Origin of the sequence: Nocardia concava NBRC 100430 (assembly GCF_000308815.1) — a bacterium.
In the GTDB taxonomy this organism is placed as follows: Bacteria; Actinomycetota; Actinomycetes; order Mycobacteriales; family Mycobacteriaceae; genus Nocardia; species Nocardia concava.
Window position 1 is genome coordinate 1 of sequence record NZ_BAFX01000026.1, and the last position, 46620, is coordinate 46620.

General features: G+C 67.2%; 49 protein-coding genes and 1 riboswitch. Of the genes, 28 read left to right on the forward strand and 21 right to left on the reverse strand.

Translation table 11 applies throughout. The annotated features are described in order from the left end of the window. Positions 1–124: 124 nt before the first annotated feature. Complete coding sequence (locus ON43_RS45475) at positions 125–1141, reverse strand: hypothetical protein (RefSeq protein WP_167333419.1); 1017 nt, start codon at positions 1139–1141, stop codon at positions 125–127. 77 nt (positions 1142–1218) lie between these two features. Between ON43_RS45475 and ON43_RS06665 the strand changes: the two genes are divergently transcribed. Then, positions 1219–1449, forward strand: coding sequence for a DUF167 domain-containing protein (locus ON43_RS06665; protein ID WP_040804795.1), 231 nt, complete (start codon positions 1219–1221; stop codon positions 1447–1449). An 11-nt stretch (positions 1450–1460) separates the two neighbouring features. Here ON43_RS06665 and ON43_RS06670 read toward each other — a convergent pair whose 3' ends face one another. Further along, on the reverse strand, positions 1461–1937 hold the full coding sequence (locus tag ON43_RS06670; protein WP_373283403.1) for a tRNA (cytidine(34)-2'-O)-methyltransferase: 477 nt from the start codon (positions 1935–1937) through the stop codon (positions 1461–1463). A 151-nt stretch (positions 1938–2088) separates the two neighbouring features. Between ON43_RS06670 and ON43_RS06675 the strand changes: the two genes are divergently transcribed. Continuing rightward, positions 2089–2334: a DUF3017 domain-containing protein gene (locus tag ON43_RS06675; protein WP_051178060.1), complete on the forward strand. Its 246-nt coding sequence runs from the start codon at positions 2089–2091 to the stop codon at positions 2332–2334. Between the two features lie 88 nt (positions 2335–2422). On the opposite strand, the gene ON43_RS45480 is transcribed toward ON43_RS06675, so the two are convergent. From ON43_RS45480 to ON43_RS42240, 4 genes are all read right to left on the reverse strand, one after another. Beyond that, complete coding sequence (locus ON43_RS45480; protein WP_167333420.1) at positions 2423–2584, reverse strand: hypothetical protein; 162 nt, start codon at positions 2582–2584, stop codon at positions 2423–2425. A 225-nt stretch (positions 2585–2809) separates the two neighbouring features. Then, positions 2810–3976 carry a homoserine O-acetyltransferase MetX gene (gene metX, locus ON43_RS06680; RefSeq protein WP_083913204.1) on the reverse strand — a complete coding sequence of 389 codons (1167 nt, stop codon included), beginning with the start codon at positions 3974–3976 and terminating at the stop codon, positions 2810–2812. After that, positions 3973–5322 carry a bifunctional o-acetylhomoserine/o-acetylserine sulfhydrylase gene (locus ON43_RS06685; RefSeq protein ID WP_051178043.1) on the reverse strand — a complete coding sequence of 450 codons (1350 nt, stop codon included), beginning with the start codon at positions 5320–5322 and terminating at the stop codon, positions 3973–3975. The genes metX and ON43_RS06685 overlap by 4 nt, the downstream gene beginning before the upstream one ends. Positions 5323–5418: 96 nt before the next feature. Further along, positions 5419–5530: riboswitch (SAM riboswitch) on the reverse strand. Between the two features lie 12 nt (positions 5531–5542). After that, complete coding sequence (locus ON43_RS42240; RefSeq protein WP_086007900.1) at positions 5543–6280, reverse strand: TetR/AcrR family transcriptional regulator; 738 nt, start codon at positions 6278–6280, stop codon at positions 5543–5545. 136 nt (positions 6281–6416) lie between these two features. On the opposite strand from ON43_RS42240, the gene ON43_RS06695 reads away from it, so the two are divergent. From ON43_RS06695 to ON43_RS06710, 4 genes are all read left to right on the forward strand, one after another. Further along, positions 6417–7913, forward strand: coding sequence for an MFS transporter (locus tag ON43_RS06695; RefSeq protein ID WP_040804798.1), 1497 nt, complete (start codon positions 6417–6419; stop codon positions 7911–7913). A 355-nt stretch (positions 7914–8268) separates the two neighbouring features. Next, on the forward strand, positions 8269–9486 hold the full coding sequence (locus ON43_RS06700) for an NADP-dependent isocitrate dehydrogenase (RefSeq protein WP_040804799.1): 1218 nt from the start codon (positions 8269–8271) through the stop codon (positions 9484–9486). A gap of 280 nt (positions 9487–9766) precedes the next feature. Then, the gene (locus ON43_RS06705) at positions 9767–11167 is read left to right on the forward strand and encodes an FAD-binding oxidoreductase (protein WP_051178047.1); all 1401 of its coding nucleotides are present in this window, start codon (positions 9767–9769) and stop codon (positions 11165–11167) included. A 212-nt stretch (positions 11168–11379) separates the two neighbouring features. After that, a complete protein-coding gene (locus ON43_RS06710) occupies positions 11380–12528 on the forward strand; it encodes an MFS transporter (RefSeq protein WP_040804894.1) in 1149 nt (382 codons plus the stop codon). Here the strand turns inward: ON43_RS06710 and ON43_RS06715 are convergent. Both ON43_RS06715 and ON43_RS06720 read right to left on the reverse strand, forming a co-directional pair. Next, entirely contained in the window at positions 12505–12957 is a 453-nt protein-coding gene (locus tag ON43_RS06715; protein WP_373283404.1) for a DUF6879 family protein, read from the reverse strand. The two genes, ON43_RS06710 and ON43_RS06715, sit on opposite strands and share 24 nt — an antisense overlap. Before the next feature lie 111 nt (positions 12958–13068). After that, positions 13069–13503, reverse strand: coding sequence for a DoxX family protein (locus ON43_RS06720; protein ID WP_040804802.1), 435 nt, complete (start codon positions 13501–13503; stop codon positions 13069–13071). 120 nt (positions 13504–13623) lie between these two features. Here ON43_RS06720 and ON43_RS06725 point away from each other — a divergent pair, with 120 nt between their 5' ends. Beyond that, positions 13624–14007 carry a VOC family protein gene (locus ON43_RS06725; protein WP_051178051.1) on the forward strand — a complete coding sequence of 128 codons (384 nt, stop codon included), beginning with the start codon at positions 13624–13626 and terminating at the stop codon, positions 14005–14007. A gap of 60 nt (positions 14008–14067) precedes the next feature. On the opposite strand, the gene ON43_RS06730 is transcribed toward ON43_RS06725, so the two are convergent. The 7 genes from ON43_RS06730 to ON43_RS06760 all read right to left on the reverse strand — a co-directional run bounded on the left by ON43_RS06730 (position 14068) and on the right by ON43_RS06760 (position 20821). Next, on the reverse strand, positions 14068–15330 hold the full coding sequence (locus ON43_RS06730) for an acyl-CoA dehydrogenase family protein (protein WP_040804805.1): 1263 nt from the start codon (positions 15328–15330) through the stop codon (positions 14068–14070). Positions 15331–15348: 18 nt separating this feature from the next. Beyond that, positions 15349–16227: an SDR family oxidoreductase gene (locus tag ON43_RS06735; protein WP_040804807.1), complete on the reverse strand. Its 879-nt coding sequence runs from the start codon at positions 16225–16227 to the stop codon at positions 15349–15351. A gap of 10 nt (positions 16228–16237) precedes the next feature. Next, positions 16238–17104 (reverse strand): MaoC/PaaZ C-terminal domain-containing protein, encoded by an 867-nt coding sequence (locus tag ON43_RS06740; protein ID WP_040804810.1) that lies wholly within the window; start codon positions 17102–17104, stop codon positions 16238–16240. A gap of 1 nt (position 17105) precedes the next feature. Further along, on the reverse strand, positions 17106–17543 hold the full coding sequence (locus tag ON43_RS06745) for a type II toxin-antitoxin system Rv0910 family toxin (protein ID WP_040804814.1): 438 nt from the start codon (positions 17541–17543) through the stop codon (positions 17106–17108). A gap of 22 nt (positions 17544–17565) precedes the next feature. After that, the gene (locus ON43_RS06750) at positions 17566–18771 is read right to left on the reverse strand and encodes a lipid-transfer protein (RefSeq protein WP_040804816.1); all 1206 of its coding nucleotides are present in this window, start codon (positions 18769–18771) and stop codon (positions 17566–17568) included. 137 nt (positions 18772–18908) lie between these two features. Beyond that, on the reverse strand, positions 18909–19553 hold the full coding sequence (locus ON43_RS06755; RefSeq protein ID WP_040804819.1) for a TetR/AcrR family transcriptional regulator: 645 nt from the start codon (positions 19551–19553) through the stop codon (positions 18909–18911). 449 nt (positions 19554–20002) lie between these two features. After that, positions 20003–20821 carry an SAM-dependent methyltransferase gene (locus ON43_RS06760; protein WP_040804822.1) on the reverse strand — a complete coding sequence of 273 codons (819 nt, stop codon included), beginning with the start codon at positions 20819–20821 and terminating at the stop codon, positions 20003–20005. Between the two features lie 189 nt (positions 20822–21010). Between ON43_RS06760 and ON43_RS06765 the strand changes: the two genes are divergently transcribed. Next, positions 21011–21820: a PTS sugar transporter subunit IIA gene (locus tag ON43_RS06765; protein WP_040804824.1), complete on the forward strand. Its 810-nt coding sequence runs from the start codon at positions 21011–21013 to the stop codon at positions 21818–21820. A gap of 35 nt (positions 21821–21855) precedes the next feature. Beyond that, positions 21856–23406 carry a PTS ascorbate transporter subunit IIC gene (ulaA, locus tag ON43_RS06770; protein WP_040804826.1) on the forward strand — a complete coding sequence of 517 codons (1551 nt, stop codon included), beginning with the start codon at positions 21856–21858 and terminating at the stop codon, positions 23404–23406. A gap of 95 nt (positions 23407–23501) precedes the next feature. Here the strand turns inward: ulaA and ephH are convergent, their stop codons facing one another. After that, positions 23502–24356, reverse strand: coding sequence for an epoxide hydrolase EphH (ephH, locus tag ON43_RS06775; RefSeq protein WP_051178053.1), 855 nt, complete (start codon positions 24354–24356; stop codon positions 23502–23504). A 69-nt stretch (positions 24357–24425) separates the two neighbouring features. Here ephH and ON43_RS06780 point away from each other — a divergent pair, with 69 nt between their 5' ends. From ON43_RS06780 to ON43_RS06810, 7 genes are all read left to right on the forward strand, one after another. Then, positions 24426–25232 carry an exodeoxyribonuclease III gene (locus ON43_RS06780; protein ID WP_040804829.1) on the forward strand — a complete coding sequence of 269 codons (807 nt, stop codon included), beginning with the start codon at positions 24426–24428 and terminating at the stop codon, positions 25230–25232. Then, positions 25229–25720: a guanyl-specific ribonuclease gene (locus ON43_RS06785; protein WP_040804833.1), complete on the forward strand. Its 492-nt coding sequence runs from the start codon at positions 25229–25231 to the stop codon at positions 25718–25720. Before ON43_RS06780 ends, ON43_RS06785 begins: the two co-directional genes overlap by 4 nt. Before the next feature lies 1 nt (position 25721). Beyond that, positions 25722–26225: a barstar family protein gene (locus ON43_RS06790; RefSeq protein ID WP_040804836.1), complete on the forward strand. Its 504-nt coding sequence runs from the start codon at positions 25722–25724 to the stop codon at positions 26223–26225. 115 nt (positions 26226–26340) lie between these two features. Further along, a complete protein-coding gene (locus tag ON43_RS06795; RefSeq protein ID WP_040804903.1) occupies positions 26341–27963 on the forward strand; it encodes a phospholipase C in 1623 nt (540 codons plus the stop codon). Positions 27964–28077: 114 nt separating this feature from the next. Beyond that, a complete protein-coding gene (locus ON43_RS06800; RefSeq protein ID WP_040804839.1) occupies positions 28078–29199 on the forward strand; it encodes an outer membrane protein assembly factor BamB family protein in 1122 nt (373 codons plus the stop codon). A gap of 230 nt (positions 29200–29429) precedes the next feature. Continuing rightward, the gene (locus tag ON43_RS06805; protein WP_040804841.1) at positions 29430–29654 is read left to right on the forward strand and encodes a hypothetical protein; all 225 of its coding nucleotides are present in this window, start codon (positions 29430–29432) and stop codon (positions 29652–29654) included. Further along, positions 29651–29956 (forward strand): hypothetical protein, encoded by a 306-nt coding sequence (locus ON43_RS06810; RefSeq protein WP_157513938.1) that lies wholly within the window; start codon positions 29651–29653, stop codon positions 29954–29956. Before ON43_RS06805 ends, ON43_RS06810 begins: the two co-directional genes overlap by 4 nt. 22 nt (positions 29957–29978) lie before the next feature. On the opposite strand, the gene ON43_RS06815 is transcribed toward ON43_RS06810, so the two are convergent. Continuing rightward, complete coding sequence (locus ON43_RS06815) at positions 29979–30617, reverse strand: TetR/AcrR family transcriptional regulator (protein WP_040804847.1); 639 nt, start codon at positions 30615–30617, stop codon at positions 29979–29981. Between the two features lie 112 nt (positions 30618–30729). On the opposite strand from ON43_RS06815, the gene ON43_RS06820 reads away from it, so the two are divergent. From ON43_RS06820 to yhjD, 3 genes are read left to right on the forward strand one after another with little or no spacing between them, the layout of a single operon-like run. Beyond that, complete coding sequence (locus ON43_RS06820) at positions 30730–31674, forward strand: oxygenase MpaB family protein (RefSeq protein ID WP_040804906.1); 945 nt, start codon at positions 30730–30732, stop codon at positions 31672–31674. A gap of 21 nt (positions 31675–31695) precedes the next feature. Continuing rightward, positions 31696–32721 carry a tryptophan--tRNA ligase gene (gene trpS, locus ON43_RS06825; protein ID WP_040804851.1) on the forward strand — a complete coding sequence of 342 codons (1026 nt, stop codon included), beginning with the start codon at positions 31696–31698 and terminating at the stop codon, positions 32719–32721. A gap of 37 nt (positions 32722–32758) precedes the next feature. Beyond that, entirely contained in the window at positions 32759–33784 is a 1026-nt protein-coding gene (yhjD, locus tag ON43_RS06830) for an inner membrane protein YhjD (RefSeq protein WP_040804908.1), read from the forward strand. A gap of 1 nt (position 33785) precedes the next feature. Here yhjD and ON43_RS06835 read toward each other — a convergent pair whose 3' ends face one another. Both ON43_RS06835 and ON43_RS06840 read right to left on the reverse strand, forming a co-directional pair. Then, positions 33786–35120 carry a D-alanyl-D-alanine carboxypeptidase family protein gene (locus ON43_RS06835; RefSeq protein ID WP_051178054.1) on the reverse strand — a complete coding sequence of 445 codons (1335 nt, stop codon included), beginning with the start codon at positions 35118–35120 and terminating at the stop codon, positions 33786–33788. Between the two features lie 42 nt (positions 35121–35162). Continuing rightward, positions 35163–35837, reverse strand: a complete 675-nt coding sequence (locus ON43_RS06840; RefSeq protein ID WP_040804913.1) for a nuclear transport factor 2 family protein — start codon at positions 35835–35837, stop codon at positions 35163–35165. Positions 35838–35999: 162 nt separating this feature from the next. Here ON43_RS06840 and ON43_RS06845 point away from each other — a divergent pair, with 162 nt between their 5' ends. Together ON43_RS06845 and ON43_RS06850 are read left to right on the forward strand one after the other, a co-directional pair. After that, complete coding sequence (locus tag ON43_RS06845; protein ID WP_040804855.1) at positions 36000–37514, forward strand: MFS transporter; 1515 nt, start codon at positions 36000–36002, stop codon at positions 37512–37514. Continuing rightward, positions 37504–38124 carry an acyl-CoA-like ligand-binding transcription factor gene (locus ON43_RS06850; protein WP_051178056.1) on the forward strand — a complete coding sequence of 207 codons (621 nt, stop codon included), beginning with the start codon at positions 37504–37506 and terminating at the stop codon, positions 38122–38124. Before ON43_RS06845 ends, ON43_RS06850 begins: the two co-directional genes overlap by 11 nt. Here ON43_RS06850 and ON43_RS06855 read toward each other — a convergent pair. After that, on the reverse strand, positions 38121–39011 hold the full coding sequence (locus ON43_RS06855) for a phenylalanine 4-monooxygenase (protein ID WP_040804858.1): 891 nt from the start codon (positions 39009–39011) through the stop codon (positions 38121–38123). The two genes, ON43_RS06850 and ON43_RS06855, sit on opposite strands and share 4 nt — an antisense overlap. A 517-nt stretch (positions 39012–39528) precedes the next feature. On the opposite strand from ON43_RS06855, the gene ON43_RS06860 reads away from it, so the two are divergent. From ON43_RS06860 to ON43_RS06890, 7 genes are all read left to right on the forward strand, one after another. Further along, positions 39529–40137, forward strand: a complete 609-nt coding sequence (locus ON43_RS06860) for a chemotaxis protein CheB (RefSeq protein WP_040804861.1) — start codon at positions 39529–39531, stop codon at positions 40135–40137. After that, the gene (locus tag ON43_RS06865; RefSeq protein ID WP_245568496.1) at positions 40134–42020 is read left to right on the forward strand and encodes a CheR family methyltransferase; all 1887 of its coding nucleotides are present in this window, start codon (positions 40134–40136) and stop codon (positions 42018–42020) included. The genes ON43_RS06860 and ON43_RS06865 overlap by 4 nt, the downstream gene beginning before the upstream one ends. A 55-nt stretch (positions 42021–42075) precedes the next feature. Next, entirely contained in the window at positions 42076–42960 is an 885-nt protein-coding gene (locus ON43_RS06870) for a GAF and ANTAR domain-containing protein (RefSeq protein ID WP_040804863.1), read from the forward strand. Between the two features lie 77 nt (positions 42961–43037). Then, complete coding sequence (locus tag ON43_RS06875; protein WP_245568497.1) at positions 43038–43733, forward strand: GAF and ANTAR domain-containing protein; 696 nt, start codon at positions 43038–43040, stop codon at positions 43731–43733. 187 nt (positions 43734–43920) lie between these two features. Continuing rightward, positions 43921–44550: a GAF and ANTAR domain-containing protein gene (locus tag ON43_RS42245; RefSeq protein ID WP_167333421.1), complete on the forward strand. Its 630-nt coding sequence runs from the start codon at positions 43921–43923 to the stop codon at positions 44548–44550. 85 nt (positions 44551–44635) lie between these two features. Continuing rightward, the gene (locus tag ON43_RS06885) at positions 44636–44986 is read left to right on the forward strand and encodes a hypothetical protein (RefSeq protein ID WP_157513940.1); all 351 of its coding nucleotides are present in this window, start codon (positions 44636–44638) and stop codon (positions 44984–44986) included. A 329-nt stretch (positions 44987–45315) separates the two neighbouring features. Then, on the forward strand, positions 45316–46023 hold the full coding sequence (locus ON43_RS06890) for an ATP-binding protein (protein ID WP_157513941.1): 708 nt from the start codon (positions 45316–45318) through the stop codon (positions 46021–46023). Positions 46024–46143: 120 nt separating this feature from the next. On the opposite strand, the gene ON43_RS06895 is transcribed toward ON43_RS06890, so the two are convergent. Beyond that, positions 46144–46620, reverse strand: a 477-nt coding sequence (locus ON43_RS06895) for a hypothetical protein (RefSeq protein ID WP_218003214.1), incomplete at its 5' end; no start/stop codon positions are given.

Sequence of the window (46620 nt, forward strand, 5' to 3'; positions counted from 1 at the left end):
TTCGGGGAAGTGCCGGGCGCGCCGAGAGTGCTGTCGAGGCGGAGCATGGTGCCGTTGAGGCGGAGCAGTGCTGTTGGGGCAGAGCCGGGTGCTGTCGGGTGGAGCCGCCTCGTGGAGACGGAGGTCAGAAGTCGCCGCCCCCACCGCCGGAATCACCGCCGCCGAAGTCTCCGCCCCCACCGAAGTCGCCACCGCCGGAGTCGCCTCCGCCGCCGAAGTCGTAGTCGCCGCCCCCGCCGCCCCATTCCTGCGGACCCGGGTCGTAGCCGCCGCCGGAATCCGGAGGCGGTGGGGTGTAGTCGCGCTCGTGGCGCTCGCGTTCCTCGTTCTCGCCTTCCAGTCGGCCGAGCTCGTAGCCGAGCAGGCCGCCGCCCACCGCACCGCCGACCGCGCCGAGACCGGCCGCGGCGCCGGGGCTCATGCCGCGACCGCCGCCGTAGCCCGGACCGCCGTAACCGGGACCCCCGTAGCCCGGGTCGCCGTAACCGGGGCCGCCGGGTCCGTAGCCACCGCCGCCGAAGCCGCCGACCGGGGCGGGCGGGGCGGAACGGCGGCGACGGACGAAGGCGACGACGGCCGCGATGATGCCGCCGATCACCAGGATCGGGCACAGGATGCCCAGCCAGCCCCAGCCGCCGCTCCTGGATTCGTGCTTGGCCGCGGGCGCCGGAGCCGGAGCGGGAGCCGGGTTGCCCGCCTTGGCGCTGGTCGGCGCGGCCTGGTCGCCGGCCGACTTCAGCGCGCCCAGCGCCGCGATGGTCGCGCCCGTGTAATCACCGCTGCCGAAGGCGTTCTTGAACGCCGCACCCGCCGAATTGGTCTCGCGGATATGGGAATTCGCGCCCGTGCGGATGGTGAAGAAGTGGGACTTGGTATTGATGGCCAGCACCACATCGGTCTGGCCGGCGACCTTGCTCTGAGCCTCGGCATCGAACTTGCCGCGATCGTCGGAGAACTTCTCGGTGGTGAAGATCTGCACCGGATTCGACAGCTGCGTCGCGGCATTGGTCACCTTGGCGACATCCAGCACCTTCGAATCGTCGTGCACGGTGACCGGTCCGGCCGACGCCGTGCCCGTCGCGAGCAGGATCACCCCGACCACCGCGGACAGCACCAATAGGAAACGCTTGACCATCGTCACAAGCGCGACACTACGTCTTACCGACCTTGATCGCTCGTCCTGGAGAATGACCGGAAGATGACGGAAAGGAGCGCGGCGTGCCCACAGTGGTCCGGGCGACCATCAAGCCCGGCAGCAAGAAAGGCCCCCTGGTCGAGATTCTCGACGACGGGGCGCTGCAACTGTACGTGCGCGCCCCGGCCGTGGAGGGTAAGGCCAACAAGGCCGCCATCGAACTGCTGGCCGCCCACTTCGGCGTCCCCAAGTCCGCGGTCCGCCTCACCGGCGGCGCGACCTCCCGCTTCAAACGCTTCGAAATCGACGACTAGCTCTCGAAAAGCTAGACGGCCCCCGGGAATCCCAGCTGCCGCCAGGCCTCGTACACGGCGACGGCCGCGGCATTGGACAGATTCATCGACCGCCGACCCGGCAGCATCGGAATGCGCAGCTGCTCGGTGACCCGCGGATCGGCGAGCACCTCGTCGGGCAGCCCGGTCGGCTCGGGGCCGAAGAGCAGCACATCGCCCTTGCGATAGGCGATCTCGGTGTTGTGCTTGGTGGCCGTCGCGCTGAAGGCGAAGACCCGCTCGGGCGCGATGGCGTCCCAGCAGGCGGCCAGATTCGGATGCACGGTGACAACGGCCAGGTCGTGGTAGTCCAACCCGGCCCGGCGTAGCTTCGGCTCGGATAGGTCGAAGCCGAGCGGTTCGATCAGGTGCAGCTCGCAGCCGGTACCGGCGGCCAGCCGGATGGCATTGCCGGTATTGGGCGGGATGCGCGGTTCGAAGAACACGAGATGGAACACGGGCACCAGCATCGCAGAAGGCGGGGACCGAACTGTTCGGCGACCCGGTCGGGGATGCTCGCGGCAGGGGCGGGCCGGTTAAGCTCGTGCGGTGAATTCAGCCCATGCCGCACCCGAGAGCCGCAGCAGTCGCGCGGGGGCGTTCGTGCGCGACAATCTGCCCATGCTGCTGGTGGTGGCGGTGCTGGTGGTGGCCGTGGTGCTGCTGGCCTGGGATCGCTGGCGCCGCGGGACGTACGTCTTCGGCGGGGCGACATTGCTGGCGGCGGCGCTGCGGATGGTGCTGCCCACCGATCGGGTGGGGCTGCTCGCGGTGCGCGGCAAGGCCTTCGACGTCGCGTGGCTGACGGTGCTGGGCGGCGTGATCATCGTGCTGGCCGCGACCATCAGCAGCCTCGGCGTCACCTAGCGACGCGCCGAGGTCGGGGCCGCGACCGGAGTCGCGGCACTGAATCATGAGAGGGGTGCCGCCGGTGTGGCCGGCGGCGGGGGAATTGCTAGACCGAGGTCATGCGCCGTCCGAGTTCCCGGCGGCATATCTCCTGGTCCGGGAGTCTGTGTAGGACGCGAAGTATGGCCGGGCGGAGTTCACGCTGCTCTTCCTCGGAAAGCAGATCGACGAGATCGCGGAGATCCATGTCATCGAATGCGGCGGTCATGGTTCACAGATTACGGCCGCCGGGCTTTCCGCACACGTATTCGGAGCGTCCGGTTACCGAGGTGTCATGCGCGCGAAACCGGAAGCGCGTCAGGACAATTCGCGCGAAACAGCCCCGATACGCGCGGTAACGCGCCACCGGGTGAGGCAGCGTAGTTGCAGCGGTTCGGCAGCGTTGATGCAGCGGCCGACGGTGCTTTCTGGGCCGCTCGCGCGGGGCGATGATTCAGTGACCGGCCGCGCGCCGGGCGGCACGCGCCAGATCCATCGTTTCGTGCGCGAGCTTGCCGACCGCGTCGAACTCGGTCAGGAAGCCGTCGTGGCCGTCCTTGGAGTGGATGACCTCGAGCCCCTTGGAACCGGGCAGCAGATCGGCCAGCTCCTGCTGGGTGCGCAGCGGATAGAGCCGGTCCGAGTCGACCCCGCCGATCACGCACGGCACCGGCGTCGCCGCCAGCGCCGCCGCGACGCCGCCGCGCCCGCGACCCACGTCGTAGCGGTTCATGGCCTCGGTGAGCAGCACATAGGTGCCCGGATCGAAACGCTGGATCAGCTTGTCGGCCTGGTATTCCAGATAGCTCTGGACCGCGTAGCGCCCGCCGTTCCACGGATCCTCGTCGGCCTGGGCGTGGTTCTCGAAGCGGTGATCGAGTTCGGCCTCGGTGCGGTAGGTCAGGTGCGCGATGCGCCGGGCGATGCCCATGCCGGTCATGGGCGCGCGCCCGGTGCCGTGGTAGTCGCCGCCCTGCCAGTCCGGATCGGAGGTGATGGCGGCCTGCTGGGTGGTCTGGGTGCCGATCTGATCGGCGGTGGCGCGCGCGCCGACCGCCAGCACCAGGGCCGCACCGACTCGTTCGGGGCTGCCGACCATCCACTCCAGCACCCGCATGCCGCCCATGGAGCCGCCGATGGCGGCGGCCAGGCGGTCGATGCCGAGCAGATCGAACAGCTTGATCTCCGCGGTCACCTGATCGCGGATGGAGATGGCGGGAAACCGTGAGCCCCAAGGCTTTCCGTCCGCCGCCAGGGATGCCGGGCCGGTGCTGCCCTTGCAGCCGCCCAGCACATTGGTGGCGATGACGCACCATTCGCGGGTGTCGATCGGCGCGCCCGGGCCGACGATGCCGTCCCACCAGCCGGGCTGGTTGTGGTGCACGTCGGCGGGGCCCACCACATGCGAGTCACCGGTCAGCGCGTGCTCGACGAGCACCACGTTGTCGGCGTTCGCGGAGAGTTCGCCCCACCGCTGCACGGCCAGCGTCACGTCGGGGATGACGGCTCCGGACTCGAGCTCCACATCCCCGATGGCAATGGTCCCGAGCGTCCCGTCCGGCGGCGGTAGCAACAGCTCGGCCGCGTGACGGGACGTCCTCGATTCGATGTTCACGGTCAACTTGCCGCCGCCGTCAGGCCCGCGCGCAGATCCGCCAGGATGTCGCCGATGCCCTCGATGCCCACCGCCAAACGCACCAGACCAGGCGTGACACCGGAAGCCAGCTGCTCCTCGGGGGTCAGCTGCGAGTGCGTGGTGGAAGCCGGGTGGATGACGAGCGAGCGCACATCCCCGATGTTAGCGACATGGCTGTGCAGGACCAGCGCCTCCACGAACTTCTTGCCGGCGTCCACGCCACCGGCCAGCTCGAAGGAGACGATGGCGCCGACACCCTTGGGTGCCAGCTGTTTGCCACGCTCGAACCAGGGCGAGCTGGGAAGTCCTGCGTAGTAAACCTTCTCGACGCCCGGCTGACCGGAGAGGAACTCCGCGACGGCCTGCGCGTTGGCCACGTGCCGCTCGACCCGCAGGCTCAGCGTCTCGATGCCCTGCGCGATGAGGAACGCGTTGAACGGCGACACCGCCGCACCCAGATCGCGCAGCAACTGCACGCGCGCCTTCAGCGCGAAGGCGGGCGCACCGAGGTCGGCGAAGACCGCACCGTGGTAGCTGGGGTCGGGCGTGGTGAAGCCCGGGAAGCGGGACTCACCCGCCTCGTTCTTCACCGTCCAGTCGAACGCGCCGCCGTCGACGATCACGCCCGCGACCGCGGCACCGTGCCCGCCCAGGTACTTGGTGGCCGAGTGCACGACGATGTCGGCGCCCAGCTGCAGCGGCTGGATCAGGTACGGCGTGGCGACGGTGTTGTCCACGATCAACGGCACGCCCGCGGCGTGCGCGACCCCGGCGATGCCCGGAATGTCGAGGATCGAGCTGCTCGGATTGGCGACGGTCTCACCGTAGAACGCCTTGGTGTTCGGCCGCACGGCCGCGCGCCACTGCTCGAGATCGTCGGGATCGGAGACGAAGCTGACCTCGATGCCCAGCTTGGGCAGCGAGTAGTGCAGCAGGTTGTAGGTGCCGCCGTAGAGGTGCGGGCTGGCCACGATGTGGTCGCCCGCCTCGGCCAGATTCAGGATCGCGTAGGTCTCCGCCGCCTGCCCGGAGGCCAGCAGCAGGGCCGCGACACCGCCCTCGAGGGCGGCGATGCGCTGTTCCACCGCGTCCTGGGTGGGGTTCATGATGCGGGTGTAGATATTGCCCGGCTCGGCGAGACCGAACAGCGCGGCGGCGTGATCGGTGTCGCGGAAGGCGTAAGAGGTGGTCTGGTAGATGGGCAGGGCGCGGGCTCCGGTGGCCGGATCGGGGGCCTGTCCGGCGTGAATCTGCTTGGTCTCGAAGGACCAGCCGGCCGGATCGAGGGTGCCGTCAGCCGCAGCGGCCGCGGACGCGGTCGAGTCACTCATGGGTTCTGCTCCAAAAACAAGGTCGCCGAATGGCGGAAGTTTGACGTTATCGAGAAGCGAATGGGCTTCGACAACAACACATTTCGGTAGACCTCCTGGTTGCGCTTGCGTTCGTCCTTCGAACGCCCGGTCTGCACCCGGAGCACCCCACCGCAGCTGGAGGGTTGCCGATCAGCAAGCCGGGGCCTTAACGCTGATGCTCTTGACCTGTTGCGAGATTCTAACGGGCGGGGGCGGCTGCTTCGGAAGTGGGGCTCGCCACAGCGGAACCGCAGCAGACACGCCGGAATTCGTGGAAGGCGGCCAGCACATTGTCGGCCAGGGCGCGCGCGGTAGTGGGCGTGGTGCAGTCCGGGAACTCGGAATCGTCGTCGAACTCGCACTCCATGCCCACCCGCACGATGCCGTGCCAGGTGGCTGCGATGGTCCGGATCGTCAGGTGATTCTCGGGCAGCTGCAGGCGTTCGGCCAGCACGTCGGTCATGGCCCGGGTCTTGGTGTCGGCCGATTCCATGCTCAGCGCGCGCACCGCGACGCTGTCGCGTGAGATGCGCTGCATTTGCTGGAACCAGCGGAAGGGCACCGGCGCATCGGATTCGATGATCTGGTCCACGACCGACAGGAAGGCGTCGAGCAGCGCCTGCAATTCGTCGCCGGTGATGGGCTGGGCGCGCAGCGCCTCGGCGAGGACCCGGCCCATGCCCTCGATGGGGGCGATGACGATCGCCTCTTTGCTGTCGAAGTACCGGTTCACAGTGCGCGGTGAGACGTCGGCGGCGTCGGCGATCTGCTCCACCGTGGTCGCGTCGAAGCCCTGCTCGTCGCACAACCGCAGGGCCACGTCGATGATGCGGTCCCGGGTCTGCTGCTTCTTGCGTTCCCGCAGGCCGGGGCGGTGTTCACGGACGCCGGGGTGGTGACGCGAGATCACACCGATGTGACTTGACAACTCCGACATGCCTCCATCGTAAGGCCTTAACGGTCCGGTCTGTCCCATTATGACAACTGTCGCAGCGCGACATTTTTCTCTTGACGCCAATTGTCGGTGGGGGCCACTATGGTGAAGCTGCCTTCGAACTCCAGAGGAGAGGCTCATGACCGTAGCGACGGACGCTCTCGGTACAGACGAAAAAGCAAGTCCCACAAAAGATTCCAGGCGCTGGTTCGCGCTCGCCGTCATCGCGATGGCGCAGCTCATGGTGGTCCTGGACGCCACGATCGTCACCATTGCCATGCCGTTCGCGCAGCAGGATCTGCACATCAGCGACGGTGACAAGCAGTGGATCTTCACCGCTTACACCCTGATTTTCGGTGGTCTGCTGCTGCTCGGCGGCCGCCTGGCGGACTACCTGGGCCGCCGCCGCATCCTGATGGTCGGCCTGGTCGGTTTCGCCGCCGCCTCCGCGCTGGCCGGTCTGGCCCAGAACCAGGCCGAACTGTTCGCGGGCCGCGCGCTGCAGGGCGCGTTCGGCGCGCTGCTGGCACCGGCTGCCCTGTCGCTGGTGTCGGTGACCTTCACCGAGGCCAAGGAACGCGCCCGGGCCTTCGGCGTGTTCGCCGGTGTGTCCGCGGCGGGCGCCGCGCTCGGCCTGATCGCGGGTGGCGCGCTCGTCGAGTACGCGGACTGGCGCTGGTCGCTGCTGGTGAACACCCCGGTCGCGCTGCTGGCGCTGGTCGGAGCGTTCGCCTTCGTGGTCAAGGATGTGCCCGCACCCCGCACCGGCGGCTACGACCTGCCGGGCGCGATCACGGTCACCCTGGGCCTGATCTCCATCGTGTACGGCTTCAGCCGGGCGGCCGAGGACGGCTGGACCGCCTCCACCACGCTGGCCCTGTTCATCGTGGGCGTGGCGCTGCTGGCGGCCTTCGTGGCCATCGAACGGCGGTCCGCGAATCCGCTGCTGCCGCTGCGCATCCCGGGCGAGATCAACCGCGGCGGCTCGTATCTGATCGCGCTGCTGGTGCCGATCGCGATGTTCGCCATGTTCCTGAACCTGAGCTTCTACCTGCAGATCGTGGAGCACTACTCGGCGCTGAAGACCGGTGTGGCGTTCCTGCCCTTCCCGGCCGGCATCGTGGTGTCGGCGGGCATCGCCTCGGCGGTGCTGCCCAGGATCGGGCCGCGACCGCTGATGCTGGCGGGTTCGGTGCTGGGCGCGGCGGGCCTGCTGTGGCTGTCGCGGCTGGAGTTCGGTGACAGCTACGCGAGCGGTCTGCTGCCCGCCATGATCCTGATCGCGCTGGGCATGGGCTTCCTGTTCGTGTGCATGCAGACCACCGCGCTGCATCAGGTCGAGGACGAGGACTCGGGTGTGGCCAGCGCCTTGCTGAATGCCGCGCAGCAGGTCGGCGGTTCCATCGGCACCGCATTGCTGACCACCATTTCGGTGCAGGTGGCCGAGCGGTACGTGCGCAATAACGGGACCATCGATCATGTGCTGGAGCGGGCCTCGATCCACTCCTACGACGTCGCGTTCCTGATCGGGGCGGGCTTCTTCCTGCTCTGCATTCCGATCGCGGCGTTCATGATCCGGGACAAGCCGGAGAATCTGCTCGAAGGCGATGAGCACGCCGTGCACGTGGGCGTCTGACCGGCGAAAAGATATATCCGAGGGCCGTGGCGGCTCACATTCCGCAAGGACCGGGAATGGGGGTTGCCGCGGCCTTCGGCATTTCGCATGCTGGAAGTGCGGAAAGTCACCCGAAAAGCTACTTATCGGTAACCGCACTGAATTCCCGCACAGCGGGGGCCGCCCGCGCGGTGAGATCGATAGCAGCAGTACGCTTGTCTTGCTTGACGCCACAGCGTACGTGGACTTGGCACCACAGGTCCCGTGCCGAGCGCCATGCGTATACGTTGTCTGTTGAACAGCTGGGGTCCGCTACAAGCGGTGCTCACCGGCCGTGCAATGGGAGCACCACCTTCCTAGGAGGACACGAAGATCCATGTCCAAGATCAAGGTTGAAGGGACTGTCGTCGAGCTCGATGGCGACGAGATGACTCGGATCATCTGGCAGTTCATCAAGGACAAGCTGATCAATCCGTATCTCGATGTGAACCTCGAGTACTACGACCTCGGCATCGAAGCGCGCGACAAGACCGATGATCAGATCACCATCGACGCCGCGAACGCCATCAAGAAGCACGGCGTCGGCGTCAAGTGCGCGACGATCACGCCCGATGAGGCGCGAGTCGAGGAATTCGGGCTGAAGAAGATGTGGCGGTCGCCCAACGGCACCATCCGCAACATCCTCGGTGGCACGATCTTCCGCGCGCCGATCATCATCTCCAATGTGCCGCGACTGGTGCCGGGCTGGACCAAGCCGATCATCATCGGCCGCCACGCCTTCGGTGACCAGTACCGCGCCACCGATTTCAAGGTGCACCAGGCGGGCACCGTCACCCTGACCTTCACGCCCGAGGACGGCTCCGAGCCGATCGTCCAGGAAGTCGTGAAGATGCCCGAAGAGGGCGGCGTGGTCATGGGCATGTACAACTTCCAGGAGTCCATCCGGGACTTCGCGCGGGCCTCGCTGAACTACGGCCTGCAGCAGAACTACCCGGTGTACATGTCGACCAAGAACACCATCCTCAAGGCCTACGACGGCATGTTCAAGGACACCTTCGAGGAGGTGTACCAGACCGAGTTCAAGGACGAGTTCGACGCGGCCGGTCTGACCTACGAGCACCGCCTGATCGACGACATGGTCGCCTCCGCGCTCAAGTGGGAGGGCGGCTACGTCTGGGCCTGCAAGAACTACGACGGCGACGTGCAGTCCGACACCGTGGCGCAGGGCTTCGGCTCGCTGGGTCTGATGACCTCCGTGCTGCTGACCCCGGACGGCCGCACCTGTGAGGCCGAGGCGGCGCACGGCACCGTGACCCGCCACTACCGCCAGCACCAGCAGGGCAAGCCCACCTCCACCAACCCGATCGCCTCGATCTTCGCGTGGACGCGTGGCCTGGCCCACCGCGGCAAGCTGGACAACACCCCCGAGGTGATCGGCTTCGCGCAGACCCTCGAGGATGTGGTCATCAAGACGGTCGAGTCCGGCCAGATGACCAAGGACCTCGCGCTCCTCGTGGGCGGCGACCAGGGCTACCTGACCACCGAGGAGTTCCTCGGCGTGCTGGACGCCAACCTGGCTCGCGAGCTCCGCTAGCAAGAACTTTCGACGCGCCGACGAACGTGAACAGCGCGAAGCGGTGAACGATGGCGGCCGGGGCCACAGTCCCGGCCAGAACATCGCACCGCGCCACACGGGCACCTGCCTCCACCGGAACCGGTGGGTGGGCGGGTGCCCGAACTGTTTTCGGGGGTTGGTCGGTCATGAAACCGTCACGGGCCGATGGTGAGGATCGGTTAACGCGCGGCGACCGCAGCCCAATGATCTTGGTGTTATTCGGGATCGGTCGCGACGGCGCGACGGTGAAGGAGGAGACATGTCGGGGCTGGGGAATGATCTGCGCCAGGTGGTGCGGGGCCGGGTGTTGATGCCCGGGGAGGACGGGTTCGAGTACGCGAGCACGCCGTGGAATCTGTCCGTGCGGCAGCAGGTTTCGGCGGTCGTCGAGGTCGCCGACGCGGCCGATGCGGCGGCGCTGGTGCGATTCGCGGCGGCGGCCGAGCTGCCGTTGAGCACGCGGGCCACCGGCCACAGCCCCTCGGCGGCGGCCGACGGGACCGTGCTGGTGACGACGCGGGCGCTGGACGGCATCGAGATCGACGCCACCGCGCGGGTGGCGAAGGTGCAGGCAGGGGTGGCCTGGCAGCCCGTGCTGGAGCAGGCCGCCGCGCACGGATTGGCCGCAGCCTGCGGCAGTTCCGCGGTGGTCGGCGTGACCGGGTACACGCTCGGCGGCGGTGTCGGCTGGTTCGCGCGCAGCCGCGGCTACGCCTCGGACGCGGTCCGGGCGCTGGAGGTGGTGACCGCGGACGGCGATCAGCGCCGGGTGACCGCGGATTCCGATGCCGATCTGTTCTGGGCGCTGCGCGGCGGCGGTGGTGATTTCGCGCTGGTCACCGGCCTGGAATTCGAATTGTTCGACGCGCCTGAACTTTTCGGTGGCCGCGTGCTGTGGCCCTCAGAGCGGACCGAGGCCGTGATCGCCGCCTTCCAGCGCGCCACCGCGGAAGCCGAAGAGGGACTGAGCCTTTGGCTGACGCTCATCCAATTCCCGCCGTTCCCAGAGCTTCCCGAGTTCCTGCGCGGGCAATCCATGGTGGCCGTCGACGTGGTCGCGCTGGGCGCGGTCACGGCCCCGCTGCGCTGGTTCGACGAGATTCCGGGCGCGGTGCTCGACACCCGTCGGCCGCTGAACGCCGCGGAGGTCGGCGGCGTCTGCATGGAGCCGACCGATCCCAGCCCGGCCCGGGTGCGCGGTGAGCTGCTCACCGATTTCTCGCCGGAGGTCAGCGACGCGCTGCTCGCGGCCGCCGCGCCGCAGGGCAGCGTGGGGCCGCTGGCGCTGGTGCAGATCCGGCATCTGGGTGGCGCGCTGGCCCGCCCGTCCGCCGACGCGGGCTGTGCCGGGGTGATCGCCGAGCCGTATCTGCTGTCGCTGCTCGGGCCCGCGCCGGCGCCGGAGTTCGAGGCGGCGGTGGCCGGACGGGCCGCCGAGGTGGCCGAGGCGATGCGGCCGTATCTGAGCGGGCGGAAGCCGTTCACCTACTTGGATTCCGGGGAGACACCGGATGTGGTCTTCGATGCGGCCACGCTGGCGCGGCTCCGGGAGATCAAGGACCGCCGCGATCCCGACGGGTTGTTCCGGAGCAACTATCCCGTGGCCCCGGCGCTGGGCGAGGCCGATCCCACCCGGGTCGAGGCACCCGCAACGGTCTGACAGTCGGTTGCGGGGGAGTGGCCCGCAGCATGATTCGGCCCGGTCGGTGAGTGAAATCACCAGGCCGGGCGGTATCGCGATGGTTCGACACTGTGTTGCGCTTGGTTGTGCCCGAATCCGTCTCCACCGCCGCCCTCGCGACCACTCCCGCCGAGGTGAACCGCGCCACCGTGCCGGAGCCGGCCCCGCGCACCAGCTGGCACGTCCCCGCCATGCTGGCGCTCGCCCTCGGCGGATTCGGCATCGGCACCACCGAATTCGTGACCATGGGCCTGCTGCCCGACATCGCGACCTCCATGAAGGTCTCCGAACCGACTGCCGGACATATCGTTTCGGCCTACGCCCTGGGCGTGGTGGTCGGCGCGCCGGTGATCGCGGCGCTGTGCGCCCGGGTGCCGCGCAAGCGTTTGCTGATGGCTCTGATGTTCGCGTTCGCCGTGGGCAACGCCGCCAGCGTGATCGCCCCGAACTTCGCCACGTTGACCGCGGCCCGCTTCGTCTCCGGCCTGCCGCATGGCGCGTACTTCGGTGTCGCCTCCCTGGCCGCCGCGTCGCTAGCCCCGGTGGGGCAGCGGGCCAAGGCGGTTGCGGCCGTTATGCTGGGCCTGAGCGCCGCCAATGTTGTCGGCGTTCCCGCAGCCACCTGGCTGGGCCAGAACCTCGGCTGGCGGGATGCCTTCATCGTGGTCGCCGTGATCGGTATCGCCACCGTCGCCGCCATCGCCCGCTTCGTCCCGGAGCTGCACGGCATCCGAATGACCGACCCCCGAACCGAATTGACGGCCCTGCGCCGCCCCCAGGTCCTGCTGACCCTCCTGGTCGGCGCCATCGGCTTCGGCGGCATGTTCGCCGTCTACACCTACATCACCACCACCCTCACCGACGTCTCCGGCCTCCCCATCGCCCTGGTCCCCGTAGTCCTGGCCCTCTTCGGCCTCGGCATGGTCGCCGGCAACATCATCGGCGGCATCCTCGCCGACCGAGGCGTAGACCGAGCCATCTTCGCCTCGATGCTCGCCATGGTCGTCATCCTCGCCGCCTACGTAGCCGCAGCCCACAACCCCTACACCGCCGCCATCGGCGCCTTCCTCATCGGCGCGTCGGGCGCCTCCCTCGCCCCGGCTCTCCAAACCCGCCTGATGGACGTGGCCCACGACGCCCAAACCCTCGCCGCCGCCCTCAATCACGCCGCCCTCAACATCGCCAACGCCGCCGGCGCCTGGCTGGGTGGCCTCGTAATCGCCGCAGGCCTGGGCTACACCGCCCCGGCCGCAGTCGGCGCAGGCCTGGCCGTCCTCGGCGTCGCCCTCTTCACGGTGACGGTATTCGTCAGCCGCTCAGGGGCACGCCCTCCCGCCTGATTCCGGGTCCACGTAGTCGTCGTGTGGAATCGCCCTGGCCCACAACTGATCGCGGATTCGCGCGTAATGCCTGGTGAGTACCTCGTCAGTGCTGGCAGCCCAGCCCAGCAGCGCGGTACCGTCGCGCTCGAACACCGTCCACGCCACAAGGCGGTCGTCGAACAGCCACCAATCGTCGTCGGGCAGTGCCTCCGGGGCGTGCCCCCGAGGCAGCCACCGAATGTCCTCTCCCGCAGCCACGTTCCCGGCCGTGACAGCAATCGCGAATCGGGTGTAGTCCGTATGCGGCTCGGTCACCACCCGAACCCGTTGTACCGCTTTCCCATGCCCCGTGACCTCCCGCATCAGGCCGTACCACTGCGCGGTGAAGGCTGGGTCGAGTGGATCGCCGGCCAGGTAGCGTTGCAGCGCCTCCGCCTTCTCCCGGATTGATGCTCGCGAGCTCGAAACAAGATCAGGGAGCTCTCAGCGTTGGGAATCGGACGAATCCCAGCAGTGAGAGCTCCCTGATCTTATTGATGAGGTTGTGTCGCAGGGGATTCAGTGGGAGGGGAGGGTGCGGGATTGGGGGCGGAGGGACCAGGAGGCGACTACCAGGGCGAGGATGCCTCCGGTAGCGATCAGGTGCATTCCTGCGGCGCCGTTGTCGTGTTGGACGAGGTGGGAGATGAAGGCGCCGCTCATGTTGAAGAACATTCCGGCGTAGGCCCATTCCTTCAGACGGGGGAAGCCTGGGGCGAGGATGGCGGCGCTGCCGAGGACTTTCCAGGTGGCTATGAGGGTGAGGAAGTAGGTGGGGTAGCCGAGGATGGTGTGGGTTTCGAGAGTTCCGTACTGGTGGGTGAATTCGCCGTAGGCGCCGCTGGTCATGGTGAAGGCCAGGGTGAGGGTGGCGGCCCAGTAGGCGTAGGTGCGGAGGCGGGCACGGGTGGAGGGGGCGGTCTGTATCGAGGGGCTGTGCGCGATGGCGGTCATATCTCCTCGACCGACGGCGGAGACGAAATGTGACAGCGATTCGAGGCAGCCCTGTCACATTCTCCCGACGTGCTCGGTCGAGGTAGTGAACCCGCAACAGCGACTGGAAACGAGAAGACAGTGACCCTGCAGGCGAACACCATCATGCTGGCCGTCGAGGACATGGAACGTTCCAAGAAGTTCTACGTCGGACTAGGCGCGAAGCTCGGCCAGGACTTCCCGAACTTCGTCGCCTTCGAACTCGACGGCGGCTCCGGATTCGGCATCTACCCGGTGGCCGCGGCCGCGGCCGACGCGGGAGTCTCCCCGGAAGGCACCGGTTTCCGCGGCGTCTCGTTTCACCACATAGTCGGCACCGCCGCCGAGGTCGACGCGACCATCGCCACCGCACTCACCGTCGGCGGTTCGATCGTCAAGGAAGCCGCCCCCGCCCACTGGGGCGGCTACTTCGCCTACCTCGCCGACCCCGACGGCTACCTGTGGAAAATCGCCTCGGCGGCCTGATCCGGACACGGCCCGGGGCCGCCACCGGCGACAGGTGGCGGCCTCGGACTTCGTGCGCGCCTAGTAGGCGAGCAGTCCCTTCGCGACGTGGGTCACCTGGATCTCATTGCTGCCCGCGTAGATCATCAGCGACTTGGCGTCGCGCGCAAGCTGTTCCACGTGGTATTCGGACATGTATCCGTTGCCGCCGAAGAGCTGCACGGCGTCCATGGCTACCTCGGTGGCGACCTCGGAGCAGTACAGCTTCATGGCCGATGCCTCCGCCAGGGTGGGCGGCTTTCCGGCGCGGGAGCGTTCGAGTGCGTTGAACACCATGTTCTGCACGTTGATTCGCGCCACTTCCATCCTGGCCAGCTTGAGCTGCACCAGCTGGAAGCGCCCGATCTCCTGACCCCACAGCTTGCGCGTCTTGGCGTAATCCACACAGAGCCGGTGGCATTCGTTCACGATGCCCAGCGCCATGAAGGCCACGCCGATGCGTTCGGCGGTGAAACTCGAACGGGCGCTTTCGCGTCCGTCGCCGCCCTCGTGCTGTTCGGTCTCGCCGAGCAGCCGGTCCTTGCCCAATCGCACATTGTCGAAGAACAATTCGCCGGTGGGTGAGGCGTGCAGGCCCATCTTCTTGAACGGCTTGCCCTGGGTGAAGCCCTCCATGCCCTTGTCGAGCACGAAGGTCAGCACCTTGCGTTCCCGCTTGTCGGCACCGTCGCCCTCGTCGAGCTTGGCGTAGACGACGAGGGTGTCGGCGTAGGGGCCGTTGGTGATGAAGGTCTTCTGGCCGTTGAGGATGTAGTCCTCACCGTCGCGCCGGACATAGGTCTTCATCCCGCCGAACGCGTCCGAGCCCGAATCCGGTTCCGTGATCGCCCACGCCGCAACCTTTTTCATGGTCACGATGTCGGTCAGCCAGCGTTCCTTCTGCGCCAGCGTGCCGCGCGCGAGGATGGTCGTGGCCCCGAGCCCGATGCTGACCCCCATGGCGGTGACCAGCCCCATGCACACCCCGGACAGTTCGCTGACCAGCACCGCCATCAGCGATTCCTGCCCGGCGAACGGCCCGCCCTCACCGGAGGACTGCTTCTTCTCCGGCAGCGGCTCGCCCGCGGCGATGGCCTCCTCCCGCTTGCGCTGCTTCGCAAGCAATTTGGTGATCGACTCTTCGCCCAGTGCGTCGATACCGAACTCGGAGAACAGCTTCCGAATGATGGGGTACGGCAGCATCTCCCCGGAATCGAGGGCGTCCAGATGCGGGCGCACCTCCTTGTCGATGAAGCCGCGCACCGCCCCGCGGATCAGCTCATCGGTCTCGGACCATTCGAACATCGTTGTCCGCCTTCCTGATTACGGCAGTCGCCCGGCGATATCGTCGATGGACCACGGGCCTTCGGTCTCGATGGTCTTCACGTCGTGCCACCCCGCCAGTTCGGAGATCGCGCCGCCCTGCACCGCGAACACCTTGCCGGTGATCGGGCACTTCTCGGTGGCAAGATACGCCACCAGCGGCGAGATATTGGCCGGACTGAAGGCATCGAACTCGCCTTCTTCCAGACCGGCCTGCTGGGCCGCCATCATCTCGCCCATGCCCGGCGTCGCCAGGGTTAGGCGGGTGCGGGCGATGGGCGCGATGGCGTTCACGCGCACGCCGTAGCGAGCCAGCTCGTCGGCGGCCACCAGGGTGAGCGCGGCGATGGCGGCCTTTGCCGCACCGTAATTCGCCTGTCCGGCATTGGGAACCGTGGTGCCCGACGCCGATGCGGTATTGACCACTGCCGCGGTGGGCTGATTTCCGGCCTTGGACTGGTCCTTCCAGTACGCGGCCGCGTGCCGCAGCACCGCCGCGTGCCCCTTGAGATGCACGGCCACGACCGCGTCCCACTGCTGCTCGTCCATGCCCGCGATGAACGCGTCGCGCAGAATGCCGGCGTTGTTCACCACCACATCCAGCCGCCCGAACTCCGAGACAGCCTGATCCACCAGGTTTTTCGCGCCCTGCCAGTCGGCGACGCTGTCGGTGTTGGCGATCGCCCGCCCCCCTGCGGCGACGATCTCGTTCACCACCTCGTGCGCCGGACCGCTGTCCGTGCCCTCACCGGCATTGCTGCCGCCGAGGTCGTTGACCACGACCGCCGCGCCCTCCCGCGCGAACAGCAGCGCGTGCTCGCGGCCGATCCCCCGACCGGCCCCGGTGATGATGGCGACCCGTCCGTCGAGTGCACCCATGAATATCTCCTCAGTTGTCCAAGATTTCGGCGAGGCCGTCGCTCAGCACGGTGTCCGCACCGCGCACGGTCCGGAAGGCGTAGGTGGTGACCCCGTTACTGCTGCCGACCTTCCAGATCTGGGTCTCGAGGTCGTCGTTGGGGAATACCATTTTGGAGAAGCGCACCGAATAACGTTGCAGCCGAGCCACATCCGATCCGGCCACCTGACTCAGCACACCCCAGGACGACATCGCCATGGTGCACAGTCCGTGCGCGATGATGCCGGGTAGACCGGCGTCCTTGGCGACCTGGTCATCCAGGTGCAGCGGCACCGGATCCCCGGAGGCCGGGGAGTACCGGTAGGTCTGGTCGGCGTCCACGTGCGCGGTCGCCGTGGCCAGCGGCTCCTGCTCCAGCAGCGCCGGATCGAAGCGGTGCGGCGGGGCGACATCGCCGACCCGTTCGCCCGCGTCGACATTGCGGAAGAACGCGGTCAGGTACTGCTCGTTGACCAGTTCCCCGGATTCCGAACGGCATTCGAGGAGAATGGTGATGGTCGAACCATTCTCCTTGCCCTCGAATCCGATGGCCTTGGCCCGCGACACCAGCTGGTCTCCCGGCCGGATCGGCCGATGGAAGTGGAAGTCCTGCTCCCCGTGCACGACCCGCCCGAAGATGTTCATCGGGGCCACCTCGATGACCGGCACCATCATGGCGTCGAACACCGGCACGATCGCGAAGACCGGCGGCGCCACATCGCCTTTCAGGTGCGCGGGGATGGGATCGTTGGTGGCCGCGGCGTATTCGGCGATCCGCTCGCGGGTGACCTCGAAGGGCTCCTCATCGGACCATTTGTTCAGGCCCGACGCATCGAATTCGACTGCCGTCGACGCCATTTCAGGCCGCCGTGGCGAGCGCGTCGAGCGCGGCGAGAGTTTTGTCCAGCTGCGTGAGGCCATCCTTTTCCACCGCCTTGCCGAGTGCGCCCTTGATCAGCGCGCCCTCGAAGTCGCCGGAGACCGAGAACTTGCTGCCCTCGCCCTCGGGGGTGATGTCGAAGGCGAACTGCACCTTCACGCCCGCCATGCCGGTGCCGCTGAGTACCAGGCGATTCGGGGTGTCGACGCTCTCGACCACCCACTCGATCTTGTTGGCCATGCCGAGCATGACGATCTTGGCGGTCAGCTTGGCGCCGGGGGCCAGGACGGCCGGCGGCTCCTCCATCCAGCGCTCGTGGATGGAGAACCACTTGTCCCAGGTCTGCGGGTCGGAGACCACGGCCCACAGGCCGTCGGGGGTCGCGTTGAGGTCCTTGGAGGCTTCGATATGTCCCATGATGTTCGCTCCTCGTTGAGTGTCAGCGGTCCGCGCGCTGGTAAGCCGTGACGACGGCCGCGCCGCCGAGCCCGATGTTGTGCTGGAGGGCGGCGGTCACGTTGTCGACCTGCCGCTTGTCGGCGGTGCCGCGCAGCTGCCAGGTGAGCTCGCTGCACTGCGCCAAACCCGTTGCGCCCAAGGGGTGTCCCTTGGAGATGAGCCCGCCGGACGGGTTCACGACCCACTTGCCGCCGTAGGTGGTCGCGCCGGAGTCGATGAGGTGCCCGGCCTCACCCTCCTTGGCCAGCCCGAGCGCCTCGTACAGCAGCAGCTCGTTGGCGGAGAAGCAGTCGTGCAGCTCGATGACCTGGAAGTCCTCGGGTCCGAGTCCCGCCTGCGCGTAAACCTTCTCGGCCGCTTGGACATTCATGTCATAGCCGATGAGGTTCTTGGCGCTGCCGTCGAAGGTCGAGCCGAAGTCGGTGGTCATGGCCTGGCCGACGATCTCCACCGCCTGCCGTGACAGGTCGTGGCGGTCCACGAACTCCTCGGAGGCGAGGATGGCCGCGCCGGAGCCGTCGGAGGTCGGCGAGCACTGCAGCTTGGTGAGCGGGTCGTAGATCATGCGCGAGCCCAGGATGTCCTCGAGCGAATACTCGTCCTGGAACTGCGAATACGGGTTGTTCACCGAATGCTTGTGGTTCTTGTACCCGATCTTGGCGAAGTGCTCGGCGGTGGTGCCGTACTTCTTCATGTGCTCGCGCCCGGCCGCGCCGAACATCCACGGGGCCACCGGGAACAGCACCTCGGAGATCTCCGCGAGCGCCATGATGTGGCGCGCCATGGGCTGTTCGCGATCGTCCCAGGTGGACCCGAGCGAGCCCGGCTGCATCTTCTCGAAGCCCAGCGCCAGCGTGCAGTCCGCCAGCCCGCCCCGAATCGCCTGTGCCGCAAGGTAGAGCGCGGTCGATCCGGTCGAACAGTTGTTGTTGACATTGACCACCGGAATGCCGGTCATGCCCAGCTCGTAGACCGCGCGCTGACCGGAGGTGGATTCACCGTAGACGTAGCCGACATAGGCCTGCTCGACCTCGCGGTAGTCGATCCCGGCATCCGCGAGGGCCTTGGTCCCCGATTCGCGAGCCATGTCCGGGTAGTCCCAGGCACTGCCGTCTTCGTTCTTGCGCCGCCCCGGCTTCTCGAACTTCGTCATGCCGACGCCGACGACGTAGACCTTGTTCGTCATCGAACTCCTCACATAGGGGTGCAGAAACAAACATACAAAGCTGTATGTAAGTCGGCAAGAGGGTGCGCGGAATCCTGGCAGGGGTTACAAGATCAAAAGGTCAGATTGATGCAGCGGCACATACAGCCGCGTCGGTATCAGTCGGCGATGCGGAAGTCCGGCATGCCGGACTCGGCGGCCAGGCGCAGCTGCGCCGAGGCACGCAGCCAGCGGCGGTGCGCCCGCTCGGGATCGGGAGAGATGAAGCCGGTCATCAGGATTCCGCGCAGCGTGTCCATGGCGGTGTAGGCGAAATCGCGAACCTGTTTGCGGTACAGCTCGTTCGGCACCAGCTGCGCCACCGCGAGCAGCACCGCGTTATTGACGAACGGCTCCACCTTCGCCACCTCGGCGGCCAGCGTCCGATCGGTCCGGCTGGCCACCCATAGTTCCAGGGCCGCGATGAACAGCGGACCCTGATGCAGCTCCCACATGAATTCCAGTGCCGTGCCGAGCGGATCGTCGCCCGCGCGCACCCGGTTGAGCTCCTTCATGGCCGCCTCGGTCCGGCGCTGCGCCAGATGACTGACGGCCGCGACCACCAAGTCGTTCTTGGAGCCGAAGTGATGCACCTGCGCACCCCTGGTTACCCCAGCCCGCTCGGCGACCCGCGGCGTGGTGGTACCGGCGTACCCGTATTCGACGAGGCATTCGATGGTGGCGTCCAGCAGCCGTGTGCGCGTCTCGCTGCTGCGCTGCTCCTGGGTACGGCGCGGCTGTTTCGAGACGGCGGAGCTGGTCATGTGTGGATCTTACACTTACATACACCCGTGTATGTTCGCGCCCGGATTGCGGGCCGAGCCCCGGCCCGCATCCGCCTCGCCGCCTAGGTCTGCGAGTTGTACATACAGGCGTCGCAGGTCCACCCGGTGCTCGTCATGACGCAGTCGGTGAGCCGAACATACGAATTCCCGATCACCGCACGACAGTTCGTCGCACACCCATTGAGATCCGGCCCGCAACTGATCGGATCGGCGGACGCCACGGAAGGCACCGCCAACCCTACGAGCAACCCTGCGGCGAGCACAGCAAATCGAACAGCACGCATGACGGAAGATCCTTTCCACGACAAGGTGATGTCCGGACGGGAGCGCTCGCATTCGGCCGTTGACATTTCGAGATTAACGCCGCCGGTTGCGCTTTCAGGAAATTGGCACAGAGGTTTTTCAACCCTGTGCAGTCACGTTTTCGGCTATGGCTTGCGGGACAGTGCCGCCGAGATGAGTTGTTCCCAGACGCTGAGGTCGTGGTGGTCGCCGCCGATGCGGGAGACGCCTTCGGCGGTGGGGGCGGGGCGCCAGAGGGAGCAGGGGACGAGGCCGGGGTCGAGGATTTGGAGGTCGCCGAAGAGGGTGAGGATTTCCTCGTCGGTGCGCCAGCGGCCGCGGCCGAAGGTGGATTGGAGTTTCTGCTCGGCCAGGCGGGTTTCCTCGTTGAAGCCGGAGCGGAAGTGGGAGATGTAGAGCATGCTGCCCGAGGGGATCTGGTCGGTCCAGAAGCGGACCACCTGCTCGGGCTTCTCGTCATTGTTGAGGTGGTGCAGGATGGCGCTGAATATGACGGCCACCGGCTGCGTGAAGTCGATGAGGCGCTCGACCTCGGGGTGGCGGCGGATGGCTTCGGAGTCGCGCAGGTCGGCCTGGATGACGGTGGTGTTGTCGTCGGTTTCCAGGATGGCGCGGCCGTGGGCCAGCACGATCGGGTCATTGTCGATGTAGACGACATGCGGGTCGTCGAGGTGGCGCTGGGCGACCTGGTGCACATTGTCGGCGGTGGGCAGGCCGGAGCCGAAGTCGATGAACTGGGTGACGCCCGCGCGGGCGATCTCGCCGACGGCGCGGACGAGGCAGTTGCGGTTGGCGTAGGCGATATCCACCGAACCGGGCAGATCCTTGATGAAGAAGTCCCCGATCTCGCGGTCGACGGCGTAGTTGTCCTTGCCGCCGAGCAGGTAGTCGTACACCCGCGCGATGCTCGGCTTCGACTGATCCACGTGCGCTTGATCCGTCATCTTCACACCCCTTGTCGAGGGACTTCGTTGTGACAGTAATCCTATGTAAGAGAACGCTTTCCGGCGCGCTGTTCCCGGTAACGCGCGGTGTGCCCGGGGCCGCGAGTGATTCGGAGCGGGGCGGGCATTCGGATGACCGTCCGGTGTGCCGGATATTTGCCTATGTGTCGGTCATGCGAGGATCCAGGCATGACCTCGCTGGTGGATTTGCTCCCCTCGGAAGCGATCGATCTGCACGGTCACGCCGACGACTGGCGCGCGGCCATTACCGCCGCCGGTGATTTGCTGGTCGCCACCGGCGTGACCTCGCCCGCGTACACCGCGGAGATGATCGGCAATGTCGAGGAGAACGGGCCCTACATCGTCATCGCTCCCGGATTCGCCTTCGCGCACGCCCGGCCGTCACCGGCGGTGAACCGGACCGGGATGTCGTGGGTGCGCCTGGACAAGCCGGTCGACTTCGGCAGCCCCAACGACCCTGTCGATCTTGTGGTGGCCTTGGCCGCCTCCGACTCCGGCGTGCACACCGACGCCATGGCCGCGCTCGCCAAGGTGCTGCTGGAGCCGGGCGCGGAGAAGTTGCTGCGGGCAGTGGAGACGCCGCGCCAGCTGCGCGCGCTGCTGCTGGACGAGGCGGCCATCGGCGCGAACAAGGTCGAAAAACCGGTCACCCCAGCGGCTTCCGTTCCGAAGTCCGGTAAGCCGCGTTCCGGCCCGGTGAAGATCCTCACCGTCTGCGGCAATGGCGTCGGCACCAGCCTGTTCCTCAAGAGCACCCTGGAGTCCGTCCTCGACCGCTGGCACTGGACGCCCTACATCACCGTCGAGGCCACCGACACCATCTCCGCGAAGGGCAAGGCCTCCGAGGCGGTCGCCGTCCTCACTTCCGGTGAGATCGCCAAAACCCTTGGCGACCTGGGTATCCCGGTGCGAGTGATCGAAAACTTCACCAGCGCAGCCGAAGTCGACAGTGCCTTACGGGAGCTCTTCGACCTCTAGCCCCACGCGAACTCTTCGACCTCTAGGAGAGCAGCATGAATGTCGTTCTGGCTATCGCCCAGTTCGTCGTCAATGAAATCCTCAGCCAGCCCGCCTATCTCATCGGCATCATCACCGCCGTCGGCCTCATCGCGTTGCGGAAACCGGCGGGCCAGGTGGCGGGCAGCGCCATCAAGGCGACGCTGGGCTTCCTGCTCATCGGCGCGGGCGCGGGCCTGGTGGTGGAATCGCTGAAACCGCTGGGCACCATGATCCAGGGCGCGCTCGGCGCGCACGGCGTCATCCCCACCAATGAGGCCATCGTCGCCATCGCGCAGGACGAATACGGCGCGCAGGTGACGTGGCTGATGATCCTCGGGTTCGGAATCAGCTTGGCGCTGGCCAGGTTCACGCCGCTGCGCTACGTCTTCCTGACCGGTCATCACATGCTGTTCATGGCCACCCTGCTCACCATGGTGCTCGCGGTGGCGGGCCTGTCGACGCCGGTCGTGGTGGTGGCGGGCGGCATTCTGCTCGGCATCGTCATGGTGTCGCTGCCGGCGTTGGCGCAGTCCTGGACGCGGCGCGTGACGGGCGGCGACGAGGTGGCGATCGGGCATTTCGGCACCGCGGGCTATATCGCGGCGGGCGCGACGGGTCAGCTGGTCGGCAAGCGCAGTCGCAGCACCGAGGAGATGGATCTGCCGGAAGGGCTGCGCTTCCTGCGGGATTCGATGGTCGCCACCGCATTGTCGATGGTGCTGCTGTACCTGGTGCTCGCGCTGGCCTACCTGGCGCGGGCCGGGCAGGACACGGCCTTCAAGGCTTTCGAGACGGGCGCCACGAACGTGGGCAACTATCTGATGAAGGCCGTCGGTCAGGGCCTGGCCTTCGGTATCGCCGTGGCGGTCATCCTCTTCGGCGTCCGCACCATCCTGGCCGAACTCGTACCCGCCTTCCAGGGCATCGCGGAAAAGGTTGTGCCCGGCGCGATTCCGGCCCTGGACGCCCCGATCGTGTTCCCCTACGCCCAGAACGCCGTGCTGCTCGGCTTCATCAGCAGCTTCGTCGGCGGCCTGGTCAGCCTGGGCCTGCTCAGCTGGATCTTCAACCCGCTCTTCGGCTGGGCCCTGGTACTGCCCGGCCTGGTCCCGCACTTCTTCACCGGCGGCGCGGCGGGCGTCTACGGCAATGCCACCGGCGGCCGCCGCGGCGCGGTCTGCGGCGCGTTCGTGAACGGCTGCCTCATCACCTTCCTGCCCGCCATCCTGCTGAAGGTGCTGGGCCCCTTCGGCGAGGAGAACACCACCTTCGGCGACGCCGACTTCGGCTGGTTCGGCACCGCCATCGGCACCGCGGCGAAACTCGGCGGCTGGGGCGCGGTGGTGGCCTCCCTCGCCATCGGCCTGGTCATCCTGCTGATCGCCATCCTGGTGCAGACCAAAGTGGTTGCGAAAGGCTGGGACCCGGGCGCGGCCCGCGACCGGGCGCTGGGCATCACCCGGACCGAAGCCGTCACAGAGGCGGTGGCACGACCGAATGCGATGGAATTCCCGAAGATTCCGGTTCCGTCAGGAGCGCCGACCCCACCGCCTCCGCTGGACTGACCTACCCCGTCATTCCGGCATGCTTTTGGCCGGAATCCACCACCGCAGGAGTGGATCCCGGCCGAAAGCGCGCCGGGATGACGAGGTGTTTCGCGTCAAACAGCGCGCAGACGGGTGCGGCTGGCGTAGACGTGCTCCGCGATCAGTGTCGCGATGCGATCTGGTGCCTCGAGCATCGGTACGTGGCCTACGTCGTGGACGAGGATGCGGTCCGCTGATTCGGGGAGTTCCTCCAGGAATCGGCGGGCGTAGGTGCGGTTCGGGATGATTCGGTCGTTCTCGCACATGAGCAGGCGGACCGGGGTGCGCAGGGTGGAGAGGTTTTCCAGGGCCGGGAATCGGAGCCCGCTCACCAGCATCGGCAGCATGGCCTTGCAGTGCATGGCCGAGGTGATGGCCGCTTCGATGCCTGTGCGCGAGACCGCCGAGGTGTTCTTGGTCAGCAGCATTGCCACCACCTGTCGGATGACCGCGCTGTAGGCGATGGCGTCGGGTAGCAGCTTGCCGATCTCCACGATCGGAACCAGCGACGCGAACTTCAGACCGACCCGGAGCTGCAGCGCGGACGGGGTTTGCCAGCCGCCCGCCGGGGCGATCGCGGTCAGCGTGCGGGCCCGGCCGCGGCGCGCGAGTTCGAAGCCGACCCAGCCGCCGAGCGAATTGCCCGCGATATGGCAGGTGCGCCAGCCCATCTCGTCGAGCTGGTCCTCCACGCGGTCGGCAAGGGCACTGACATCGAGATACCAGCCGTCGAAATCGGGTCCGCCCCAATGCCCGGCGAAGGCCGGAGCGAACACTTCGCAATGGCTGGACATCCGTTGCGCCACCTGCTCCCAGCAATGCGGGGACATCATGAATCCGTGCAACAGGAGCAGTGGTTCACCGGAGCCGGTGTGGAGCGCGCGAATGGGCGCGGGCGGGGCGATGGGCTTGGTGGTGCCTGACGTCATCGTCGTCACCCCTTCCTGGACCTCGATGTCCGTGAAGAGAGTCGGTAAGCCGCATTGTACGGTCGTGAAGTGGCGAAAATCATCAGTACGTGCAACGTCAATGGGGTGCGTGCCGCGTCGGGCAAGGGACTGCTCGAGTGGCTGGCCGCTACCGAGGCCGATATCGTCTGCCTGCAGGAGACGCGGGCGACCGATGAGCAAACCAGAAAGGCGCTAGCCCCGGCGCTGGACGCCGGATGGTTCCTGAGCCATGCCGAGCCGGGCCTCAAGGGCCGCGCGGGCGTGGCCATCCTGTCCCGCAAGGAGCCCGACGCGGTGCGCGTCGGGGTCGGCCTGCTCGCGGACGGAACCTGGACTCCCGTCGAGGAATTCGCCACCCTGGGCCGCTACGTCGAGGCCGATTTCGACGAGCTCACCATCGCCAGCGTCTACGTCCACACCGGCGAGGCCGACACCCCGATGCAGGACGAGAAGTACCGCTTCCTCGACGCCATCGGCGCGCGCATGCTCGCCCACCCGGGCGAGTTCGTGATCATGGGCGACTGGAATATCGGGCACACCGAACTCGACATCAAGAACTGGAAGGGCAACGCCAAGAACGCGGGCTTCCTGCCGCAGGAACGCGCCTGGGTCTCCTCGATGCTCGCCGCCGGATACCGCGACGTGGTGCGCGACCTGCACCCGGGCGTGCCCGGTCCGTACTCCTGGCACTCCTACCGCGGCCGCGCCTTCGACAATGACGCCGGGTGGCGCATCGACTACCAGTTGGCGCGCGGCGATATCGCCTCCCGCGCCAAGCAGGCCGTCGTGGAGAAGGCCGCCACCTACGCCGAACGCTGGTCCGACCACGCGCCGGTGACGGTGCAGTACCGATGAACATCTCCAAGAAGACCCGCGCCTGGCTCACGCTGGGCGCGGCGGTGCTGGTGCTGCTCGTCGCGTTCCTGGCCACCAAGTCCAACGATCATCGAGACAGCAACAGCGCCAAGGCCGTTGCTACCTCGACGGTCAGGGTGACCGCGAAGCCGGGCGGCACCACGCCGGGCATCGTCGATCAATCGGTCGCGCCCACCAAGACGCCCGGGGTCCCCGACCGCGCCTACGCGACGCTGGTCGAGATCGACGCCGGACGCTGGCCCGACTCGGCCAACGCGCCCGGCACGCACGGCGGCGAGACCTGGAACAACCGCGACGGCGCGCTGCCGCGCAAGGATTCGTCGGGCAAGGCCATCAGCTATCAGGAATGGGACGTCAATCCCAAGCAACGCGGTCAGGGTCGTGACGCCGAACGCATCGTCACCGGCAGCGACGGTTCGGCCTACTACACGGGGGACCACTACAAGACCTTCACGAGGATGCGCTGACATGACAGAGCCGATGCCGCTCTCGCAGTTCCTCTCGACCCGTTCGAACGCCATGGCCCGCCAGGCACCCGCACCGGTGCTCGGCGTGCTGCCTCTCGGCGCGGCCGAATTCTCCGGTGTCCGTTACCGGATACCCGAGGGCTATGTCGCCCGCGAGGTCCGGGGCCGCAAGATGCGCACCGTCGCCGAGGTTTTCGACGAGTTCGCCGCCGCCTTCCAATTCCCGTACTACTTCGGCGAGAACAAGGACGCCTTCGACGAATGCCTGCGCGACCTCGACGAATTCGGTGAGGCCGCAATGGGATACGTGGTGGTGGTGCGCAATGCCGCGCTCATGCTGGACCACCAGCCCGACGAACGCGCCTGGTTCGCCGAGGCCATGACAGATGCCGCGGCGGCCTGGGAGAAGCGCGGCATCCCGTTCCGGGTGGTCCTGCAGGACGCCACCCCGCCCGGATTGCCGGTCGTTCCCCTCGCCCTGGATCCCGACGCCGAATCAGTGTGATTCATCGGATCTTCCGCTCCTGTTAACCTGCGGGCGAACGGGGATGTCATGGACGCTGCAATGGTTCGCCTATGCGATCGCGATTTTCGCGATCCGGTTTCGTCCTGGAGGTTCCATGCCCGCCTCGGTTCGTCGCTTCGGTAAACGAAGCCGCGCCGCCGCCGCGTTCGCCGCATTGCTCGCGCTGAGCGCCACCTCGTGTTCGTCGTCGACCGACAAGGCCGGTGCGGACACGGACACCGCCACCCCGATCAGGCACGTGGTCGTGATCTTCCAGGAGAACGTCTCCTTCGATCACTACTTCGGCACCTACCCGAACGCCGCCAATACGGACGGCACCAAGTTCACGGCGCTGCCGAACACGCCCAAGATCGACGGCCTCACCCCGGATCTGCTCACCAAGAACCCCAACAAGGCGCAGCCCGTGCGCCTGGGCGGTCCGGCTCAGCAGGTCACCTGCGACCAGGACCACGAGTACAAGGACGAGCAGCTCGCCCTGAACAACGGCAAGATGGACCAGTTCGTCGAGCACACCAATGTGTCCGAGGGCAAGGACTGCAAGGCGCCGCTGTACGGCCCGCAGGGCCTGGTCATGGACTACTACGACGGCAATTCGGTGACGGCGCTGTGGAATTACGCGCAGCACTACGCCATGAGCGACAACTCCTGGACCACCACCTTCGGCCCGTCCACGGTCGGCGCGCTGAACCTGGTCACGGGCCAGACCCACGGCGTCACCAAGACGCAGCCGCCCGCCGGCAAGCCGTTCCCCGAGGACACCGTGCTGGAGAACGCCGGCAACGGCCAGGGCACCGTGGTCGGTGACCCGCAGCCCTACGGCGACGACTGCTCCACCCGCGACACCGTCCAGCTGACCGGCACCAATGTCGGTGACCTGCTGAACAAGAAGAACATCAGCTGGGGCTTCTTCGAGGCGGGCTTCAAGCCGACCGAGACCAAGGACGGCAAGGCCGTCTGTGGCGCGACCCACAATGTGGGCGTCGCGCTCGGCGGCACCGGCAAGGAGGGCGCGCTGCCCTTCGGCACCAAGGGCGACTACATCCCGCACCACGAGCCGTTCCAGTACTACCCGTCGACGGCCAACCCGCACCACCTGCCGCCGACCTCGGTCGACAAGATCGGCCAGACCGATCAGGCCAACCACCAGTACGATCTGACCGACTTCTGGGCCGCCGCCGACAAGGGCAATATGCCCGCCGTCAGCTACCTCAAGGCCGCCGGCTACCAGGACGGCCACGCGCTGTACTCGGATCCGCTGGACGAGCAGCAGTTCCTGGTGGAGACCATCAACCACCTGCAGAAGCTGCCGGAGTGGAAGGACACCGCGGTCGTCATCGCCTACGACGACTCCGACGGCTGGTACGACCACGCGTCCCCGAAGCTGGTCATGAACTCCGCCTCCGAGCAGGACGGCTACACCGCGCCCGGCGCCTGCGGTGACGCCAAGGCGAAACCGGCCAAGTACCAGGGCCGTTGCGGTTACGGCCAGCGTGTGCCGCTGCTGGTGGTCTCGCCCTACGCCAAGGCCAACTTCGTCGACCACGGCCTGACCGACCAGACCTCGGTCCTGAAGTTCATCGAGGACAACTGGAAGATCGGACGCATCGGCGACGACTCCTTCGACGAGCAGGCCGGGACCCTGGACGCCCTGTTCGACTTCAAGGCCGCCGCGCAGCCCGCGCTGCCGCTGGACCCGAAGACCGGCGCGGCGAGCTGATCGCAGTTCCGTAGACCGCCCGGCCTTTTCGATACGGAAAGGCCGGGCGGTTTTGTATTTAAGAGAGGTCGCTTACCCCTATAGTCGGCTGACAGTGTGTCCAGCGAGCGGGGTATGGCCTTGATCAATCGTCGAAAAGTGTTGCGCGACGGGGCGATTCTGCTCGCGACCGGAGTGGCCTCGGCCTGCGCCGCGCCCCGTGCGGCCGTGGAGACCGCGGCCTCGGGCAGCATTGCCTGGGAACACAAGGTCGACGGTGGGGTGCTGGGACTACGGTACGGGCCCGGCGCGGTGGCGGTCGAAACCGAGGCTGGGCTGACGGGAGTCGACGCCAGGAGCGGGCGGGAAGCGTGGCGACTGCCGATCACCGCGAGCGGAATCAGTCATCGCTCGTGTGTACAGAGCGGTGTGCTGACGGTCTGCGGGATCGAATCGGATGCGGCCCGGGTGGTGTCGGTGGATATGGCCTCGGGGGAACGGAAGTGGTCTTTCGACGCGCCCGAGGGAGTCACTCTCGATGGGGCATTCGGGGTTCGGGACTCTGTGCTGTATCTGATCGCCTCCGGACCCGGCAAGGGCGGGCGCGAGGTGTGGGCCGTGGATATCCGCACCAAGAGCATGCGGTGGCAGGTGCCCTGTGACGGTGAGGCGCTCTACGTTCCCGACAGTGGGCCGCACCTGTACAACCAGGGTCCCGGTCGCAGCGGCACACTCACCGCACTCGACCTCGGCACCGGCGCGACCGTCTGGTCCCGTCCCGGTGATTCCGGCATCTACGCCACGACCGCCGCCTCCGGTCTGGTCGACGGGTCGGTCCTGGTCACCGATGGGGCGCACACCATTTCGGGGCTGGACCCGAAAACCGGTGCCGCCCTGTGGAACACGCCCGCACTATCCTATGCGGCCGACACCGTCTTCGGCTCTGCCGACACCTACTACCTGTGCGACGGTTCGAAACTGCACGCCATGCGTCCCGGGGGTGATGCCGCGCCGCTGTGGAGCCTCACCGTTTCCGACCAGGGCGAGGCCGTCGACGCGGCCGGGTACGCGGCGGCGGGCGCGTTCTACCTGCTGGCCGCCCGCACCGTGCGCGCCATCGACGCGCGGACCAGCAAAGTCCGCTGGATGCAATCGATTCCGGACAAGCCCGGGTCCGAGGTGCGCTTCGCCGTCGGCGAGGCACACTGCTATGCCGAATCCGCCGACGGCGGCGCGGTGGTCGCGCTGGTGCGCTGACGCTGTCGGTGGCAGCCGAGCTGTTCGGCAGGCAGTTGATGCTCATGACGGCCGAGCTGGTGACCGGGCGGAGCGCGTTTCGCATTTATCAGGCGGGCTAAGCCGGTCGCCAGCTGTTCGGCCATGGTTGACGAGCGGTCCCACAAGTACGGCGAAGGTTTGAGCTGGGGAGGAGCTCCGGCGGAATGCAACTGTCGGACAACTTGCCGGACAATCGGTATCCTCGCCGTATGGCAAAGATTTCCCTACGTCTGGACGACGATCTGGCGGCCGCCGCCAAGGATGCCGGACAAGGCAACTTGACGGCCTATATCGCGCGGGCGGTACGACACGAACTTATCCGTGACGAATTGGCCGCCCAACGTAAAGACGCCCGCATCGCGGACGCCGAAGCCGAAGCCGCTGCGGACCATGACGCCGCTGTGGACGCCTATCTGAGGGAGTTGGGCCGTTGACCGTACGCCGCGGTGAGATTTGGCGCTATCAGGCTGTGATGCGGGAACGCATCGTGCTGGTGGTGTCGTGCGATCCGCTCAACGAGGACGGTCGAATCCTGGTGATGGACATCCTCGATTTCGAGCCGCCCGGGCCTCGTCGCATGGTGACTGTGGATCTTGCCCCGCACGGATACGGCTACGGTCACATCATCGGGGTGGCCCCGGGGGACCGGTTCCTCGAGCGGCTGGGTATCGCTACAGGCGAGCAGATGACCGCCGTGAAATCAGTGCTGCTGTCCGTATTCGACCTTCACGATTGATCGGGATGCTTGGTGCTGCGGATCAGCGCCGGATCTCCCGCGCCAGATCCTCGCCCAGCAGCACGAAAACGTCGGTTGTGGCGTCGATGAGCTCGTCGCGGGTCATGGGTAGGTCGCCCTGGAGCCACGCGGTGAGGGTTTGGACCAGGCCGCCGACGAGGTAGGTGGCGCGGAAGCCGATGACGGGATGCGGGTCGCCCTCGGTGAGGCCGTAGAAGTCGATGCCCTCGGCGGCAACAAGATTCGCGAAGGCCTTGATGGTGTGCGTTGTGCGGGTGCGCAATTCGGGGGTCGCGGAGCTGACCAGCAGGGCCACCCGGGCCTTGCGGGGGTCGTCGGTGAGGACGCCGATGCCCGCGGTGATGGCGGCGTGCGCCTTGGCGCGCGGATCATCGGGGGCGGTGGTCACGCCCGCGAGCAGTGCGGCGGCCAGTTCCTCGGCGATGCTGTCGAACAGTGCCGAGAGCACCGCGTCGCGGCTGTCGAAGTTCTCGTAGTAGTAGCGCTCGTTCAGGCCGGCGCCCGAGCAGAGGGCGGAGACGGTGAGCTTGTCGATGCCCTGGGTCCCGAGGATGTCCAGCGCGGCGTCGAGCAGGGCGGTGCGGCGTTGGGTGCGGCGCTCGTCCGCGGAAATGCCGCCGTAGGTCCGTTGCCCGGTCACGAACCGATTCTGGCACGGCGGCGATTCTGGCAGAAGGTCTTGCCAGAATTTGATATCTGGGGGACTCTGTTTCCAGATGCGGTGGTTCGCGTCACACACCAAGGAGGCAACGATGCCTGCACGGGCGGCTCAGAGCGGCTATTTCTCCGACGACTCGATGATCCGCAGGGTCATGCGCAAGCGCGCGGTCGGACTCACCTACGGCCAGCGGGCGCTGGTGATCGGCGCGGTGCATCCGCTGCTCTACGTCGGAACCGCCGAGAACACCCAGCATCGGACCACGCCCTACACCCGCCTCGCTCTCACCGGCCGCATGTTCGAGGCCGTCTCCCTGGGCACCCGCGAAGAGGCCGACCGCGCACGGGCTTTCACCCGCAAGCGCCACGCCCCGGTCGAGGGCGCGCTGCCCGAGGACGCGGGCGCGGCCAATCCCGCGGGCACCCACTACTCCGCCCACGACCCGCACCTGATGTTCATGACCATGGCCTTCACCTTCGACTCCGCCGAGGTCATGCACGATCTGCTGGTCCGCCGCCTCACCCCGACCGAGCGCGAGGGCCTCTACCAGGACTACGTGCGCTGGGGTGAGCTGTTCGGCATGCCGCGCAGCGCCGCGCCCTACACCTACCGCGAATTCCGCGACTACTTCGACGGCTACCTGGCCTCCGACGAGCCCTTCCTCACCGACGAGGCGAAGCTGGTCGGCTCCTATCTCATGGGCCAGCGCATCGCCCACCCGCTGCCGATGCCCATGCAGCAGGCGCTGTCCGGCTTCTCCCTGCTGGTCCAGGGCAGCCTGCCCAAGCGCATCCGCGACATGTACGAGCTGCGCTGGGGTATCCGCGAGGAGCTCGCCTTCCGCGGCCTGGCCCGCGGCATCCGCACCGCCCATCTCTCCCCGCCTCTGGTCGGCAACCCGCTCACCACGCCCATGACCGGCCCCAGCTACCCCCTCTACAAGCTGGCCACCCGCCGCGAACAGCGCCTGGTCGGCTCCGGCCGCACCAGCATGCCGGGCGTGGATCCGCGCAATTGGGTGGCCAGAAACTCGGCCTAGCCGACATGCGAAGATCAGGGCATGTCGAGTTCTGAGCCGACCGCTGAGCGTAAGCAGCGGGTACTGTCCGGAATCCAGCCCACCAGCGATTCCTTCCACCTCGGCAACTACCTTGGCGCGCTGCAGTATTGGGTGCGCCTGCAGGACGATTACGACGCCTTCTACTTCATCCCGGACCTGCACGCCATCACGGTGCCGCAGGATCCCAAGGAGCTGCGCAAGCGGACCAAGGTGTCGGCGGCGCAGCTGCTGGCGCTGGGCCTGGACCCCAAGAAGTCGACGCTGTTCGTGCAGTCGCAGGTGCCCGAGCACGCCGAGCTGGCGTGGGTGCTGAACTGCATCACCGGCTTCGGCGAGGCCGGGCGCATGACCCAGTTCAAGGACAAGTCGGTCAAGCAGGGTGCGGACAACGCGACCGTCGGCCTGTTCACCTATCCGGTGCTCATGGCCGCCGACATCCTGCTCTACCGCGCCCAGTTGGTGCCGGTCGGCGAGGATCAGCGCCAGCACCTGGAGCTGACCCGAAACCTGGCGCAGCGCTTCAACACTCGCTACAAGAAGACCTTCGTGGTGCCGGAGCCGCACATCGTGACCGGCACCGCCAAGATCTACGACCTGCAGGATCCCACCTCGAAGATGAGCAAGTCGGCCACCACCGACGCGGGCCTGCTCAACCTGCTCGACGATCCCAAGGTCTCGGCCAAGAAGATCCGCTCCGCGGTCACCGACACCGAGCGCGAGATCCGCTACGACCCGGAGACCAAGCCGGGCATCAGCAACCTGCTGGTCATCCTGAGCTCGCTGACCGACACTCCGGTCGTGACGCTCGAACAGGATTACGCCGGTAAAGGCTACGGTGACCTCAAATCGGATACCGCCGACGCGCTCATCGAGTTCGTGACACCGCTGCGCGCGAAGGTGGAAGAATACATGTCTGACCAGGGCGAACTCGATCGCATCCTCGCCGCCGGGGCGGAGCGGGCGCGGGAGGTCGCCGGGAAGACTCTCGCGCAGGTGTACGACCGGGTGGGCTTCCTGGCCCGCTGACCAGGCGGCCGCGCGCGACGGGCGTGCGGAGGTGGCGGTGTTCGGGCAGGTCGTGGGGAATGTGAAGGCGTGGATCGAACGGCAGATCCAGCGCCGCCCCTGGCTGGATCACGTGGTGCGCGCGGGCGGGCGCTATCAGCGCCAGCGCGGTGACTACTACGCCGCGGGCATCACGTATTTCACGGTGCTGGCACTGTTTCCGCTACTCATGGTGGGCTTCGCGGTGGCGGGCTTCGTGCTGTCGCGAAATCCGCAGCTGCTCACCGATATCCAGAACAAGATCGTGGAGAACATTCCGGGCTCGGCCGGCGACTCCATCAACGACCTGATCCACCAGGCGGTGGAGTCGCGGGCTGGGGTGGGCACCATCGGTCTGGCGACCGGTCTGTACGCCGGGCTGGGGTGGATAGCGAACCTGCGGGCCGCGCTCACCGAGCAGTGGGATCAGCCGTTCAAGCCGCGGAACTGGTTCGTCACCAAGGGGTCTGATCTGCTGGCCATGGTCGGCCTGTTCCTGGCGTTCAATATCTCGATCGCCCTGTCGGTGCTGGCCTCCAGCGGCCTGATCCACACGCTGCTGAACCGCCTGCACGTGCACGAGTCGGGCTGGGTGCAGGCCCTGCTCACGGTGGCGTCGCTGGTGCTGGCTATCCTCGCCAACTGGGCGGTCTTCGTGTGGATCATCGCGCGCATGCCGCGGCACCCGGTCACCTTCCGCAGCGCGGCGAAGGCGGCGCTGATCGCGGCGATCATCTTCGAGGCGTTCAAGCAGCTGGCCTCGGTGCTGTTGAAGTCGGTGATCAACGGTCCCGCCGGGGCGGTCTTCGGACCAATCATCGGGCTGATGGTCTTCAGCTACTTCACCGCCCGCATCATTCTGTTCGCCACCGCCTGGGCCGCCACGGCGTCGGAGAACGAAGTGCCCGCGGACATTCCGGCCCCGGGACCGGCCATCATCCGGCCCCGATCCTCGATCGCCGAACTCTCCGCGAGCAAGGGTGCGATGTTCTTCGGCGCGGGAGCCCTTGCGGCGACGCTGCTTTCGATGCGCCGCCGCCGCTGAGCTATCTGCGTCGGCGGCTCAGCAGGCGTGCGGCCACGAGCAGCACCACCACCAGGATCACGCCGCCGACGATGAGGATCTCGCGCAGCGGTCCATTGTCCGTGACTTCATCCCCGCGCAGATCACCCCCGGGAATCTCCTCCGTGGCCGGTGGACTGGCCAGCGCCACAGACGAATTCGGCGTCTTCCCCGACGCGTCGGGCATGCTCCCGATGCTCGCCCCGGCGGGCAGCGCGAAGGCGTAGTCGAGCAGCTTGGCCGCCTGCTCCCACGGTCGGAACGGCCGCACATCCGCCTTCAGCAGCGTCACCACATAGCGGTGCCCGTTGCGCTCGGCCGCCGCCACGAAGGTCTGCCGCGCGTCATCGGTGTAGCCGGTCTTGCCGCCGATCGCGCCGTCGTACTCGTAGAGCAGGTGGTTGTCATTGGCGATGGGGAAGCCCGGATGATCCTTGTCGTCAGGGTTTTTCGGATCCGCCGGGAAACCAGGGAAGTCCACCTGCTCGGTGTGGATCAGCTCGGCGAACAGCGGCAGCGTCATGGCGTGCCGGAACAGCAGCGCCAGATCGTAGGCCGAGGTGCTCATGCCAGGACCGTCCAATCCCGACGGCGTGGCGGCGCGAGTGTCCAACGCCTTCAACTGTTTCGCCAGCGCGTTCATCTTGGCGACGGTCGCGTCGTCACCGCCCAGCTGGGTCGAGATGGCATGTGCCGCATCGTTTCCCGACGCCATGATCAACGCCTGGAACAGCTGCTTGTTGGTGTAGTGCCCGCCCGGTCCGATGCCGACCCGGGTGCCGTCGGCATTGGCGTCGTCCTGGGTGCCGGTCACCGTCTTGTTCAGCTCCAGCGCGGGAATCGCCACCGAGGCCAGCAGCACCTTGATGGTGGAGGCGGGCCGGTAGCGCCCGTGCGGATCCTTGGCCGCGATCACCCGTCCGGTATCGAGATCGGCCACCTCCCACGCGGTGGCCGAAATCCCCTCCGGCACCGCCCCGGCCCCCGACGGCAGGATCACCCCGCATCCGCCCAGCGCCTTGCCCCCGATCGGCGGGTCCGGGATCGGCAGCGCGGCCGGAGCCGAATGGCCGGGCTCGGGCACCTCGGAGGTGTCGATGGGCGGCGGCGGGGAGGTCTTGTTCGGGCAGCCGTCGGTATTAGGTGTCGTGAACGGCGTTGTCGTCGTTGACGGTTGGGCCGACACGGTACCGGGTAGCGGTCCGAAGGCGACCGCGGTGAAGGCGGCCAGCCCGGCCGCCGAGGTCGCGGCGGTACGAAGGATGGCGCGGCCGGTGGCCGCGCCCGCTGCTCGATGCGGATGCCTGCGGATGATCATCGAGCCCGACTTTATCGCCGACCGGACCGGTTGGCGCGGAGGCTAGTTCGCGGTGTGGTTCACCGGGCAGCCGTGGGCCAGCGGGCCGAGCAGCTTGTTGTTGTCGTAGAAGTGCTCGAGCTCGAGAATGCGCAGGTCCTCGGAGACCTTGGCAATGGTGATGCCGGTCATCTCGATGAGCTCGCCGGTGGGCTGGTGGCCCTTGTACTCACCCTCGTAGCGACCCCAGTGCCGCCACTTGAAGGCGACGGTCGGCGGGCCGGAGAGAACCTCGAGCACCTCCCAGAAGAAGCCGCCGGGGAAGGCGGTGTGGAAGATGTCGTGCGAGGACTCGAAGCTCTCGCCCTGCACGTCGTAGAAGGGGTTCTCACCGATCAGGATGTTGTAGGAGCCGATGCGGGCGAACTCCTCGGCGTCCTGCCACTGCCCGCCGTTGACGCGGCCGCGGTAGTGCTCGGCCACCAGCGAGACCCACTTGGCCGGATCCTTCTTGTGCGAGACCTCCATCTCGAAGACCTTCACGAGCTCTTCGACGATGTGCTCCAACGAATCCGGCGCGTGCTGGGTGCTGCGCTCGACCGGGATGACTTCCTTGCTCAGGTGGTAGTCGGGGGCGCCCTCGCGCCAGTCCTCCGGCGCGGCGGCGGCGATGACGGCGTCCCGGCCCTGCAGATGCAGCGGGGTCTCGGGAGCGGATTCGGTTGCTTGGTCGGTCATTTCGTGCCTCAACTGTCCAGACCCGTTGGGGGGTCATCGATCTCAAAACGGACCGCATGACGGTAGCAGTGCCCGGCACTCATGTCGCGACAAGTATTGACAGTCTCTATGAAATGGGAGACTCTCTCATTATCTAGAAACTCGCAAATGATTGGACCTGTCATGAAAGCTGAGGGAGTGCGCCGCTGGCTGGTGCTGGGAGCCCTGGCCGTCGCCATGCTGACCATCGGTCTCGATGTGACAGTGCTGACCGTGGCCCTGCCGACCCTCGCGGTCGACCTGCACGCCGACACCTCCGCGCTGCAGTGGTTCAGCAGCGCCTACACGCTGGCGCTGGCCGCGTTCATGCTCCCGGCGGGTGCCCTCGGCGACCGGTACGGGCGTAAGAAGTTCCTGCTCGCGGCGCTGCTGCTGTTCGGCGTCGCCTCGGCGGCGTGCGCCTTCGCCACCTCCTCCGGCGCGCTCATCGCGGGCCGCGTGGTGCTCGGCCTGGGGGCCGCGGTCATGATGCCGCTGTCGATGTCGGTGCTGCCCACGCTGTTTCCGGAGCCGGGGGAGCGGCAGCGCGCCATCACCATCTGGATCACCTCGACCGCCATCGGTCTGCCGCTCGGACCGATCGTCGGCGGCTGGTTGCTGCAGCACTACTGGTGGGGCTCGGCCTTCCTGTTGAACGTGCCGCTGGTGATCGTCGGTGCGACCGCGGTGGCCCTGCTGGTCCCGGAATCCAAGAGCGCGAACCGCTTCCGCATCGATGTGCCGGGAGCCGTGCTGTCGGCGGCCGGAATGCTGGGCATCACTTACGGTTTCATTCGCTGCGGCCAGGAGGGCTGGGGTGATCCGCTGGCCTGGACGGCCATTGCCGCCGGTGTGGTGCTGGGCGGGGCCTTCGCGCTGTGGCAGCGTCGCACCGCACACCCGCTGGTCGATCTGGGACTCTTCGGCGAGCCCGGATTCCGTTGGGGCACAGTGTTCATGGTGCTGGTCAACTTCGCGATGTTCGGCCTGTTCTTCACCATGCCGCAGTACTTCCAGGCGGTGCTCGGCGCGGACGCGCTGGGTAGCGGCCTGCGCCTGCTGCCGCTCATCGGCGGTCTGCTCATCGGTTCCCGGCTGGTCGACAAGCTGCTCCCGAAGATCGGGGTGCGCGCGGTGCTCGTCTCCGGATTCGTCCTGCTCGCCGCCGGTATCGGCATGGCCGCCATGATCACCGTGGACAGCGGCTACGGTTTCGCGGCGGGCGGCATCGTCCTGCTCGGCGTCGGAATGGGATTCGTCATGCCGTCGGCCATGGCGTACGCCATGAACGATCTCACTCCCGAGCGAGCCGGTTCCGGATCGGCGCTGCTGCAGGCGCTCCGGCAGGCGGGCGGCACGATCGGCGTCGCCATCCTGGGCACCATCCTGTCCACCCAATACCGTTCGAGCCTCGGCGATCTGAACCGCGAACCCGTCTCCGACGGCGTCAATGCCGGTGTCGGCGTGGCCCGCAAGCTCGGCGATCCGGCCGTGCTGGCCCACGTACAGAGCGCCTTCGTGGACGGCATGAGCGCCATGCTCTGGGTCTGCACCGCCATCTGCGCGGTCGCGGCGATCCTGGCCGCCTTCGTGATCCGGAGCAAGACTCCTGTCGCGACCGCCGATCTCGATACTGGACAATCGGTTCATGTCGGCTGACACCGCCTCCGCGACGCCCCCGGCCCCGGCGAAGACCGGGACCGGGGGCGGCCTGCGCGAACGCAAGAAGGAACGCACCCGCCGCACCATTCGCACCGAGGCCTTCCGCCTGTTCCGCGAACAGGGCTACACCGAGACCACGGTCGAGCAGATCGCGGCCGCCGCCGACATCTCGCCCAGCACCTTCTTCCGCTACTTCCCGTCCAAGGAACAGGTGGCGCTGGCCGACGATCTGGACCCGATGATGATCGCGGCCTTCGAGGCGCAGCCCCCGGAGCTGTCGGTCCTGGCGGCCTTCCGGCAGGCCACCATCGAGACCTTCGCGGCAATGAGCCAGGAGGAACGCGATTTCGAGAAGCAGCGGGTGGAGATCCTGTACTCGGTGCCCGAACTGCGCGGCGCGGTCGCCATGGAGTTGGAACGCAGCGTCGGCCTGATCGCGGACCTGGTCGCCAAGCGCACCGGCCGGGATCCGCACGAGTTCGAGGTGCGAGTCTTCGCCGGTGCGCTCAGCGGTGCCATGATCGGTTTCGTCGACCAGGCGGGCTCCTTCGGATCGGAACAGATCCTCCGGGTCATGGAGTTCCTGGAAGCCGGTATGCCCCTCTAAACCGGCTTCACGCTCACCAGCCGCGCCACCGTGTCGTCGGTCATGGTCTCGAAGAAGCCGCCGACCACATCCTCGATCTCGCTGATGGATTCGGCGCAGTACAGCACCGGCTGATAGTGCGTGATGTCGTAGACGATGGTCCCCATGGCGTGGATGTCGAGCGGCCGCAGGTCGGCCTCCCGGAATTCCTCGATCTCACCGTAGGACGACAGCAATCCCGCACCGTAGCAACGGACTTCGCCCTGCTCGCGCAGCACGCCGAACTCGAGCGAGAACCAGAACACGTCGGCCAGGAATTTCAGCGCCCGCTCGGTCTCGATCCGCGCCACCGCCGCGCCGACCGTCTCGTACAGCGCCGCGAAGCGTGGGCTCGCCAATTGATTGGCGTGGCCGAGGATTTCGTGAATCGCATCCGGTTCGGGGGTGTAGAGCGGCGCGGAGTGGTGCCGAATGTACTGGGTGGAATGGAAGGTCCGATCGGCGAAGGAGCCGAAGAACTCCCGCAGCGGCACCAGCCCGGCAGCCGGGACATAGCGGAATCCGGTGAGCGGAACCAGTTTGGTGGAAACCTCGTCCAGCTGCGGAATGTGGTCGGCGGGCAGCCCCAGCCGTCCGGCCGCCTCGATCACCTCGGTGCACGCGTAGCGCTCCCGTTTGCGCGCCAATTCGGCGGAGACGATCCGCCACACCTCCTGCTCCTCGTCGGTGTAGTCGATGTGCGGCACCGGCGCGCCCGGCCGGTAGCCGAGTGCGAGAGCGGCGATGGCATTGCGTCGAGCCCGGTAGTCGGGATCGTGCACCCCCGGATGCTCATCGCTCAGGTGCACGGTCACGTCGCCGTCGGCCCCTCGGGTGACCGGCGAATACAGCTGAGCCTCGGTGAACATACCTCGATGCAATCACTGTGATGTGATCCAGACAACAAAGGGTGCTCGAGCTGTACAAATTGCCAAGCTGTCGCGGACCGCTCGCCGGTGCGGAGGCGCTGGCACCGAGTGCGGGTAGACAGCCCGACCGCTCGGCGGGCCCGGTGATTCGTGGTTGATCGGTTCGATTTCCGCTGATAGCGGCGCGGATCGGAGCTTCGGCGGATTCGGGAGTTCAGCGTATAGTCCGAAGGGTTCCTCTGAGTCCCGAAGCGCGGCTCCTGATCCGTTGTAGTACGGGCTTGGAGGTCGATATGGTTTTCGCCCCATTGCCATCGATGTGTGCGGCGTCCGTGGCGGCGGCATTCGAGAGGTCGAAGTGCGACGGCGCGTCCCCTGCCTCGCGCACCGATTCCCGTCGCCGGTCCGGGCGTCTAAGATGGGTTTCAAAGTTACTGAATTCGTATGTGCCACAGTGTGATCGGCCAGAGCTGTGAGGGTCGACCATTCCCGCGACCGACCGGGATAGGCTGAGACGATGAACGACGACCCCCGCCCCCTCCCGCCCGCCGAGGGCTACGGTGTCGTCGCGATCGCGTCGTCGGCGGGCGGCATCACCGCGCTGAGTCACCTGCTGGCCCACCTGCCATCGCGGTTCCCCGTCCCGGTACTCATCGTCCAGCACTTGGATCGGCGGCACGAGACGATCATCGCCCACGTCCTCGGGCGTCGCTCGGCGTTGCCCGTGCAGCTGGCCGCGGCCGACACGCGGGTCGTGCCCGGCACCGTCTATATCGCGCCGCCCAACTACCATCTGCTCGTCGGACCCGACGGCGTGCTCGCCCTGTCGAGTTCCGAACTCGTGCATTTCGTGCGCCCCTCGGCGGACCTCTTGTTCGAGTCGGTGGCCGGGGCGTACGGTCCGCGAGCCATCGCCTGCGTGCTGACGGGGTCGGGCAGCGACGGCTCGATGGGTGTCACCGCGGTCAAATCGCGAGGTGGAACGGTGATCGTGCAGGATCCGGAGGAGGCGGAGTTCAGCGGCATGCCCGAGGCGGCGGTGAAGACCGGTGCGGTGGATTTCATTCTGCCGCTGGCGGATATCGCGGAGGTCGTCAGCGGCCTGGTCGAAGGAAGTAATACGTGACCGACTCCGATGAGCTGATGGTGGGCGAGCCTTCCGACCCGGTCGAGCAGGCCGATGACGGGCTGGAGGATCTGCTGATCTTCATCCGCGACTCCCGCGGATTCGATTTCACCGGTTACAAGCGCACTTCACTGGCCCGGCGCATTCTCAAACGGATGCACGAGGTCGGCATCCCCGACCACCTGGACTACCGCGATTACCTGGAGAGCAACGCCGACGAGTTCCGGAACCTGTTCAACACCATCCTGATCAATGTCACCAGCCTCTTCCGCGATGTCGAGGCCTGGCGGTATCTGCAGCGCGAGATCGTGCCGGAACTGGTCACGGACGCGGGCCCCGATGGTGAGATCCGGATCTGGAGCGCGGGCTGCTCGAGCGGGGAGGAGGCATACTCGCTGGCGATCGCGTTCGCCGAGGTGCTCGGGATCGACGACTGCGTGAAACGGGTCAAGATCTACGGCACCGATGTCGACGAGGAAGCGCTGCGCGAAGCCCGGTCGGGCCTGTACAGCGCGAAGGCGCTCGAACCGCTCTCACCGGAGCTGCGCGGGCGCTACTTCGAGCCCAACGGCGACAAGTTCCTTTTCCGGTCCGACCTGCGCCGCCGCGTGATCTTCGGCCGCCACGACATCACCCGCGACGCGCCGATCTCCCGGCTCGATCTGCTGGTCTGCCGGAATACGTTGATGTACTTCAATGTCGAGGCGCAGGCTCAGATCATCGATCGTTTCCATTTCGCGGTGCGCCCGGGCGGGTTCCTGTTCCTCGGCAAGGCCGAGATGCTGCTGTCCGACGGTGAGCGCTTCGAGGTCGCCGATATGCGCCAGCGCATCTTCCGCCGCCGTATCGGCGACGCCGTCGCGCCCGCCCAGCAGATCGCACCGCGGCTGGATGTGGGGCTCGGCCAGGAAGTGCAGGGGTTCGTCAAGCGCCGCCAACTGAGCGAACTCGCCTTGGAGACCGCGCCTCTCGCCGTCCTCGGCGTGGACACCGAGGCCAGGGTGTCCGTCATCAACGCCCAGATGCGGAACCTATTCGGCTTGAGCACGCACGATGTGGGCAGGCCGTTGCGTGATCTGGAAATTTCTTACCGACCGGTCGAATTGCGATCGGTCATCGAACAGGCCGTCGGCGAGCGGCGCACCATTCGCCTGACATCGGTGGAACGGCGTCTCGGGCCGGAGGACACCCAGTACTTCGATGTGCAGGTGCAACCGCTCTGGGCGCAGGAGCATGTCGCCGTCGGCGTGGTGGTCACCTTCGTCGACACCACCGTGGCGACCCGGCTGGCCCTGGAGGTGAAGGTAAAACGCGAGGAGCTGGAAACCGCCTACGAGGAACTGCAATCCACCAACGAGGAACTCGAGACCACCAACGAGGAACTGCAATCCAGCATCGAGGAACTCGAGACCACCAACGAGGAACTGCAATCCACCAACGAGGAACTCGAGACCACCAACGAGGAACTGCAATCCGGCAACGAGGAACTCGAGACCATGAACGAGGAGCTGCGCATCCGCAGCGCCGAGCTGGACGAGACGCGCATGTTCCTGGAAGGCATCCTGGCCAGCATCGACGCCGGCATCGTGGTGCTCGACGGCGATCTGCGGGTGCGCAGCTGGAATCGCGGGGCCGAGGAGCTGTGGGGGCTGCGTGCCGACGAAGTCCGCCAGAAGTACTTCTTCACACTGGATTTCGGCCTGCCCACCGATGGCCTGCACGACGTCGTCGCCGCCTGCCTCAAGACCGGGGAACGAGCCGGGCCGCTCGTGACGCCATCGGTCAACCGCATCGGCCGATCGATCGTGTGCGCCGTGACGTGCACGCCGCTGGACGGCGTGCGCGACGGCGTGGTGCTGCTGATGGAGGACGCAGGATCGTAATCGGCTGCGGCACAGGAATTTGACGCGCCTCGAACGACGTCCCTAGAATTTCCAGATGCTGTCGGCGGAAATCCGCGATCTGATCACAGCAGAGCTGCGTGAATACCATCGCGAACTGAGTAGCGCCGCGCGAGCGGCGGCCCTCGCCGAGAAGTACGAGCGGGAATTCGAACGCCGACCCGAATCGATGCGGCCCTTCCGTGAGCGCATGGCGGCTCTGAACCGCAGAATGGAGCACCGGCACCGCGCCTGCGCCCAGCTGCACCGGTCCTACGCCCTGCGATTGCGGCGCTGGGCCGAGCAGGGCACGCCGGAGCCGCGGCCGGGCTTCATGACCGCGGTCGCCGAGGAACTGCGGATGGATAGCGCGGTGATCACCCTGTTCGACGACGACCTGCACGAGCTGCTCGTCATCTGCTCCGATGCCACCGCGCGAGCGGCGCACGATCTCGAGGAGGTGGTCGGCACCGGTCCGGCGCGCGACATCGCCCTCGGTGGCAACGGCCTGCTGGTGTCCGGATGCGGACTCGTCGAACGCTGGCCCGAATTCGGTTCGGCCGCAGTTGATCTCGGTATCCGTACCTTGGTGGCCGTCGCCTTGCGCGCCGAATCGCGGCGGATCGGCGCGCTGTGCGCATTCTCACCGCAGACCGTCTCGGCCACCGAGACCGTGGCCATCGCGGACAGCGTGGCCGATGCGCTGGCCAATGTCGTCCTGCTGACCGCTGCCGTAAGCACCCGGAACACGGTGCGCGGGGCGCTGTTCGATGACGCCGATTTCCGCACCGAGGTACATCGGGCGGTGGGTGTGGTCGCGGTGCAGTGCGCGTGTGACTCGGAGACGGCGCTGACCCTGCTGCGAGCCCGCGCATTCGCGGAGAGCGTGCCGTTGACCCACATCGCACGGCAGGTGCTGGAGGGGACGTGCCGCTTGTGCTGAACACGAGACACGCCGCATCCGAGAGTGCGAAAGACGGTGCACCACTGGAATTCAGCGCGGGTTTGGTCAATGTGACGATGCGCCTGCTGGCCACCGGCGAAGACATCGGCGAGTCGTTGCGCGACGCCTGCGACATCATCTCGGCAATGCTGCCGGGCCGACCGGCGGCTAGTGTGCTGATCGCGATGGACGGTGCCGCGGCCGCCGGGGCCACGATCGGTGCGCAAGCCTTGGTGCGAGCCGAAGTTCGCCTGCGGAGCGGCCCGAGCCTGCAGGCGCTGGCACGGAAGCAGTCCATCTCGGTGCCGGACCTCACGGACGAGATCAGGTGGGGCGGCTATCCCGCCCTCGCACTCCGCGGCGGCATCCGTTCCCTCGCCGCCGAACCGGTGGTCACCGCGGCCGGGTCCATCGGCGCCTTGTGCCTGTACTCGAGTCGGCCGCACGACTTCGGCCCGTCGATCGGGCAGGCCGTCTCCCTGCTCGGGGCACATCTCGGTGTGGTGCTGCCGGTACGCCTCGAGGCCCTGCATGCCATCGCGCTGGCGGACCAGCTGCGTCAATCGCTGAAGACGCGCGGGGTGATCGACCGCGCGCTGGGAATTCTCATGGCCGACAACCGCTATGACCGTGAGCAGGCGTTCGCGATCCTGCGGGCGGCCTCGCAGCATCGCAATATGAAGCTGGCCGCGGTAGCGGCGGAACTGATCCGCACCACGACCGGGACCATCATCCCCCGGCTCGGCATGGACGCCGAGCCATCCTCGGAATAGGCTTCCGGCAGAAGAACCGCGATCGGTGGTGTGCGCCATGATGATTCGGCATGTCGGGGCCGAGAGCTTCGCGATTGGGCTGGCACAACTCACCTCCTCCGTGCTGTCGGCTCAGGATCTCGCGACATCCCTTTGCGACATAACAGACTTCGTCACCGCGATGGCGCCGGAGCGAACGATGTCCCGGGTGACGCTCACTCACGCGGTGGTCGCCGATATCGCCGACAGCGGAGGAGTCCCGGCACCGCCGATGGGAGAGCTGCCGCTCGACCACCCCGTCGGCCCGTGCTCGGAATCGATCGCGACCGGCCGCGTCGTGATGGTCCCGGAGCTCCGAGTCGAGCGGCGGTGGGCAGGGTATCCCGCGCGCATGCTCGAGCTCGGCGTCCGCTCGATCCTGGTGCAGCCGATACCGGTACCGCACCGCACGATCGGCGCGGTGGCCCTGTACGCGCCGGAGCCGGGGGCCTTCGACGAATCTCTGTGCCGAAGGCTGGCCCTGACCGCCGCGCAGGTCGGCGCACTGCTGGCCGCCGTGATCGCCTCGACTCGCCGTGCCGAGTCGACCACCCGGCTGATGGCGGATCTCACCGCCCGCTCGGCGATCGACCAGGCGGTCGGGGTCCTGATATCGCAGCGCTCCAGCTCCGCCGCCGACGCCCTGGCCATATTGCGCGAAGCCGCCGACCTCCAAGGCATCCGACTTCATGAGGCGGCGGCCGAGGTGATTCGCGCGGCCACCGGAAACGGCCCCGCACCCGTGCATTTCGACCCTCCCGAGCGGCCGACAAGTATCCGCGGACGCCGTATTCTGTAATCACGTCATCGAGTCCCGAAGCGCGGCTCACGGTTCACGCCGGACACGTCGTTCGTGAATCATGCCGGCAGCTAGGGAGACCGATATGGCTCTTCGAAATCGCCGCGAAGCCCGCAATTCGGCATTGGCCGCACCGTCGGCGGTCGTCGTCGCGGCCCTGCGAGCCCCGGTGCCGCCCGCCGCGGTCGAGTGGGATCTGGCGGTTCGGTATCTGCCCAGTATCGATTCGAATCACCTGCGCCGGTGGCTGGGTGCCGCGCGGGCCGCCGGCGGTGAATCCACGGTGGGCATGGTCATACCGACGGAGCTGTGGGCCTGTTCCGGGCGGCGCGAGGAATACCGCGAAATCTGCGTACCGGCCTGGGAATACGCCGAATTCGCCGCGGTCGTCACACCCCACCCGGAGGCTTCTCTCCGGCCCACCGGAACCGGGTAGTGAGGCTGTATGCCCTGGTCGGCGACCCGGCGTCGGCCGCATCCCGGCCGGAATCTGCCCGATCGCGGGCATGCCGGTGAAAGTATCCGGTGCGATTGACAATTCGACTCCACGGTCGATCCGCGATAAAGGATTTCGGTCCACGAGAATGGGTATTCGCTTACCTGAGCGGCCAGGCTGCGCAATTGCTCCGATGCTCGGCTCGGTGTCTGTGCTGAGATTTGCCACATGGTTCCCGGAGGACCGTGTGCGGATTCGATGGTGGCGATCGAACAGTGTCGGGTGGCAGGGAAATACGATGGACTTCGCGGGAGCGGGAGGGCTGCTCGGTGGTGTACCCCCGCGGCGAGCTGACCGCTGCCGGGTATCGGAATTTCAGCGATACGCTCGTGAAATTCGCGATCGATGAACCGAACGCGGTCGTGGTGATCCTCGACGACCTGCTGGTGGGGGTGCCGGACCTTTACACGGCCTTCAGGAGCGCGGCGCTGCGCGTGGGCGAGTGGCCGGACGTGCCGATCCACTTGGTCGCCCACGCCCAGACCCGGCGAGATTGGCTGCGGCGCAGCGCGGTCCGACTCCCGATCTTCGCCGACGTGAGCGCGGCGCTACGTGCCGCGGGCGGCGGGTCGCAGCGGCACCGGGCGACCTTGGAACTGGCCGAGGCCGCGGAGTGCGGGCAGCGGGCCAGGACGTTCGTCGAGGAGATCTGCGTGCGCTGGGACGTGCCGGAGGTCCGTGTCGACGCGCTGTTGATCGCCACCGAGCTGGTGGAGAACTCCTTCCTGCACAGTCGGGTCCCCGGCGGGATGCAACTGCGTCTGGAACTGCGCGACGACCGATTCTGCGTCGCGGTCGGGGACAACGACCCGCACGAGGCGCTGCTGCGGGAACCCGGAGTGGGGGGATCACGGCACTACGGACTGCACATCGTGGCCCGCCTGGCCAGCTCGTGGGGATGTGTGCCGCGTCGGCCGGCCGGCAAGGTGGTGTGGGCCGTCCTGCCGACGGGCCGATGGGCATTGCTCGCACGTTGAGCGGGAAGGCGAAGGCCGCGCGCATGGCAATGGCCGCCCGCAGCGAGATGATGGGGGCGGCCATTGTGCTTCGATTCGAGTCGGCCGGAGGCGTTTGCAGCCGCCGCCGGTGACCGGAAATCAGCGCGGGGCGTTGGCCGGGTCGACCAGGGTGGGGGTGCGGCCCTCCTTGCGGGCCTGCTTGGCGTCCTCGAAGAACTCGCGGCTGAACAGGGCCGAGAGGACCGCGATGCCACCGCGGTGGATGCGGAACTCGCTCTTGGCGCTGGAACCGGTCAGACGGATGACGCGGCCGGAGGCGTGCTGCGGGCGGGACATGTCCTTGACCTTGCCGCGGCCGGTCCACTCCAGCTCGGAGTAGTCGATGACCGCGTCCTCGGGGACGAGCAGCTTGACCATGGCGTGGTCGAGGTTGGCGTTCACGACGATCTCCTCGTCGCCCTCGATCCAGGGCGAGCGCAGGTCGATGACGACGCTGCCGTAGCGGGCCTTCACCTCGAAGGAGTTGGCGTGGGTCCAGTCGCCGAGGTGCTTCTCGGTGTTGTGGTCGGTGTGGATCTTGACGGTATCGGTGGTGTTCATGGCCTTGTCCTTTTC

What these genes read in the sequence shown, in the direction of transcription:
- ON43_RS45480 (WP_167333420.1), bottom strand. Translation starts at nt 2,584, where the DNA reads ATGACCGCCGCATTCGATGACATGGATCTCCGCGATCTCGTCGATCTG.
- ON43_RS06795 (WP_040804903.1), top strand. Translation starts at nt 26,341, where the DNA reads ATGCCCGCCTCGGTTCGTCGCTTCGGTAAACGAAGCCGCGCCGCCGCC.
- ON43_RS06720 (WP_040804802.1), bottom strand. Translation starts at nt 13,503, where the DNA reads ATGACCGCCATCGCGCACAGCCCCTCGATACAGACCGCCCCCTCCACC.
- ON43_RS06800 (WP_040804839.1), top strand. Translation starts at nt 28,078, where the DNA reads ATGGCCTTGATCAATCGTCGAAAAGTGTTGCGCGACGGGGCGATTCTG.
- ON43_RS06735 (WP_040804807.1), bottom strand. Translation starts at nt 16,227, where the DNA reads ATGGGTGCACTCGACGGACGGGTCGCCATCATCACCGGGGCCGGTCGG.
- ON43_RS06870 (WP_040804863.1), top strand. Translation starts at nt 42,076, where the DNA reads ATGCTGTCGGCGGAAATCCGCGATCTGATCACAGCAGAGCTGCGTGAA.
- ON43_RS06700 (WP_040804799.1), top strand. Translation starts at nt 8,269, where the DNA reads ATGTCCAAGATCAAGGTTGAAGGGACTGTCGTCGAGCTCGATGGCGAC.
- ON43_RS06785 (WP_040804833.1), top strand. Translation starts at nt 25,229, where the DNA reads ATGAACATCTCCAAGAAGACCCGCGCCTGGCTCACGCTGGGCGCGGCG.
- ON43_RS06790 (WP_040804836.1), top strand. Translation starts at nt 25,722, where the DNA reads ATGACAGAGCCGATGCCGCTCTCGCAGTTCCTCTCGACCCGTTCGAAC.
- ON43_RS06740 (WP_040804810.1), bottom strand. Translation starts at nt 17,104, where the DNA reads ATGGCGTCGACGGCAGTCGAATTCGATGCGTCGGGCCTGAACAAATGG.
- ON43_RS06670 (WP_373283403.1), bottom strand. Translation starts at nt 1,937, where the DNA reads ATGCTGGTGCCCGTGTTCCATCTCGTGTTCTTCGAACCGCGCATCCCG.
- ON43_RS06675 (WP_051178060.1), top strand. Translation starts at nt 2,089, where the DNA reads ATGCTGCTGGTGGTGGCGGTGCTGGTGGTGGCCGTGGTGCTGCTGGCC.
- ON43_RS06755 (WP_040804819.1), bottom strand. Translation starts at nt 19,553, where the DNA reads ATGACCAGCTCCGCCGTCTCGAAACAGCCGCGCCGTACCCAGGAGCAG.
- ON43_RS06845 (WP_040804855.1), top strand. Translation starts at nt 36,000, where the DNA reads ATGAAAGCTGAGGGAGTGCGCCGCTGGCTGGTGCTGGGAGCCCTGGCC.
- ON43_RS06710 (WP_040804894.1), top strand. Translation starts at nt 11,380, where the DNA reads ATGCTGGCGCTCGCCCTCGGCGGATTCGGCATCGGCACCACCGAATTC.
- ON43_RS06695 (WP_040804798.1), top strand. Translation starts at nt 6,417, where the DNA reads ATGACCGTAGCGACGGACGCTCTCGGTACAGACGAAAAAGCAAGTCCC.
- ON43_RS06835 (WP_051178054.1), bottom strand. Translation starts at nt 35,120, where the DNA reads ATGATCATCCGCAGGCATCCGCATCGAGCAGCGGGCGCGGCCACCGGC.
- ON43_RS06850 (WP_051178056.1), top strand. Translation starts at nt 37,504, where the DNA reads ATGTCGGCTGACACCGCCTCCGCGACGCCCCCGGCCCCGGCGAAGACC.
- ON43_RS06750 (WP_040804816.1), bottom strand. Translation starts at nt 18,771, where the DNA reads ATGACGAACAAGGTCTACGTCGTCGGCGTCGGCATGACGAAGTTCGAG.
- ON43_RS06855 (WP_040804858.1), bottom strand. Translation starts at nt 39,011, where the DNA reads ATGTTCACCGAGGCTCAGCTGTATTCGCCGGTCACCCGAGGGGCCGAC.
- ON43_RS06745 (WP_040804814.1), bottom strand. Translation starts at nt 17,543, where the DNA reads ATGGGACATATCGAAGCCTCCAAGGACCTCAACGCGACCCCCGACGGC.
- ulaA (WP_040804826.1), top strand. Translation starts at nt 21,856, where the DNA reads ATGAATGTCGTTCTGGCTATCGCCCAGTTCGTCGTCAATGAAATCCTC.
- ON43_RS06820 (WP_040804906.1), top strand. Translation starts at nt 30,730, where the DNA reads ATGCCTGCACGGGCGGCTCAGAGCGGCTATTTCTCCGACGACTCGATG.
- trpS (WP_040804851.1), top strand. Translation starts at nt 31,696, where the DNA reads ATGTCGAGTTCTGAGCCGACCGCTGAGCGTAAGCAGCGGGTACTGTCC.
- ephH (WP_051178053.1), bottom strand. Translation starts at nt 24,356, where the DNA reads ATGACGTCAGGCACCACCAAGCCCATCGCCCCGCCCGCGCCCATTCGC.
- ON43_RS06805 (WP_040804841.1), top strand. Translation starts at nt 29,430, where the DNA reads ATGGCAAAGATTTCCCTACGTCTGGACGACGATCTGGCGGCCGCCGCC.
- ON43_RS06860 (WP_040804861.1), top strand. Translation starts at nt 39,529, where the DNA reads ATGAACGACGACCCCCGCCCCCTCCCGCCCGCCGAGGGCTACGGTGTC.
- ON43_RS06875 (WP_245568497.1), top strand. Translation starts at nt 43,038, where the DNA reads ATGCGCCTGCTGGCCACCGGCGAAGACATCGGCGAGTCGTTGCGCGAC.
- ON43_RS06765 (WP_040804824.1), top strand. Translation starts at nt 21,011, where the DNA reads ATGACCTCGCTGGTGGATTTGCTCCCCTCGGAAGCGATCGATCTGCAC.
- ON43_RS06885 (WP_157513940.1), top strand. Translation starts at nt 44,636, where the DNA reads ATGGCTCTTCGAAATCGCCGCGAAGCCCGCAATTCGGCATTGGCCGCA.
- ON43_RS06840 (WP_040804913.1), bottom strand. Translation starts at nt 35,837, where the DNA reads ATGACCGACCAAGCAACCGAATCCGCTCCCGAGACCCCGCTGCATCTG.
- ON43_RS42240 (WP_086007900.1), bottom strand. Translation starts at nt 6,280, where the DNA reads ATGTCGGAGTTGTCAAGTCACATCGGTGTGATCTCGCGTCACCACCCC.
- ON43_RS06760 (WP_040804822.1), bottom strand. Translation starts at nt 20,821, where the DNA reads ATGACGGATCAAGCGCACGTGGATCAGTCGAAGCCGAGCATCGCGCGG.
- ON43_RS06685 (WP_051178043.1), bottom strand. Translation starts at nt 5,322, where the DNA reads ATGAGTGACTCGACCGCGTCCGCGGCCGCTGCGGCTGACGGCACCCTC.
- ON43_RS06730 (WP_040804805.1), bottom strand. Translation starts at nt 15,330, where the DNA reads ATGTTCGAATGGTCCGAGACCGATGAGCTGATCCGCGGGGCGGTGCGC.
- ON43_RS06705 (WP_051178047.1), top strand. Translation starts at nt 9,767, where the DNA reads ATGTCGGGGCTGGGGAATGATCTGCGCCAGGTGGTGCGGGGCCGGGTG.